This is a genomic window from Kitasatospora sp. NPDC089797, from assembly GCF_040684795.1.
Lineage (GTDB): Bacteria > Actinomycetota > Actinomycetes > Streptomycetales > Streptomycetaceae > Kitasatospora.
Genome location: NZ_JBFBGS010000057.1, coordinates 1 through 56,756, shown reverse-complemented (window position 1 = coordinate 56,756; position 56,756 = coordinate 1). Strand labels below are relative to the sequence as shown.

The following is a 56,756-nucleotide window of genomic DNA, read 5'->3' as shown; positions in this document are numbered from 1 at the left end:
TGCCCGGGCTCGCCGCCCAGCCCTCCGGTGCCAGCACCCGGGCCGTGCCCTCGACCGCCGCGTCCCGCAGCTGCGAGGACAGCGCGACCGACAGCGTCACCGGCTCCCCCGCCGTCCGCAGCAGCCCGGGCGAGGCGCCGACCGACACCGGCAGGTAGCCGAGCGGGGCCGGGCCCCGGTTGTGCAGCCAGTAGCGGGCGTGCACCGGCTGGGCGCCTTCGGCCACCGGGCCGAGCACGGGCCGGTCGGCCGGGGCGGCGGTCACCGTCGGGGTGGCGGTCACCGCCGGAACGGCGAGCAGGGTGGCGATCTGCGAACCGGCCAGGTCGAGGGCGCCGGCCGACCCGGCGAGCGGGCGTTCCAGCAGGTCGGCGGGCCGTACGGCATCCAGCCCGAGCGCCCCGCTGAGCCGCGCCGTCCGCCCGAGGCCGGTCGACTCCAGCAGCCGGACGGTGAGGTCGTCGCCGGTCGGCTCCGCCGAGCCGTGGGCGATCGGGTTCCCGGCCGGCTTGAGCGCGCCGAGCAGCACCTCGCGCTGCGGTTCGACCCGCAGCCAGGACAGCGTGCCGGGCAGCGGGCCCGGCCGGGCGGCCACCACCCGGGCGTACAGCGGGTGGTTGAACTCCTGCCCTCGCGCGGGCAGCGTCTGGGCCCGCCAGTCCCCCGCGCCGCCGACCAGGGCATAGCTGAACTCATGGGTCCAGTGCTGGAGTTGGAAGGACGCCCCGTCCGGCAGGGTGCGCCGGGGCGGGTCGATCCAGACGCCGGACGGCCAGCCGGTGCAGGAGCGCATCAGCGACAGGTGCAGCGCGCCGGTCGGGTCCACCGCGAAGCCGGGCAGGCCGAAGCTGAGCAACGCCACGGTGTGGTCGTCGAGTTCGTCCACCACGGGCTCGGGGCAGACGGCGGTGATCCGGGCGTCCGCGAGGTCCTCGACCAGGGCGGGCAGGTCGGCGACGACCAGGGCGGGCAGGGCGCGCAGGTCCCGCAGGTCCGCGTCCGGCCGCCAGACCTCGGTGAGCGGGGTCAGCGCCGGCACCCACACCGCGCCGTGCGCCTTCAGCACCGCCGCGTGATCCGCACCGGCCCGCTCGATCAGCTCCCGGGCGGCCGGGTTGACGTCCGGCCCTCCGACGACGATCCGGAAGTCCGGCAGGTTGGAGTCCACGTCCAGCCAGCCGTAGCGCGCCCAGTCCGCCCCCGAGGTGGTCGCGGTGACCCCGACCCGGGCCAGGGCGACCACCAGCGGGCGGGCGTCCGCGGCGTCGTCCACCGTCGGGACGACCACCTCGGCGACGCCGAGCGCCCGCGTGCCGGTCACCGTACCGGCCGGATCGGTCAGTACCGCCCGGGCCGTGGCGCCGAGGCCGAACCAGGTGTTGGCCGGGTTGTCCAGGGTCCACGGCGCCTCCGCCGAGTCCACGTCCGGCAGCGCGAAGCCGCGCCCGATCACCGCCCCCGCGACCTCGCTGACCGGCAACCCGCCGGGGACGTCCACCGGGAAGCGCAGCCGCAGCAGCCGGTCGGCACCGGAGTAGTCGACCACCCTGGTCCGGCAGTCGACCCGGTCCAGACCGCGCCAGAGCGTCACCGTCTGCTCGTACCGGACGCCGTCGACCGTTCCGCCGATCACCAGCCGTTCACCGAGCGGGCCGGTCTCCCGCCGCACCGCGGCCGCGGCGCCCTCGGAGCCCACCACCGGCCCGCTGGGCACCAGGTGCCAGGGGCCCTCGCCGAAGTCGGGGTGCTGCGGGTACTCCCGGTACACCCGCAGCTCGTTGCCGATCCGGCCGGTCTGGATCAACTCCCGTTCGTGCAGCAGGTCGTAGACCGAGGTCAGCCCGCCGCCGCGCGCCGGATCGGCCGTCACCCGGTACCGTCCGCCCTCGATCGTGCGGCCCTCGGCCGCCGCCCAGGCGGGGTCGGCCGTCCCCTCCGCCAACTGCCAGGTGCGCCAGCCGAGCGCGGGCACGTCCGCCGCCAGGAACCGCAGCACCCCCCGGTCGACGGCGCTCGGCACCGGTGCACCGGTGTCGTCCAGCACCCGTACCGACGGTACGCCGGGCGGGAGTTCGACCGCCACCAGGTCCGTCCGGTCGAAGGACAGCGTGTTGGTCACCACCACCGCCGAGCCGACGACGCCTGAGCTGGTGACCCCCGGGCCACCGTCCGCCGAAGGGCCCACCGTCGAGATCCGCGCCGCCAGTGCGTCCAGCGCCGCGTCCCGGACGGCCGAGGCCAGGTCGTGGGCCTCGCGCCAGCCGCCCAGCAGGTCCAGGTAGACCTGGTCCGACTCCGAGCCGGTGATCGCGTCGTGGTGGGCCCCGTAGGCGAGGTGGCGCCACACCTTGTCGAGGGCGGCCGCCGGATAGCCGCCGAGCCCGTTGACCGAGGCCAGCACGGCGAGCTTCTCGGCGTCCACCGCCGCGACCTCGCCGGCCCGTTGGGCCTGCTTGGTGTCGATGTAGGAGACGTCCTTGCCGGTGTACACCGGGTTCATGTCGCGGGTCTGCGGGCCGGGTCGCCGTCCGGTGGCGGCGAGTTCGGCCCGGACGGCGTCCAGGAAGTCGCGCGGGGTGGCGCAGACGAACCGCGGCCACAGGTACTTGGCGTTCCAGGAGCGGTGGATCGCGGTGACCCACTTGTTCGGCGGGGTGTAGTCCGTGCCCACCGGCAGCAGCAGGTTCCTGGTCGCCCCGACCGGCTTGAGCTTGCGGTACAGCTCGTACACGGCCTGCTCGGCGGCGGCCAGGTCGGGCGAGGAGTCCATCCACCAGCCGGCCGAGTAGTGGTGCGGCATGTAGTGGGTGAGCACGCCCTCCCCGCCGGGCGCGATCCACTCGAACTCGCTGGGGAACTGCATCACCCGGGCGTCGTCCTTGGCGGCGCGGAAGTTCTTCTGGATCGGGCCCCACTGGTGGAACGGGCCGCGGGCCCAGGCGCTGCCGGTGAGGCCGGCCGCGGCGAGGTGGCCGGGGAACTGCGGGTCGTGCCCGAACACGTCGAGCTGCCAGGCGGTCCGCGGGTCGCCGCCGAGGATGTCCCGCTGGTAGCCGATGCCGTAGACCAGGTTGCGGATGGTCGTCTCGGCGCCGGTCAGATTGGTGTTGGGCTCGTTGTAGGTGCCGCCGACGAGCTCGACCTGCCCGCGCTCCAGCAGCATCCGCAGGGTCTCCCGGCGCTCCGGGTGCTGGTCGAAGTACGGCTTCAGGTAGTCGACTTCGGCGAGCACGAACTTGTACACCGGGTCCCGCAGGGCGAGTTCCAGGTGGGCGTCGACCAGGGCGAAGCCGTTGCGCTCCCAGAGCGGCCGGGTGGTGGCGTCGGCGGAGAGCAGCTCCCACGGGGAGGTGTACGCGGCCTGGGTGTTCCACCAGACCGGGTCGTAGTGGAAGTGGGAGACCATGAACATCGTCCAGCCGGGCTCCGCGACCTCCACCACCCCCTCGGCTTCGCTGCCCGACACCCGCACCACGACGGGCAGTCGGGCGCCGGGCTCGGCACCGTCGAGCTCCAGCGGGACGTCGACCACCCCCGTGCCGGTCGCCTCGCCGCGGACGGTCGTGCCACCGGTGCCCGTCCCGGTGACGGTGATCCGGGCGGCCGGCCCCTCCACCGTCACCCGCAGCAACTGCCGCGGGGCGTCCTCGGGTCCGGCGAACAGGTCGGTGCTCTCCACGGCGGTGATGATGCTGACCGGCACGGGGGTTGGTCCTCTCAGTCGGGAGGTCTGGGCCTGGGCCGCAGGACGGGCCTCAGCGGCCCCAGGCCTCGAACTCGTAGATGCGGGCGGCCGGATCGGTGTTCTGGGTGGGCTTGGTGATCACCAGCCGGACGTAGCGGGCGGTGGTGTCCACCGAATGGCTGGTGGTGCCCGCCGTGTTGCCGGTGACGTTCGCGACCGTCGTCCACGGATCGGTGTTCTTCGAGCGGACCTGGATCGAGAAGTCCCGGGTGTTGTACGCGGCGCTCTCGCCACCCGCCTGGGCGTGCTTGACCACGAACCTGTCCAGCTTCTTCGCCGAACCGAGGTCCACCTCCAGCCACTTGGCGGCCGTCAGGGTGCACCACTTGTCGCCGGTGCCGCCGCTGACGCTGCCGTTGACGGCCTTGGCCGGGCCCTCGTCGGCGTTGCACTGCCCGGAGGCGGTGGCCGGCCGGTTGAGCGCCAGGTCGGTCGAGCCCGACGGCGGGGTGCCGTTCCAACCGACCACCGTGGAGGCGACGTCCGAGCGCCCGTAGGTGGTGGACACCGCCTCGACGTCCAGCGTCGTGGCGGTCTCCGTGCCGGCCCGGTCCAGCCGCCCGACGAAGTAGGCGTCGTTGGGGGTGGCCCCCAGGAAGGTCCGGCTGCCGTCCGGGTTGCGCCGGTACACCTCGTAGTGGTGGACGTTGCCACCGGGTGCGGCCGTCCAGGAGAGCCGCAGCGACTGGCTGCTGCCCGCCGTGACATCGCTGGCGCCGAGCACGGTCAGCCCGCTCGGTGCCGCCGGGGTCTCCACCGAGCCGTCATAGAGCGCGACTTGGCCGACCCGCAGGTCGTAGGACGGCACCGTGCCCGAGGAGCCGTCGACCTGGAGGGCGAGTTGGGAGACGGTCCGCCCCGCGAACCCGGAGAGGTCCAGGGTGTGCCGCTCCCAGCCGGTCCCGGAGTTGTCCCCGACGTCCACGGTGGTGAAGCTGCCCGGGCTGTCGGTGAAGGAGACCGCGGCCTTGAGCCTGGTCGGGCCGGCCGACGGGGTCTTCACCACCAGGTCCAGCTTGGTGGTCGCGGCGACCGGCACGCTGGTCTGGTACAGCCGGACGGTGTTGACGGCGTCCAGGGTGCCGGTGAGCCGCAGCGAGGAGCCGCCCTGGTAGGCGTCGGTGAAGTCGACGGACGGGGTGAGCCTGCTGCCCGTGGAGTCGACCACCCAGCGGTAGGTCGGCGGGACGTCCTGGAGCGAGAGGTTGTTCCAGCCGCCGGTGGCGACCCGGGTGCCGGCCACGTTGTAGAAGTCGCCCTGGCCGGCGTCGAAGTTGGTGACGAAGGGCTTGGCGGTGATCGGCGAGGACTCGGCGACGTAGCCGGCCAGGCCGGGCCAGCCGGCCGAGAGGTCGGTGTTCGACGGGTCGTTGTTGGCGCCGACCCAGTAGCGGGCGTCCTTGGCGTAGAAGTCGGCCCGGTCGGTGGCGGACTTCCAGGTCCACTCGGGGCGGTAGAGCCCGAGCGAGGTGGTGTGCGGCTGCCCGGACGGGAACAGCGTGTTCCAGTCGACGGAGGTGTTGTAGCCGTTCGCCTCGGTGTCGATGCCGGAGTACAACTCGTACTCGCTGCGGCCGAGTTGGCGGGCCAGCCGACGGGAGGAGTCGAGGCCGTCGGGTGTCCAGCCGAAGTTGAGGAACATCGAGTCGGCGGTGCGCTTCGAACCGTCCTGGAGGAAGGGCGAGTTGGCGGAGGTGAGGGCGTTCTGCCAGTCGACCGCGCCCGAACTGGTCATCGCGTCGTACCACATGAACTCGGTGCCGCTCTGCGCCTTGGTGTACTGCATCAGCTTGCGCAGGTCGGTCGCCAGGGCAGCGTCGCCGCCGCCGGTCTCCTGGTTGATGAACCAGCCGTCGAAGCCGTAGTACCGGGCGGCCTGGGCCATCTTGTCGGCGACCGGGTAGCGGTCGCCGGACTTCTGCACGAAGTCGCGCACCCACTGGAGCTTCCCGCCGTACGCGGCCGGCGGGAAGAAGACCGTCCCGTAGACCTTGACGCCGTTGCGGTGGGCGGCGTCGATCACGGTCGGGTTGGGCGCCAGGATCAGACCCTCGCCGGCCGAGCCGCCCCAGAACACCAGCTTGTCGACGTACTGCCAGTAGCCGAAGGCGTAGTAGTTGGGGTCGGTGGAGCCCTGGGAGGGGTTGTTGGAGGTGGGGCCGAAGGAGACCAGGGAGGCGATCTTCCCTTCGCCCGCACGGGCGTTGGGGTTGGCGGCCAGCGCCGGATCGCTGGTGCGGGGCTGGAGCGGGACGCGGGAGCGGTTGAACCGGGCGTCCGGGTCGGTGGCCGGGTCCCAGTTGAGGATCGTGCCGGGGTACCAGTACGAGGCGAAGGGCTGGTTCCCGGTGCCCGCGGCGGTGGTGGCGGCCGGGGCCGCGGGGGCGGTCGAGGGTGCGGCGGCGGCACCGGGCGGGGGCAGGGCGCCGAGCGCGGCGGTCGCGAGCGCGGCGCTGAGCAGCAGGGGGAGGCGTCGTGACATGCGGTGGCTCCGATCGAGCGGAGTGGGTGGGGGCGGGCCCGCCGTCGCGGACGGGGGCCCGGATGCATGCGGGCGTGCCGGTTCGAACTGGACGGATCGACGGGGACGCAACGAGCGGGCGGCCGGGGCCGCAGTGCGCGCCCGACCCGGGCCCCACTCGGCGCAGCGAGGCTAAACCGGTTCAGAACCGCTGTCAACGACTCGCGCAGCAATCACCCCGGCGGGGGCCCGGCCGCCGGTCGGCCCGCCGCCCGGCGGCGAGGTGGACTCCCGCACGGTCAGCCGGGGCGTCGGCATCTGGAGGTCCCGTCCGGGCCCCGGCCCGTCCAGTGCCGCCAGCAGGCTGCGGGCGACCTGCTCGCCGAGCGCGAAGGTGTCCCGGCTGAGCGCGGTGAGCGGCGGGTGGACGATCCGGGCGAGCACCGAGTCGTCGAAGGAGACGATGGACAGCTCCCCGGGCACCGCGACGCCCATCTCCCCCGCCACCCCGAGCCCGGCGACGGCCATCACGTCGCTGTCGTAGACGATCGCGGTGGGCCGCCCGGCCCGGGAGAGCAGGGTCCGGGTCGCGGCCGCGCCCTCGGCGTCGCTGAAGTCGGTGGGCACCGACACCGCCTCCTCCAGCCCGAGCCGGCGCGCGGCGTCGCGCAGCGCGCGGATCCGGCGCTGGGTGTGCTGGAAGTGCGGCAGCCCGGCGAGGTGGGCGATCCGGCGGTGTCCGATGGCGGCCAGGTAGTCGACGATGGAGAGCATCGCCTCCCGGTCGTCGGCCCAGATCCGCAGTTGGTTGCCGCCCTTGCCCGGTCCGCCGAGGACGACGGCGGGCAGTCCGAGCCCGTCCAGCACGGGCAGCCGCGGGTCCTTGACCTGGAGGTCGACCACGATGAACCCGTCCACCCGGTGCTCGGAGGCCCAGCGCCGGTAGACCTCCATCTCGGCGGCGGTGTCCTCGACCACCATCAGGTGCAGGGCGATCGAGCTGGCGGAGAGCACGGCCTGGAGGCCGGAGAGCAGTTGGCTGAAGAAGGGCTCGACGCCGATGGTGCGGGCCGGGCGGGCGATCACCAGCCCGACGGCGTCGGCCCGGGCTCCGCCGAGAGCTCGCGCGGCGCTGTGCGGGCGCCAGTTCATCTCCTCGGCGACCCGCAGGATCCGGTTCCGGGTCGCCTCGCTGACGCCCGGGCGGCCGTTGAGCGCGAAGGACACCGCGCCCTTGGACACCCCGGCCTGGCGCGCGATGTCGGCGATCGTCGGTCTACCCACGAACGCGCTCCTCTCTTGACATTCCAGTTTAGGCGGGAGCATAGTCCCTGCCAGAGCTAGACCGGTTTAGTACGTCAGGTTTTGACCCGCGGATCCCGCCCCGAAACCCGACACCCCCCGACGTGCGCGCGATCCCCCACCCACCCCCAGGACCGGGAGACCCTCATGCGAAGAATCTGGGCGGCAGTGACGACGACGGCCCTCGCCGCGGCGGCCCTCACCGGCTGCGGACTCGGCTCCGGCGACACCAAGAACGGCGACAGTGTGGCGAGTGCGGCCGCCACCGGCGAGGTCAAGGGCAAGGTCTCGATCCAGACCTGGTCCCTGAAGCCGAAGTTCACCGACTACATGCAGAACGTGATCGACGGCTTCAAGAAGAAGTACCCCGGCGTCGAGGTGGAGTGGCTGGACCAGCCCGGCGAGGGCTACTCCGACAAGGTGCTCAGCCAGGCCGCCGCCGGCACCCTGCCCGACGTGGTGAACCTCCCGCCGGACTTCGCCTTCCCGCTCGCCCGCAAGGACGTCCTGCTGGACGTGGCCAAGGCCGACCCCAAGCTCGCCGAGGAGTACGTCGAGGGCGGCGTCGAGGCCTACCGCTACCACGGCTACCAGGGCACCTTCGGCTATCCGTGGTACCTCAACACCGATGTGAACTACTGGAGTTCCGACCTCCTCTCGAAGAACGGCCTGAACCCGGCCAAGCCCCCGGCCGATCTCGACGAACTCATCGCCCAGGCCCGGGTGATGAAGGAGAAGTCCGGCGGCCAGGCCTATCTGATGAGCCGCAAGCCCGGCCTCGGCGACCTCTACAACATCGGCGTGAAGATCATGGCCGACGACGGCAAGTCCTTCACCTTCAACACCCCCGAGGCCGCCGCGCTGCTCGACAAGTACCGGGACGCCTTCAAGGAGGGCCTGATGCCGAACGGGGTGCTCACCGACACCTACGCCGGCAACTCCAAGCTCTTCAGCGCCGGCACCGCGGCCTGGACCACCGGCGGCGGCAACTTCATCACCAGCCTCGCCACCGACAACCCCACCCTCGCGCCGAAGGTCGTCCCCTCCGCCGCGATGGGCACCCCGCCGCTGTACGTCCAGGGCCTGTCCATCCCCAAGAACACCAAGAACCCGGCCGCCGCCGTCGCCCTCGCCCGCTGGGTCACCAGCCCCGAGAACCAGGCCGCCTTCGCCCACCTGACCAGCGTCTTCCCGTCCACCAAGGCCTCCGCGAACGATCCGTTCTTCAGCAAGAGCGACGGCACCAACGCGGGCGACGCCAAGGTGATCGCCTTCACCTCGCTGGCCAAGGCCAAGCTGATCCAGCCGGTCGAGGTGGACGACGCGATGGGCACCGTCGTCAAGCAGCAGTTCGCGCTCGCCATCAGCGGCCAGACCAGCTCCAAGCAGGCCCTGGACACCGCCGTGGAGCAGTGCGACAAGCTCCTCAAGGGCTGACACCCGGCGACTCCCCGCGCCCCGGCGCTCCCGCCACCCAGGCCAACCCGGCCGCCCGGGCCGGCCCGGCCGCCCAGGCCAACCCGGCGGCCCAGGCCGGCCCGGCCACTCAGGCAGCCCCGGTCGCCCCGGCCACCCCGGAACACACCCGGCCACCCCGGCCACACCCGTACCGGCACGGCGGCGGGCCCCCACCCGCCGCCCACCGGGAGTGCGACGCACACCCCCGGGCCCCCGCAGGGCCCAGCCCCAGGAAGGCACCCGCATGACCCATCGGCGCTGGTTCACCCCCTGGCTGCTCGCCGGCCCCGCGATCCTCTGGCTGGCCGTGTTCAACCTCTGGCCGGCCGTCAACACCGTGATCCTCTCCTTCACCAACGCCAAGCCGATCGGCGGCGGGCACTTCACCGGCCTGGAGAACTACGGCCGGCTGCTCGACGACGCCCAGCTCGCCGACGCGCTGCTCAACAGCATCGTCTTCATGCTGGTCTGCCTCCCGCTGCTGACCTTCCTGCCGCTGCTGCTGGCGCTGCTGGTCCAGCGCCGCATCCCCGGCATCACCTTCTTCCGCACCGCCTTCTACACCCCGGTGATCGCCTCCGCCGTCGTGGTGGCGCTGATCTGGGGCTGGGTGCTGGACGACCGCGGCCTGGTCAACGGCGTGCTCCAGCAGACCGGCCTGGCCGACTCCCCGGTCTCCTTCCTCACCGACCGCTGGCTGCTGCTGTTCAGCGCGATCGCCCTGACCGTCTGGAAGGGCCTCGGCTACTACATGGTCATCTACCTGTCCGCCCTCGCCAACGTCCCGCACGAGCTGCACGAGGCCGCCGCCGTGGACGGCGCGAGCCCGCTGCGCCGCTTCTGGCACGTCACCCTGCCCGGGGTGCGCCCGACCATGGTGCTGATCTCCGCGCTCATCTCGGTGAGTTCGCTGCGCGTCTTCTCCGAGCTGTACGTACTCTCCAACGGGCAGGGCGGCCCCGGCGGCCGCGACATGTCGGTGGTGATGCTGATCCAGATGTACAGCCGCGGCTTCAACGGCCACCTGGGCTACGCCTCGGCGCTCAGCCTGCTGCTGTTCGTCATCACCCTCGGTCCGATGCTGTTCCTGATGCGGCTGAACCGGAAGGCGGCCTGACCCGTGACCACCCTCCGCCCCGCGCCCGCCCGCGGCTCCGACGCCCGCCCGCGCCGCGCCGCCACCCCGTCCCGCGGCTTCAACACCCCGACCCGCGCGCAGACCGCCGCCCGCTACCTGCTCCTGCTGCTCGTCCTGCTGCTGGTCGTCGGCCCCTTCCTCTGGCAGCTGTCCACCTCCCTCAAGGGCCCCACCGAGGACGTCTACACCCGCACCCCGACCTTCCTGCCCGAGCAGCCCACCCTCGGCAACTACGGCAAGGTCGCCGACACCATCCCGGTGTGGACGTACGCCCTCAACTCGCTGCTCGTCGCCGCCGTCTGCATCGCCGGCAACGTGGTCGGCTGCACCCTGGCCGGCTACGCCCTGGCCCGGCTGCGGTTCCGCGGCGCCAAACTGGTGCTCGGCCTGTTCCTGGCGACGCTGGTGCTGCCCGGCGAGGTCACCATCGTCTCCCAGTACGTGCTGGTGCGCGGCCTCGGCCTGGCCGACAGCCTGGTCGGCGTCGCCCTGCCCGGGGCGATCGCGATGCTCAACGTGCTGCTGATGCGCACCGCCTTCGCCGCCGTGCCGGTCGAGCTCGACCAGGCCGCGCTGGTGGACGGCGCCAATGTCTGGCAGCGGCTCTGGCACATCGGCCTGCCGAACGTGCGCGGCATGCTCAGCGTGATCGTCATCTTCACCTTCATCGGCGCCTGGGACGACTTCCTCTGGCCGCTGATCGTGCTCAACGACCCGCAGAAGTACACCCTGACCGTCGGGCTCCAGTACCTCAACGGCACCTTCTCCGCCAACCCCCGGCTGATCGCCGCCGGCACCATGATCGCCTTCCTGCCGATCGTCGTGGTGTTCGCCGTCTGCCAGCGCTTCTTCTTCAAGGGCGTCGAGGAGGGAGCCGTCAAGGGATAGGCCCACGTCCCGTCCGCACCGACCGAGTTGAGGAAGCCCCCCGTGACCGTCACCCCGCAGGCCCCGCGCTTCGGCGTCAACTACACCCCCAGCAACGGCTGGTTCCACCACTGGCTCGACTTCGACCTCGACGCCGTGCGCGCCGACTTCGACTCCATCGCCGCCCTCGGCCTGGACCACGTCCGGGTCTTCCCGCTCTGGCCGCTGTTCCAGCCCAACCGCACCCTGATCCGCCCGCGCGCCGTCGAGCAGCTCACGGCCCTGGTGGACGCGGCCGGCGAGCGCGGGCTGGACGTCGCGGTGGACGGCCTCCAGGGCCACCTGTCCAGCTTCGACTTCCTGCCCTCCTGGACCCGGACCTGGCACCGGCGCAACCTGTTCACCGACCCCGAGGTCCTCGACGGCCAGGCCGCCTACCTGCGCACTCTCGCCGGGGCGCTCAGCGGGCGGCCGAACTTCCTCGGGATGACCCTCGGCAACGAGATCAACCAGTTCTCCGGCGCCCCGCACCCCGACCCGGACCGCGCCACCCCCGCCGAGGCGGAGTCCTGGCTGCGCCGGATGCTCGCCGCCTGCGAACAGGGCGCCCCCGGGCGGCTGCACCTGCACGCCTCCTACGACGCGGCCTGGTACCTGGACGACCACCCGTTCACCCCCTGGCACTCGGCCCGCCTCGGCGGCGCCACCGCCGTGCACTCCTGGGTGTTCAACGGCACCGCCCAGCGCTACGGCGCCCACTCCACCGCCACCGCCCAGCACGCCGCCTACCTGGTCGAACTGTCCAAGGCCTGGGCCGGGGACCCGACCCGCCCGGTCTGGCTGCAGGAGGTCGGCGCACCCGCCCCGCACATCACCGCCGAGGACGCCGCCCGCTTCACCGGCGCCACCGTCGAGGCCGTGCTGGACTGCCCGGAGCTGTGGGGCGTCACCTGGTGGTGCTCGCACGACGTGGACCGCTCGCTCGCCGACTTCCCCGAACTGGAGTACAGCCTGGGCCTGTTGACCACCGACCGGGTGGTCAAACCGGCCGGCGCCCGGCTCGCCGAGGCGGCCGCCGAGGCCCGCCGGAGCTGGCAGCCGCCCAAGCCGCGCAGCACCGCCGTGGTGGTCGCCACCGGCGACGAGGTCACCTCCCCCCGGCGCGCGGTCTGCGCGCCCGGCGGCCCGGTGTACGAGGCCTTCATGCGCCTCGCCGAGGACGGCGCCCGGCCGACCGCGGTGCTCGCCGAGCGCGCCGCCGACCCGGCCCACCTGGCCGCGCGCGGCATCACCGAGCTGGTCCACCCCGCCGACGTACCGTCCCTGTAACCGCCCAGCACGCAACGGAGCCTGCCGACATGCACGATGACCGCACCCTCGTCGAGTCCCGCCTCAAGCGCGTCCTGGAGGAGCGGATCCTCCCGGCCGTCTACCCCGAGTCCGTCCCGCTGGAGGTCGGCATCTGGACCGCCCCCGGCGAGCCCGTCCCGGTCGCCGAGGGCCTGGCCGCACCGCGCTCCCCGATCGCGGTCGGCGACGCCTGGGGCGCACCCTGGGGCACCAGTTGGCTGACCGTGTCCGGCACCGTGCCCGAGGCCTGGGCCGGCCGCACGGTCGAGGCGCTGATCGACCTCGGCTTCGACGCCAACATGCCGGGCTTCCAGTGCGAGGGCCTGGTCTACCGGCCGGACGGCAGCCCGGTGAAGGGCCTCAACCCGCGCAACCAGTGGGTGCGGATCGCCGCCCCGGCGGCCGGCGGCGAGCCGGTGCTGCTGCACGTCGAGGCCGCGGCCAACCCGGTCATCCTGGACTACCACCCCTTCCTGCCCACCGAGTTGGGCGACAAGGAGACGGCCGGCGACCAGCCGCAGTACAAGCTCGCCCGGATGGACCTCGCGGTCTTCGACGACACGGTCTGGCAGTTGTCGCTGGACCTCGAGGTGCTCGGCGAGCTGATGGCCGAGCTGCCGGTGGACGGCGCCCGCCGCTGGGACATCCTGCGCGCGGTCGAACGCTGCCTGGACGCGATCGACCTCCAGGACGTCAACGGCACGGCGGCCGCGGCCCGTGCGGAGCTCACCGCGGTCCTGGCCGCGCCCGCCGCACCGTCCGCGCACCGGATCAGCGCGATCGGCCACGCCCACATCGACTCCGCCTGGCTCTGGCCGCTGCGCGAGACGGTGCGCAAGGTGGCCCGCACCACCGCCAACATGACCGCCCTGCTGGAGGACGAGCCGGAGTTCCGCTACACCATGTCCCAGGCGCAGCAGTACGCCTGGATCAAGGAGCACCGCCCGGAGGTGTACGCACGGGTGCGCAAGGCGGTAGCCTCGGGCCGGTTCGTCCCGTCCGGCGGGATGTGGGTGGAGTCCGACACCAACATGCCGAGCTCGGAGGCGATGGCCCGCCAGTTCGTGCACGGCAAGCGGTTCTTCCTGGAGGAGTTCGGGATCGAGAACCACGAGGCCTGGCTGCCGGACACCTTCGGCTTCACCGGCGGCCTGCCGCAGATCATCCGCAACGCCGGCTCCAAGTGGCTGCTGACCCAGAAGATCTCCTGGAGCCAGGTCAACAAGTTCCCGCACCACACCTTCCTCTGGGAGGGCATCGACGGGACCAGGATCTTCACCCACTTCCCGCCCGTGGACACCTACAACTGCTCCATGAAGGGCAGCGAGATCGCCCACGCGGCACGGAACTTCAAGGACAAGGGGGTCGCCCGGCACTCGCTCGCCCCGACCGGCTGGGGCGACGGCGGCGGCGGCACGACCCGCGAGATGGTCGGCAAGGCCGCCCGCCTGCGCGACCTGGAGGGCGCGGCCACCGTCCACTGGGAGGACCCGGCCGAGTTCTTCGCCAAGGCCGAGGCCGAGTACCCCGACCCGCCGGTCTGGGTCGGCGAGCTCTACCTGGAGCTGCACCGGGCCACCCTGACCAGCCAGGCGCGCACCAAGCAGGGCAACCGGCGCAGCGAGAACCTGCTGCGCGAGGCCGAACTCTGGTGCGCCACCGCTTCGTTGCGCACCGGAGCGGCCTACCCGTACGAGCAGCTGGACCGGATCTGGAAGACGGTGCTGCTGCACCAGTTCCACGACATCCTGCCCGGCTCCTCGATCGCCTGGGTGCACCGCGAGGCCGAGGCCACCTACGCGGCGGTGGCCGGGGAGTTGAACGGGCTGATCGACGCGGCCCAGCAGGCGCTGGCCGGATCGGCCGACGGCGGACGGGAGTTGGTGTTCAACTCGGCGCCGCACAGCCGCTCGGCCGTCCCGGCCGGCGGCGCGGCCGTCGGCCGTGCGGACGCCCCCGGCTGCACCGTCACCCCGCTGGACGGGGGCGGGTTCACCCTGGCCAACGGCCTGCTGGCGGTGGTGGTCGACGCCGACGGCCTGATCGCCTCGGCGGTCGAGCTCGCCAGTGGCCGGGAGACCGTCGCCCCAGGCAGCCGGGCCAACCTGCTCCAGCTGCACCCCGACTTCCCCAACATGTGGGACGCCTGGGACGTGGACCGGTTCTACCGCAACACCGTCACCGACCTGACCGGTGTGGACTCGCTCACCGCGACCGCCGACGACGGCGCGGCCACGGTGCGGATCGCCCGCTCCTTCGGCTCGTCCACCGTCGTCCAGACCCTCACCCTGCGCGCGGGCGAGCAGCGCCTGGACATCGACACCGAGGTCGACTGGCACGAGACCGAGAAGTTCCTCAAGGCCGCCTTCCCGCTGGACGTCCACACCGAGCGCTACGCCGCCGAGACCCAGTTCGGCCACCTGTACCGGCCGACCCACACCAACACCAGCTGGGACGCGGCCAAGTTCGAGGCCTGCAACCACCGCTTCGTGCACCTGGAGGAGCCCGGCTGGGGCGTCGCCCTGGTGACCGCCTCCACCTACGGCCACGACGTCACCCGCACGGTGCGCCCGACCGACGGCGGCACCACCACCACGGTCCGCTTCTCGCTGCTGCGCGCCCCGCGCTTCCCCGACCCGCGGACCGACCAGGGCCTGCACCGCTTCCGGCACGCCCTCGTCCCGGGCGCCGCGATCGGCGACGCGGTCCGCGAGGGCTACCGGATCGGCCTGCCCGAGCGCCGGGTCACCGGCAGCGCCGAGCGCGTCGCGCCGCTGGTCGAGGTGGACCACGACGCCCTGGTGGTCAGCGCCGTCAAGCTCGCCGACGACCGCAGCGGCGACCTGGTCGTCCGGGTCTACGAGGCGGGCGGCGGGCGCGCCCGGGGCCGGCTCACCACCTCCTTCCCGCTGGCCGGTGCCGTCCCCTGCGACCTGCTGGAGCGGCCCTGGGACGGCACCCGCGGCGAGGTGACGGTCGAGGACGGCGCGGTGCACCTGGCGCTGCGGCCGTTCGAACTGGTCACCCTGCGGCTCAGCACCGCCCGCTGACCGACCGCCACCCGGTCCGGCCGCCGCGCCGGCCGACCGACCACGGCCCGCCGACCGGCGCGTACCGTGAGGGCGCCCCGGCCCACCCGGCCGGGGCGCCCACCGACCCTCCCTGGAGCCCGCCATGCCGCTCGCCCCGCTGTACGCCGCCGTCGACGTCGGCGGCACCAAGATCGCCGGGGCGCTGGTGGACGACGCCGGACGGCTGCGGCACCGGCTCCAGCTGCCCACCCCCGCCACCGCGCCCGGCCCGGCGGTGCTCGCCGTCGTCCACCAGGTGCTGGAGCAACTGGCCGACACCCCCGACTGGGCCGCCGTGACGGCCGTCGGCATCGGCAGCGCCGGCCCGGTCGACCTGGCCGGCGGCACCGTCAGCCCGGTCAACATCCCCGGCTGGCGTGGCTTCCCGCTGGTCGCCGAGGTCGCCGCGCACCCGGCGGTGGCGGCCCGCGGGCTGCCCGTCCGGCTCGCCGGGGACGGCGTCGCGATGGCCGCCGCCGAGCACTGGCAGGGCGCGGCCCGGGGCGCCGCCAACGCGCTCTGCCTGGTGGTGTCCACCGGCGTCGGCGCCGGACTGGTGCTGGACGGCGCCGTCCGGCCCGGTCCCAGCGGCAACGCCGGGCACCTCGGCCACATCACCGTCGACCTGGACGGCGAACCCTGCCCGTGCGGCTCCCGGGGCTGCCTGGAAGGCCTGGCCAGCGGCACCGCGATCGCCCGCCGGGCCCTCGCCGACGGCTGGCGCCCGCCCGGCGGGGACCGCACCGCCCGCGCCGTGGCCGCCTCCGCCGCCGCGGGCGACCCGGTCGCCCTGGCCGCCTTCGACCGCTCCGCCCGGGCACTGGCCGCCGGCATCGCCGCCACGGCCACCCTGGTCGACCTGCACCGGGTGGTGGTCGGCGGCGGCGTCGCCACCGCCGGGGAGGTGCTGTTCACCCCGCTCGCCCACCACCTGGACCGCTACGCCGCCCTCGGCTACGTCCGCGGCCTGGACGTGCGCCGCGCCGAACTCGGCACCGACGCCGGCCTGATCGGCGCGGCCGCACTCTGCCGCTGACCGCCCCCGCCCACCCCGGAGACCCCAGGCATGCCGCCCTACGCCCTGCTCGACAACCCGGTCCGCCGCTACCCCTGGGGCTCCCCCACCGCCCTCCCCGCCCTCACCGGCACCGCCCCGGACGGCGGCCCGCAGGCCGAACTGTGGCTCGGCGCCCACCCCTCGGCACCGTCCCGGATCGACGGCCGTCCGCTCGACGCGCTGATCGCCGCCGCCCCGGACGCCCTGCTCGGCCCGGCCACCGTACGGCGGTTCGGCCCGGCCCTGCCGTTCCTGTTCAAGGTGCTGGCCGCCGACCGGGCGCTCTCCCTCCAGGTCCACCCGACCCGCGCCCAGGCCGAGGCCGGGTACGCCGACGAGGAGGCCCGGGGCATCCCGCTCGACGCCCCCGAGCGGGTGTTCAAGGACCGCTCGCACAAGCCCGAACTGCTCGTCGCGCTGGGTGACTTCGAGGCCCTCTGCGGCTTCCGCCCGGCGGCGGCCACCGCCCGGCTGCTGGACGCCCTCGGCGTCCTCTCCCCCTGGGCCGCCGCCCTGCGCGAGCGGCCCGCCGCCGCGGTGCTGCCCGTACTGCTCCGGGACGCGCTGGACTCCGACCGGGCCCGGACCGCCGCCGTCGCCGCGGCCCTGCGCCACACCGCGGCCGGCGGCGGCCGGTACGCCGGGGCGTGCGCCGGCTACGCCCGGATCGCCGAGGAGTACCCCGGCGATCCCGGGCTGTCGGCCGCGCTGCTGCTGAACCGGGTCCGGCTCACCGCGGGACAGGGGCTGTACCTGGACGCCGGGGTGCCGCACGCCTATCTCCGGGGCACCGGCGTCGAGTTGATGGCCAACTCGGACAACGTGCTGCGCTGCGGGCTCACCGGCAAGCACGTCGACGTGCCCGGGCTGCTCGCCGTGACGACCTTCCGCACTGCCGAACCGACCGTCCTGACGGCCCGCCCGGTGAACACCCTCGAAGACGAATTCGCCACCCCTGCCGAGGAGTTCCGCCTCTCCCGGCTCCGCCCGACGGCCACCCCCGGCCGGGTGGAGCTGGCCACCCCGCAGATCCTGCTCTGTGTCGCGGGCCGGGCCCGGCTGGCGGCACCCGGCCACCCCGCCCTCGACCTGCCCCGGGGCGCCTCCGCCTATCTGCGCCCGGGCGCCGGACCGGTCGAACTGACCGGTCCGGGCGCGGACCTGTTCCGGGCCACCACGGGCGGGTGACGGTCGGCTCGGGCGGGCAGCGGGAGCCTCACAGGCGGGGGCCTCGGGCTTCGGGAGGCTCGGGCGGGCAGCGGGAGGCTCAGGCGGGCAGCGGGTGGCCGAAGAGCAGGTCGTAGCCGTCCGGCAGCTGCTCGACCACCCGGTCGAGCAGTTCCCCGGGCACCAGGTCGGCCACGGTGCTGAGCACCGCCCCGATGTCCCACTGGGCGGTCGCCGGCGTCGCCCCGTCGATCCAGCCGACCACGGCCGTCACGAAGCGCTCCGCGGTCAGCGGCTCGGCGGCCGGCCGGGCGTCCCGGAACAGCGAGGCATACGTCCCCGGCAGTGCGTCGGCGAGCTCCGTCCGCTCCGCGCCCACCAGGTGCTCGCCCAGCAGGCCGAGCACGACCCGCACGGCGTGGTCCGCCTCCGCCGCGTCGCGGTACTCGCCGCGTTCCACGACGCGGGCGAGGAAGTCCTCCCAGGAGATGGTCATCGCGTCCTCCTTCCGGTCGGCGGGATCCGGCCGGGTCGACGGCCGGCGATCCGGTCGGACCGGGCGGCCGGGTGGGCCGGGGGTCCGCCTGCACCGGGGCCCGAGGGCCGCCCCGTCGCGGTCCGTGACCGCCGGGGGACGTACCGGTTCCCGTGCTGCTCAGCGTACTGCGGTCGGACCGGGGCGGTACCCGCCGATCGGGGCGGGGCCGGGTCCCGAACGGAACCTTGACGCCGGCGGCCGGGCGACGCGGGGCGGGCCGGAAGCAGAGCCGGGAACAAGGCAGAGCCGGGAACAGAGCCGGGAGCCGGGCCGGGACCGGACGGACGGATCGACGCCGTTGTCGATCACGCCGCCGGCCCGCGCCGTCACCGGCACGGGAGCACGCGGATCAGCCCGCCGAGGCGCGGCACCGCCTGCGCTGACCGAACGGCGAACCCACCCCGGCCGCGGCCCGGGCCGTCATCCGCTGGGCGGCCGAAGCCGCCGGGGACTGCGCCGCGACCGCCCGGGCGTCGCCACGCGCCGTGTCCGTCGCCGCGGTCGCGGCCGTGCCCGGCCTCCCGACCGGGGAGCCCGCCGAGACCACCGACATAAACGCCGACAGAAAGCGGCGCTCGTTCTGGCTGAGTTTGCGCGAACGGCCGGATTCCCGATCCCGGGCGACCACCACGGTCCGGGCCCGCATAAAAGTGAGCGGTTCCCGGCAGACATTCACCTCGACCTGGGCGGAACTCCGCCCGAGTCGTTCCACGGTCAACCGCACCGACAAAGGCTCGGGGCGGTGGTGCAACTGCTCCAGGTAATCGATCTCGTGCCGGGCGATAATGAATCCGGACGGGAAGAGCGATTGCCGTACGGCGGTCGCGTGGTGGCACAGGAGGTCGTAAATCCCCTCCTGGATGTAGCCGACCAGCCGGGCGTTGTTGATGTGCCCGTTCTCGTCGACGTCGCTCCACCGGGTGGGGCAGGACAGCACGTGCGCGGCCGGGTACAGCGCGCTCACTGCTGCGTCAGCCCGGCACCGGTGGGGAGCAGCGCCCGCTGCAGCCTGGCGTAGTAGCCGGACTGCTCGGCCGCCATCCGGGCCGCCGTCCAGCCCTCCTCGGCGGCCTCGGCGGCCGCCTGGACGACCAGGCTGTCGAGCACCAGGTCGACCGACCGGCAGAGTTCGGCGACCGCCGCGAGCCGCTCGGTGACGTCCGCGGCACCGGCCGCATTCCTGGACGGAAAAGCCGCCAAGGAGTCGACCGCGAGCTGCAGATCGTCGACGGCGTCCGACCGGCTTTCCTCCGGGGAATTCTGCATTCTTTTCTCCAGGAGCGATGAGGGCCCGTGACGGCCCGGTAACTGACGTTCGAATACACCTGATCGGTGTCGATCCCCCGACGGCTTCGACGCTATCCCAGTCGGCGCGGGTCCGCAGAAGGTTTTCGGACGGTGACGGGAAACTGACTTCCATTGGAGTAGTTTGCCGGGGTACACAATATGCCCCATCAGCCGAACGCCGTCGGCAGAACGGGTGGTATCGCCGACCCGCCGACCAAGATCGACTACCCTCCGTCACGAATCTGCTACCGCTGCCCCACCACCGCTCCTGGTTCGGTGGGTGCCGCGTGCTCCCGCGCCGCGTCCGGGCCGGTCAGTGCCGCCCGGAGACCACGTCCGCCACCCGGGCGATCGGCGAGGTGGTGGCCCGGCCGGCCGCCTCCTGCCGGTCGGCGGCGTGGTACGCGGCGTACATCGCCTGCACCCCGAGCCAGCGCAGCGGCTCCGGCTCCCAGCGCCGCACCGTGTGCCCCACCCAGGGCAGCCCGGTCAGCTCGGTCTCCCGCCCGAGCACCAGGTCGGCCAGGGTGCGCCCGGCCAGGTTGGCCGTGGTCACCCCGCTGCCGACGTACCCGCCCGCCCAGCCGAGCCCGCTCGGCCGGTCCAGCTCGACCGTCGCGCACCAGTCCCGGGGCACGCCCAGCACCCCCGCCCAGGCGTGGTCGATCCGGGCCCGGGCGGCGGCCGGGAAGAACGCGTCCAGGATCCGGCGCAGTTGGCGCACCGTCTCGACCTGGGTGCTGCCGTCCGAGTCGGTCCGGGAGCCGAAGCGGTACGGCACGCCCCGCCCGCCGAGCGCGATCCGGTCGTCGGCGGTGCGCTGGGCGTACATGTAGGCGTGCGCGAAGTCCCCCAGCACCTCGCGGCCCTGCCAGCCGGCCTCGGCCCAGAACTCCGCCGGCAGCGGCTCGGTGGCGACCATCGCGGAGTTCATCGGCAGCCAGGTGCGCCGCTCCCCGCGCAGCCCGGCGGTGAACCCCTCGGTGGCGCGCAGCACGTGGTCGGCGGTCACGGTGCCGTACGGGGTGACGGCGCGCGGACGGCGCTCGCGGGTGCCGGGCAGCACGGCCTCCACCGGGGTGTCCTCCCACACCTCGACCCCCAGGCCCCGCACCACCTGCGCCAACCCCCGGACCAGCTTGGCCGGTTGGATCCGCGCACCGTACGGCGACCAGGCGCCGCCGAGTGCCCCGGCGACACCGATCCGCGCTGCCGCCTCCGGCCCGGTGAGCTCCTCCACCCGGCCGTCCCCGTAGCCGCGCTCGGCCTCCAGGTAGGCCTTCAGCCGCTCCAACTGCGGCCTGCTCCGGGCGACTTCGAGCACCCCGCCGCGGACGATGTCGGCGTCGATCCGCTCCGCGGCCGCCGTCCGGACGACCTCCCCGACCGATTCGTCCATCACCCGCTGCATCGCCTCGGCGCTCCGCCGCCCGTAGCGCCGCGCGAAGGCGCCGCGCCCCGCGAACCCGTTGTACAGCCAGCCGCCGTTGCGCCCGGAGGCGCCGTACCCGCAGAACCGGCGCTCCAGCAGGGCGATCCGCAGCGACGGGTCCGCCTTCTTCAGGTAGTAGGCCGTCCACAGGCCGGTGTACCCGCCGCCGACGACGCACACGTCCACATCGGCGTCCCCCGCCAGCGCGGGCCCGGGCCGCGGCACCCCGCCCGCCGCGTACCAGAACGACACCTCACCGTTGACCGCTGCCACCGGAACCTCCCAGACCGTCGCTGACCTGCCCGGACGCTACTGGGGAGGGATCACCGCGGTACACCCCCACACTGCCAGGATCCCGGCGCGCGACCAGCCACCCTGTCAGCCGTCCAGCAGGTCCAGCGCCCGGGTCCAGTCGAACGGCCCGCCGTCGTCCTCCGCGATCCGCACCCCCATGGCGCGCAGCCGCGCGAGGCTCGCCCGGTAGGCGGGGTGACGGGCCAGGGCCTCGTTCACCCGGGGCTGGACGGCCGTCGGCGTGCCCCGCCCGTACGCCTCGCAGAGGATCGCCACCGCGAGCGTGTCCGCGAAGCCGGCCGCCCACTTGTTGATCGTGTTGAAGGTGGCCGGCGCCACCACGACGGCGTCGGCGTCCGGCAGCGGGCGGTCGTCCCCCGGCTTCCGCCAGGCGGACCGGATCGGGTACCCGGTCAGGGCCCGGACCGCCGCCTGGTCGATGAACCCGGTGGCGAGCGGGGTGGCCACCACCCCCACGTCCCACCCCCGCCCCTGCGCGGCGGAGATCAACTCGCCCACCCCGTCCGCCACTCCGGCCGCACAGACCACCACGTAGAGCATCGGCATCCGCAGCACTCCCCTCCTGTCGGGCCCCGCCGGACCGGCTACCGCAGGTCCGCGGCCGCCGCGCGGAGTTCGTCGAACGCGGCGAGGGCGTGCTCCGCCAGCTCGCCGGGGTCCTCGTCGCGGGCCGGGTCCACCCACCGGGCGTACCCGAGTCTGAAGGCGAGCACCCCGAGTTCGGCCGCGACCCGGGCGGCGGGTTCGGCGACCCCCCTCGACCCGAGCGCGTCCACGATGGCCGCGGCCAGCCCGGCGCTCTTCATCGCCTCGCGGCTGCGCAGTTCCTCGTTCGCCTCGACCGCCGAGCGCAGCAGCGGGCCGACCGAGCGGTTGAAGGCCGTCATCCCGCCCGAGGCGCGCTCCAGCCCGGACGCGACGGCGGTCAGCGGCGTGGCCCCGGCGGGGGCGGCCTCGATGCCCTCGACCAGCAGCCGGCAGAGGGCGTTCTGACCTGCGGTGAGGATCTCCCGCTTGTCCGCGAAGTGGCGGAAGAAGGTGCTGCGGGTGAGCTGTGCGCGCTCGGCGATCTGGGCGACGGTCGTCTCGTCGTAGCCCTGCTCCGCGAACAGGCCGAGCGCCGCCACGACCAGGCGTTGTCGGGCGTCGGGCTTCCATCTCGGCATGTCGCCATCCTAACGTGACGGGACAGGTGTCGCATCACCGGGTACAGTGATGGGACACCAGTCGCATCACAACCTGGAGTTCGTCATGCGCGTCTTCGTCACCGGCGGTACGGGCCTGATCGGCTCGGCCGTCGTCGCCGAACTGATCTCCGTCGGCCACACCGTCACCGCCCTCGCCCGGTCCGACGCCTCCGCGGCCAAGGCCGCGGCCGCCGGGGCCGGGGTGCTCCGCGGCGGGCTCGCCGACCTCGCGGTGCTGCGCACCGGCGCCGAACAGGCGGACGGCGTCATCCACCTCGCCTTCAGCAACGACTTCAGCTCGCTCGAGGCGCTGACCCACGGCATCGCGGAGGAGGGCGCCGCGCTCGCGGCCCTGGGCGACGCCCTGGTCGGCACCGGCCGGCCGCTGGTCACCGCGTCGGGCACCCCGCACGTCCCGGGGCGGGCCGCCACCGAGGACGACCCGCTGCCGACCGAAGGCCCCGTCGCCGGACGCGGCCGGTCCGTGACCCGGGTGCTCGGACTCGCCGCGCAGGGCGTGCGCAGCTCGGCGGTCCGCCTGCCGCGCACCGTCCACAACGAGGGCCAGGGCGGATTCGCCGGACTGCTCACCGCCGTCGCACGCCGCACCGGCGTGGCCGGCTACCCCGGGGACGGCGCCCAGCGCTGGCCGGCCGTGCACGCACGGGACGCCGCCGTGCTGTTCCGGCTCGCCCTGGAGCACGCCCCGGCCGGAACCGCCTGGCACGCCGTCGCCGACGAGGGCGACCCGGTGCGCGACATCGTCACGGTGATCGGCCGGCGCCTGGGCCTCCCGGTCGCGTCGGTGCCGCCGGAGGACTTCGGCGCCATCGGCTCGATCTTCGCGGCCGACCAGCCGGCCTCCAGCGCCCGCACCCGTGCCGAGCTCGGCTGGCGGCCGACCCACCCGAGCCTGCTCGCGGACCTGGAGGAACTCCAGCCCACCCAGGCCTGACCGCAGGCCTGACCGCAGACCCGGCGCCGCCCCGGGGTCAGCCGCCGATCCGCACCGGCGTCACCACCGAGGCCGGCGAGCAGCGCGCGGACGTCCGGCAGACGGTCAGCGGCCGGGGGTTGGGGCCGTCGAGGACCTGGACGGCCCACAGGACCGGGTAGCGGCCCCCGCAGATCCCGCAGCTCGGCGCAGGCGGCGGGGCGAAGCCCTCGGGCGGCGGGCCGAAACCGGCGGCGGCTGCGGGGGCGGGGGCGGCGGGCAGCGGCGGGTCGACCGGCCTCGGTGGGACGACCGGCGGCGGAGGCGCCGCCGGGCGCGGCGGTGCGGACAACACCACCGGCGCAGGCACCACCGGTGCGGGCACCGCCGGGGGCACCCCCGGCGGCGGGGGCACCACCGGCGGCGGCCCGACCGCCGCGGTCGGAGCCGGCTCGGCGCCCCAGACCGGGAGTTCCGCGACCAGCCCCGCGAAGTCGTACCCGCACTCCCCGCAGGAGAGCAGTGCCCCCTCCGCGCGCAGGTCCCCGCAGTCGGGGCAGAACGTCACCGGCTGCTCGTCGGCCGAGGTGCTCTCGCAGCGCGAGCAGATGAAGTCCGGGTCGCTCCGGCCCTGTTGGAGGAAGGCCCCGAGGATCTGGAACGGGTGGAGCTCGCCGTCCTTGCTGTGGACCGCGCGCACCACCGAGGAGATCGTCTTCAGCCGTCGCTTCCGCTCCCGCAGCCGCTGGAGGTCCAGGTTGACGACCTTGGTCTGCCGACAGTCCCGGCAGGTGCACAGGGTCCGCACCGGCAGCCGGGAGCGGAGCGCGAACTGGCGGTGGAGGAACTCGAAGGCCGGGCGCCGCTCCTCCCCGACCGGCACCTCCACCAGGCCCGGGCCGGCGGCCGCGAGCCGCCCCTCCACCTCGGCCGCGAACCGCGCGACCTCGGCGCCGAGTCGCTCCGGCACGCCGTCCGGTCGGCGGCCCATCATCACCGGGATCGCCAGCAGTCCCGCGACGGCGGACCGGTCCAGCACGACCACGCCCTCCCGGGAGCGGAAGAGCACGCCCTCGACCCCGCTCCACTCGGCGGGCCCGGCGGCCCGGGAGCCGCCGGAGAGCCGCTCGTCGACCAGGGCCGCCATCCCGCCGACCACCCGCTCACCGGCCCGGTGGTGCCGGTCCAGCGTCTCCGCCCGGGGCGCCCGGGTCCACCAGCGGGGCTGCGGGAAGCCGGCCGCGGCGGCGGGGTCGAGGCCGGTCAGCGCCCGGTCGAGGGCGAACAACGTGCCCTGGTACGCCGACACGTACGGCGACTGCACGCCCAGCGCGACCACCGAGACGGCCCGGTCGGTCAGGTGCACCGCCACACCGGTGTGCCGGCCGTCGGGGTCGGCGGCGAACCGCAGGTGCACCGCGAGCGGGACTTCGTCGGGCAGCAGCATCGCGGAGCGGACGGCCGAACCGCGCCGGGCCTCCACCACGGTGGCCTGCTCGGCCGTGACCCGGAAGCCGAGCGCGCGCAGCGCGTCCACGGCCGCGATCCGGACGCGTCCGGCGTCGGCCCGGACCCGGCGCTCGGCGTCGAGGGTGATCGAGGCCATGACTCCTCCGTGGTGGGGGACGGACGGGACGGCAGCACGGGACGGACGGCACGCCCCGGGACGGTCCGGGAGTCTAACCGCCTCCGGCGGACCGCGTATGAGCGGCCGTCAGATCGCCGCCGCCACCCCCAGCAGCTCCGCCACCGCGTCCGCGCACCCCCAGCTCAGCGTCACTCCGGCCCCGCCGTGCCCGTAGTTGTGGACGATCCGCAGCCCGTCGCCGCCCTCCTCCGCCGCCAGCCGCACCCCGCCCCGGCGCTCCGGGCGCAGCCCGACCGGGCGGCCGACGATCTCGGCCCCGCGCAGTTCGGGGACGTGCGCCGCGCACCGGGCGAGGATCGCCCCGGCCGTCGCCCGGTCGCCGCCGAGGTCCCACACGTCCTCCTCGAAGGTGCCGCCGAGCACGACGTCCGTGCTGCGCGGGTGGACGTAGGTGTAGCCGGCCGGTTCGTCCTGGATCCGCAGCGAGGCACGCAGTCCGGGGTTGCGGACCAGGACGAGCTGTCCGCGCACCGGCCGCAGCGCCTCGTCCCCGCACAGCTGCCGGGCACCGAGACCGGCGGCGTTGACCGCCACGGGTGCCCAGGCCCGGGCCTGGCCGAGGGTGTCCAGCCGCCGGTGGACGACCTCGCCCCCGGCGTCCAGGAACCGGCCCCGCAGCCACGGCAGGTAGCGCGGCATCTCGACCGTCGGGGCGGTGAACCGCCAGCCGTCCGCGTAGGCCGGGGCGAGTTCGGCCGGCTCCAGCCGGCGCAGGTCCGGGACTCCGGCGCCCCACCAGGGCACCCCCTCGGGCTGCCGCCGCAGCGCGGGCATCCAGGTGTCGCGCAGCACGACGCCGGGCACGCCGGCCCGGGCCTGCCGGGCCAGTTCGGCGTAGCCCGCCGCGGACCAGGCGGCGACCCGTTCGTCGGCCTCCACACCGACCGGGTACCAGACGGCGGCCGCGACGGCCGAGACCGTGGACAGCAGTCCGTCCGCCGTCACCACCACGACGCGCAGGCCCCGTTCCTGCAACCGCACGGCGGTGGTGAGCCCGATGATCCCGCTGCCGATCACGACGACGTCCATGCCGATGCCTCCTCGCGGCCCGCCGCGGCCGGGCCGGCGCGGTGGTCGGGTTCCAGGAAAGCGGGACGGCCCGGCGGGCGTCCAAGACCAGTTCCGTCGCCCGGCGATAAGGCCCCCTTATCGCCGCTGGAAACCGGCCTCCCGACCACCGCCGCCACCCGCACGGCGGCCCTATCATCGGCCGGTGGACCTTCACCGCATGCGCTACTTCTCCGTCCTGGCCGAGGAGTTGAACTTCACCCGGGCCGCCCGTCGGCTGCGGGTGGCGCAGCCGGCGTTGAGCCAGCAGATCAAGGCGCTGGAGCGGCAGCTCGGCGTGCAGCTGGTCGAACGCACCAGCCGGGGCTGCACCCTGACCCCGATCGGCGGCGCGGTCGCCGAGGAGGCCCGGGCCCTGCTGCGCCTGGTGGCCGAGGCGGACCGGCGGATCACGGCGGTGGCCCGGGGGCAGCAGGGCAGCCTGCGGGTGGCGTACACCCGCTCGGCCCGGGGCGGGGTCTCGGACACCCTGATGACCGAGTTCCGCGCCCGCTACCCGCGGGTGGACGTCGCCCTGCAGACCGGCTGGACCTCCCACAACGTGGGTGAGTTGCTGGCCGGACGGCTGGACGCCGCCTTCGTCCGCCCGCCGCTCGACGTCCCCGAGCTGGCCTGCCGGGTGATCGCCGAGGAGGAGCTGCTGCTGGCGGTGCCGAGCGGTCACCCGCTGGCCCGCGGCCGCGGCCGGCTCGGCCCGGAGGGCTTCCGCGACGAGCCGGTGGTGCTGTGGCCGCGCGAGAACGGCCCCGGGATGCACGCCTCGATCACCGGGCAGCTGTGGCCCGACCGCCCGCCCCGGATCGTCCGGGAGGAGCCCGACGACGAGCAACTGCTGCTGGCGGTGGCGGCGGGCCACGGCATCGCGCCGATCCCGGAGGGCCGGGCGCGGGTCTTCCGGATCCCCGGGGTGAGCCTGCGCCGGCTGGCGCGCCCGGTGCCGACGGTCACCCTGGGGCTGGCCCATCGTCCGCGGACGGCCTCCCCGGCCGTCCAACTCCTGCTCGCGATGGCCCCGTTGCCACCCGGCACCGTCACGGCGGCGGACTCCGACTGAACGCGCCGGGCCCGCCCCCGTACGGACACGGGGGGCGGGCCCGACGGCGGCCGGCGGGTCAGCCGATGGTCGAGCCGGTGACCGGCGCGGACAGCTCGACGGACTTGCCGTTCGCCCCGGTCTTGACGAACTGCCAGGTGAGGCCGTTGATCACGCCCTTGTCGAGCGGGGCGAGCTTGGCGAAGGCCGGCTGGCTGAGGTCGAGGTGGGTGGAGTCGCAGGACGGACACTGGTCCTTCACCGGGACGGTGATGGTCTTGCCCTGGTACGTCACCTTGACCGAGATGCCCTTGCACAGCGGGTCGTTGTTCGGGTTGGCGGAGGTCCACCAGGTGTGCGAGACGGCCACCAGCATCTGGTTGGAGGCGTTGATCTGGGTCCCGCAGGCGCCGTAGCCGGCGTCGTTGTAGTAGGTGGCCTTGCCGGTCACCGGCTTGTTGAGCGGTATCGCGGCGCTGGCGGAGCCTGCCGTGAGCGCGACGAGGGCGGCGGCGGCGAGCGGGGCGCCCGCGAGGATCCTGAGGTTCTTGCCGATGGCACGCATGGTTCGTTCCCTCCGGTTCGACGGTCCCGGGTTGGGTCATGGGCATGACAGGCCGAAGGCCGCGGGCCCGGAAGTCGCCGTCACCACAACGTGGTTCGGCAGGTCCGACCCGATGCCCACCCGGTCAGGGGAACGTATGCGCTCCTCCTCGGGATGGTCCAGACCTCCACGGTGTTGTCATGAACACAAGTCAAGGATCTTTACCAATGCGGCCGAAGGGGCGAAGATACGTGTCCGCACGGACGCCCCCGGTGTTGACAGGCCGTCACCCCCGCCTGCCCCGGAGGCCCGCCCCATGCGCACCGCCCTCGCCGCCCTGCTCCTCGGCGCCGTCCTGACCCCGGCCCTCGCCGCCCCCGCCTCCGCGGCCGCCACCGCGGCGCCGCGCGAGGTGAACCAGGGCTACAGCATCCCGGTCGGCGGCGTCACCGACCTCGGCGCCCTGCCCGTCCTCGGCAGCCTCGGGCTGGACTTCGCCCACCTGCTCGGCCAGTGACCACCACGTCCGCCGCGTCCACCGCGCCCGTCCCGGAGCAGAACGACTGAACCGTCCTCCCCCACCCCTCCGCCCCGGTCGGCCGAGCTTCGCGAAGCCGGCGGACCGGGCTCCTCCCCCGGGTTAGGCTCGACCGGCGCGGCGCACCGCCCGCGCGGCCGACCGAGGGGGAACGCGTGATCGGGGACCTGCTGCCGGACGTCGTGGTGACCGAAGTCGCCTACGACGACCCGCCCGAGGCACGGCTGGAGCCCGCCGAGGAGGCCGTGGTCGCCCAGGCCGTGGACAAGCGCCGCCGCGAGTTCACCACTGTCCGGCACTGCGCCCGCGCCGCGCTGGCCCGCCTCGGCGTCCCGTACCGCCCGATCGTGCCGGGCCTGCGCGGCGCACCGAGTTGGCCCGAGGGCGTGATCGGCAGCCTCACCCACTGTGAAGGCTTCCGCGCGGCCGCCGTGGCCCGGGCCGGCACCCTGGCCTCGGTCGGCATCGACGCCGAACCCGCGCTGCCGCTCCCGGACGGCGTACTGGAGGCCGTGACCCTGCCGGTCGAGCGGCAGCGGCTGGCGAAGCTCGCCGCCGAGCACCCGGGCATCCCGTGGGAACCGATCCTGTTCAGCGCCAAGGAGTCGGTCTACAAGGCCTGGTTCCCGCTGACCCGGCTCTGGCTGGACTTCCACGAGGCCGAGCTGGACCTCGCCCCGGACGGCACCTTCTCGGCCCGACTGCTGGTCCCCGGCCCGGTGGTGGGCGGCCGCCGGCTGGACGGCTTCGAGGGCCGCTGGGCGGTGCGCGGCGGGCTGCTCGCCACCGCGATCGCCGTCGCGCCGTGACCGCCCCACCCGTGGCGGTGACCGCCCCCCGCCCGTAACCGTCGATCACCCTCCCGTCACCGCGCGGAGGCCCGCGGTTCGCCGCCCGGGCATATCCTCGACCGCGTGACGGTGACCTATGTGATCGACGGCGAGAAGATCGGCAACCTGGAGGACTTCTGGGACGTGGCCGGGCGGGCGCTCGGCGCCGACGGCTACTTCGGCCGCAACCTGGACGCCTTCGCCGACTGCCTGGGCGGCGGCTACGGCACCCCCGACGACGGCGACTACGTCATCGAGTGGCGCCACCACGAGGCCTCCCGCCGCAGCCTCGGCTACCCGGAGACGGTCCGCCAGCTGGAGCGCCGCGCGGCCCGCGCCCATCCCACCAACCGCGCCCAGGTCACCGCCGAACTGGCCGCCGCCCGGGCGGGCCGGGGCCCGACGGTCTTCGACTGGCTGGTCGACATCATCGAGCAGCAGCACCCGGGCGGCCTCCGCCTGCTCTAGGCCCGGCCCGCCCGACAAGATCGGCCTGACGGTCGGCCCCCTGCCAGCGGTACACCGCCACCCCTGCCCCCCGGGCGACCAGCCGGTAGCCGCCGCCGTCGACCAGCCGGGCCAGGAACCGGCGCTGGTCCTCCTGCGGCACCGGGAAGCCGTCCAGCCCGTCCTGCACCGCCAGCCAGTCCGCCACCGGCCCGCCCCAGCCGCCGGGGACCTGCTGGCCATCCGGTGGGTCCAGGTACGGGAACAGCGACACCGTGCAGCGCCCGGTCAGCTGCGGCGCCAGGTGGTTTCCGGCGGCCACCCTGGCGCCGTCCGGGACGACCGCCAGCACCTCGCGCACCCGCGCCGCCCGCCCGTCCCCCCGCCAGGCCTGCGCCGAGAGCAGGCCCGCCACCGGACCGCCCGCGGTCAGCGCCACCGTGACCGCGAGCATCCCCGCCGCCACCGCCGCCCCCGGCCCCCTCCCCAGACCCCGCCCCGGCCCCGGCCCCCGACTCGCGCGCGACCGCCCCAGCAGCAGCGCCGCCCCGTGCAGACCCGCCGTGAACACCAGCACCGCCGGCACCGCGTCGTAGTGCTGCCCGCTCCGCCAGTACACCGGGTTGTCCACCCAGAACCGGGCCGCCAGCAGCACGGCGGGCAGCAGCACCAGCGGCGAGCGCAGGGCCAGCAGCAGCGTCGGGGCCAGCAGCACCAGCACGGTCCGCGCCTTGACCGCCGGCAGCAGCAGCCGGGCCAGCGGGTTCGCGCCGTGGTACTCCCCCATGTGCGCGTACGAGTACGCACCGCCCGGGTTGAGCGCCGGGATCACCACCAGGGTGACCAGCAGCCCGACCGCCGCCGCCACCAGCACGGTGACCGCCCCCAGCCGGCGCCTCCCCCGCCACCACACGAAGGCGCCGAGCGCCGCCACCAGCAGCCCCTGGTCCTCCTTGACCAGCAGCAGCGGCAGCGCCCACGCCACCGCCGGGCCGTACCGCCCGCGGGCCAGCGCCACCGCCGCGGCCGCGGCGAGCGGCACCGCGAAGGCCACCTCGTGGAAGTCGAACTCCACCGCGCTCTGCAGCCCCGCCGACAGCCCGTACGCGATCCCGGCGACCGCCCCGCCCGCCGTGCCCAGCACCCGCACCGCGTACCCCGTCACCGGCACCGCGGACAGGGCGATCAGCACCGCCTGCGCCACCAGCAGCGTCCCGGGGCCCGGCCAGAGGCGGTAGAACGGCGCCAGCACCGCCAGGACCGGGCTGAAGTGGTCGCCCAGCAGGTTGAAGTCCGTCCCCTTCAGCGCGACCACCGGCGCTTCGAGCCGGGAGTAGCCGCGCACCGCCTCCTCGAAGATGCCCAGGTCGAACCCCGCGCTCTCCAGCCGGGCGTGCCGGGTGAGCGAGACGGCCGCGTACAGCGGGGCGAACAGGGCAGCCACCGACCACGGCAGCACACGTCGGAGATCCATGCCCCGGACGCTAGGAATTCCCTGCTGAAGGGAGACTGAGGAAAGCTGAGGAAAACTTCAGCCCGGATATCCCGGGCAAGCCGGTCAACGACATTGCGGGAAATCGGAATCCGCCTAGGGTTGGTCGTCATGCGGCTACTGATCGTCGAGGACGAGGAACGGCTCGCCCACTCCCTCAGGCAGGGGCTGGCGGCCGAGGGGTACGCGGTCGACCTGGCCGCCGACAGTGTCCGGGGGCTCGAACTCGCCCTCACCGAACCGTATTCGGTGATCGTGCTCGATCTGATGCTGCCCGGGCTCAACGGCTTCAAGGTCTGCCGCGAACTGCGCGCCGCCGGGAATTCCGTGCCGATTCTGATGCTCACCGCGAAGAGCGGCGAGTACGACGAGGCGGAGGCACTGGACTGCGGTGCCGACGACTTCCTCGGCAAACCGTTCTCCTACGTCGTCCTGACCGCCCGGCTTCGCGCCCTGCTGCGCCGCGGCGCCGCCGCCCGTCCGCCGGTGCTCGCCGTCGGAGCGCTGCGGATCGACCCGGCGGCCCGCCGCTGCTCGGCCGCCGACCGGCAGGTCCGGCTCACCACCAAGGAGTTCGCCGTACTGGAGTGCCTGGCCCGCCGGCCCGGCGAGGTGATCCCCAAGGGCGGCATCCTGGACACGGTCTGGGACGCCGCCTTCCGCGGCGACGTGAACATCGTCGAGGTCTACGTCGCCGCCCTGCGGCGGAAGTTGGACGTGCCCGGCATCGGCTGCCGGATCGAGACGGTGCGCGGCGCCGGGTACCGGCTGGTGCCCGATGCGGTCTGACCGCCTCCGTCCGCTGCTGCGCCCCTGGCACCGCTGCTCGGTCCGCGTGCGGGCCGCCCTCGGCGCGGCCCTCGCCTCCGCGGTGGCCTTCTCGGTCGCCGCCCTCTGGGTCGGCGGCGAGGTCCACGACCAGTGGACGGCGGTCGCCGAGGACCAGGCCCGGAACAGCGCCCGGCTCGTCGCCGACGACGTCCCCACCGGCACCCAGGTCTGGGACGCGACCCTGAAGGAATCGTTCCTGCTGGTGCTGGCCGACGGCCGGCCGGTCTTCCCGCTCGCCCCCGACAGCCAGGGCGACATCACCGTCTACCCCGACGCCGGAAGGCTCGGGATCAACACCCTGCTGGGCGAGTACGCGGGCCGGCCCGCCGAGCCCTTCACCGACCTCCCGCCCTACCCCCAGGACGTCTCCCCCGGGCGCACCGAGCGGGTCCGGGTCACCCTGCCCCGGCACACCCGGCTGTGGCACTGGCCGGGGAACGGCCCCTCCCTCACCGGCCGGGACGTCACCCTGGTCAAACGGGCCACCGACCGGGCCGGCTCCGAGGCCCTGCGCCGGTACACCGGCATCGCGGGCCTGCCGGACCAGCGCGTCACCGTCTACCTGCTGGTCGACCCGACCCCCGCCGACCAGGCCGAGGACCGGGTCGCCGCCGTCCTCACCCGCTACGTGCTGCCGGGCGCCGCCGCGTTCACCGCCCTGACCGCCTGGCTGGTCACCGGGCTGGCGCTGCGGCCGGTGGAGTCGATCCGCCGGGGCATGGCCCGGATCGGCGCGGGCGCCTTCCACGAGCGGGTCCCGGTGCCGCCCTCGCGGGACGCCATCGCCCGGCTGGCTGAGACCACCAACACCACCCTCGGCCGGCTGGAACACGCGATCGACGAACAGCGCCGGCTGGTCTCGGACGCCTCGCACGAGCTGCGCAGCCCGCTCGCCGCGCTGCGCAGCTCGCTGGAGGTCCCGTTGGCCCACCCCGCGGGCGTGGACTGGCCGGGGGTGGTGCGCGACGCGCTGGCCGACACCGAGCGGCTGCAGCGGCTCACCGACGACCTGCTGCTGCTCGCCGCCGTCGAGGAGCCCGACGGTCCGCCCGGCGGCGGACGGGCCGAGCCGGTCGAACCGGTGGACCTCGCCGACCTGGTCGGCGAACAGGTCGCCGAGCGCGCCCACCTGTCGGCCGGCCGACCGGCTTTCCTCGCCGTCTCGCTGGAGACCGCGCCGGTGCCGGGCGCCGAGCTGCGACTGGGCCGACTGGTGCGCAACCTGCTCGACAACGCCGCCCGGCACGCGCGGACCGCCGTCGCGGTCTCGGTGACCGTCGAGGACGGGTGCGCCGTGCTGACCGTCACGGACGACGGCCCGGGCATCCCGCCGGAGGACCGGGAGCGGGTCTTCGACCGGTTCGTCCGGCTGGACGACGCCCGCTCCCGCGACACCGGCGGCACCGGCCTGGGCCTGGCCCTGGTCCGCGCGATCGCCCGCGGCGTCGGCGGAACCATCGCCTTCACCGACCCGCCGTCATCCGGCCCGGGGGCCCGCGCGGTGGTCCGCCTCCCGCTCGCCCCCGAGCCCGGATCCGCCCGGCCCGGGCCCGACATGCGCGAACCCGCCCCACACGAACCCGCCCCGCCCGGGCCCGACCGGCGCGAACCCGACGTGCGCGAACCCGCCCCGCCCGGGCCCGACGGGCGCGAACCCGACGTGCGCGAACCCGCCCGAGCGCAGGCCTAGACCACCGGGGCGGACCGGTGCACGCCCCGGCCCGGTCCGACCGCCCGGCGGCTCACAGCACGTCGGACAGCCGGACGAACCGCCGCCCCGCCGCCAGCAGCCCCGGCAGCGCCGCCACCACCCCCCGGGCGGTGCCGCGGCCGGGCTGGTTCATGTGCCCGATCACGATCGCCCCCGGCGGCGCGGACGCCACCTCCTGCCGCACCTCGGCGGCCGGGAGGGTGGCCCCGCCGTCCGCGTTCACGGTGAACCCGGCGATCCGTTCGCCCAGGTCGGCGACCACCCGGGTGGCGACGTCGTCGTAGTACGCGGTGCCGGAGCGGAAGAACCGCGGCGGGTGGCCGAGCAGGTCGGTCAGCTTGTGGGCGTTGCCCGCCACCTCGTCGTACACCTCGCCGACGCCGCCCGTACCGGCGATCCCCTCGGCCGAACGGCCGGTCACCGAGAGCGGGCGGTGGACGGTGCCGTGGTTGCCGATCTCGAACAGCGGGTCGGCGGCGAGCTGCTCGAAGGTGCCCGGGTTGGCGTCGATCCAGCGGGCGTTCAGGAACAGCGTGGCCGGGACCTCGTGGGCGCGCAGGAAGTCGATCAGGTCAGCGTCGTAGCGGCTCCCGCCCGGGCCCCCGCAGGCGTCGAAGGTGAGGGCCGTGGCCTGCTCGCCCGCCGGCAGCCCGGTCACCACCCCGGGGAGGTCCAGGCCCCACTCGGTCGGCACCAGGGCCGCGTAGCGCTGGACCAGCTCGGCCCGGCCCGGCTCCCGGGCCACCGCGGGCGCGGCGGACGGACCGGCGGACGGCGCCCCCGAGGCCGCAACGGACGTCGCCGACGCCCCGGCCGAAGGAGTGGCCGACGCCCCGGCCGACGCCCCGGCCGACGGCGTGGCCGACGGCGCCCCGGTCGCCGTGGCGGAGGCCGTCCCCGCGGCGGAGACTGTCGGCGAGCCGGCCGCGCCGCCCCCCTCCGCGCCCCGCCCCCGCCCGCAGCCCGCCAGCGCACCCCCGGCCACCACCGCCGTCAGCAGCGTTCGCCGACTCAGCGTCACATCAGCCTCCCGACCGGCTCATCGCCACTTGTCGTATCAACCGACCACATGACTATGAACCGGCCAATCGTCACTCCCCGCAACTCGCCCGGTACGCCCGCCCGGCCCCGCCGCAGCCCCCCCCCCCCCCCGCCCGGCGCCCTTTCACCGACCCGCCCCGCCCCGGTGGGCCCCGCCTCACCCCGGGTTCACCCCCCGGGGTAGACGAACCCGCGGACCCACCCATCCCAGCCCGGAGGCCCCGATGCCCGCCGACCCCACCCCGCCCCCGCACCCCGCGGAGCAACCCCACCCCGCCCGTCGCGACCTGCTCCGCACCGGCCTCGCCACCGGCGCCGCCACCGCCCTCGGCCTGGCCGCCACCACCGGCGCCGCCGCGGCCGCCCCGGACCAGGCCCCGCAGCAGGCCCCGAACGGCACCGAGCGCACCCTCACCCTCACCGGCCACCTCCCCACCGGCGCCCCCGACTTCGTCTACCTCCCGGTCGAAGTACCGGACGGCGTCCGCGAGATAGCCGTCTCCTACGGCTACGACAAGCCCCAGGTCCCGGCCGGCACCCCCGGCAACTCCTGCGACATCGGCATCTTCGACGAGCGCGGCACCGACCTCGGCGGGGACGGCTTCCGCGGCTGGTCCGGCGGCTTCCGCACCGAGTTCGCCCTCGCCCGCGACACCGCCACCCCCGGCTACCTCCCCGGCCCGATCAACCCGGGCACCTGGCACGTCGTCCTGGGCCCCTACCAGGTCGCCCCGCAGGGCCTGGACTACCGCGTCCAGGTCACCCTGCGGTTCGGCGAACCCGGGCCGGAGTTCGTCCCGCACTACCCGTCGGAACGGGCCCGCGGCCGCGGCCGGGCCTGGTACCGGGGCGACTGCCACCTGCACACCGTGCACTCCGACGGACGCCGCCTGCCCGAGGAGGTGGCGGCCGGGGCCCGCGCGGCCGGCCTGGACTTCATCGTCTCCACCGACCACAACACCAGCTCCTCGCACGCCGTCTGGGGCCCGCTGGCCGGCCCCGACCTGCTGATCGTCCCGGGCGAGGAGATCACCACCCGCAACGGCCACTGGCTGGCCCTCGGGCTGGAGCCGGGCGAGTTCGTCGACTGGCGCTACCGCTCGCGCGACGAGGAGTACCCGCGCTTCGTCCGCCAGGTCCACCGCGCCGGCGGCCTGGTGGTGCCCGCCCACCCGTACTGCCCGTACATCGCCTGCCAGTGGAAGTTCGGGTACGAGCAGGCCGACGCCGTCGAGGTGTGGAACGGCCCCTGGACGTACGACGACGAGTCGGCCGTCGACACCTGGGACTCCGAGCTCGCCGTGGCCCTGCGGAACGGCCGCTCCTGGCGCCCCGCGATGGGCAACAGCGACGCCCACAGCGCCCCGCAGGTGATCGGCCTCCCGCACAACGTCGTCCTCGCCGAGGACCTCACCCGGGACGCCGTCCTGGACGGGCTGCGCGCCGGGCGCAGCTGGCTGGCCGAGTCCTCCGCCGTCCGGCTCGACCTCACCGTCACCGGGCACGGCCGCCAGGCGGGCATCGGCGAGGAGCTGACCGTCCCGGCCGACGCCCCGCTGGACGTCCGGGTGGTCGTCTCCGGCGTGCCCGGCGGCACCGTCCGGCTGCTCACCGACGAGGGGCAGCTGCACCAGGAGTCGCTGCCCGCCGACGGCTCCGGCACGGTGGTCTGGCGCACCACCGCCTCGCTCGCCGCGTACGTCCGCGCCGAGGTGCGCCACCCGAGGGCGGACGGCACTCCGGGCAAGGGCAACACGATGGGCGGGGACCTCCCCTGGGGCCCGATGGCGGCGCTCACCAACCCGGTCGTGCTGCGCGCCGAGGAGCGCTGAGGCCGCCCGGCGACCCGCCCACGGGCTGGGAGGGGGACGACTCGGGGCACCCGTTTGGACTAGGTTGATCCCCGAAACGCATCAGTCGTAGGGACGAGGCGGTCGGCTGTCCGTATCCGGGCCGACCGGCTCCTTCGCACTCCCACCGCCCCGCCCCGGCTGCCCGTCCGTGTCCGTCCCCGTCCCGTCCCCGGCCCGCGAAGGGATCAGCAGCTGTGAACCGTACGACCGTAGGTGGGCCGGAGCTCGGGGGCGGCCGGGGTGCCGGGGGCGTCCTCGTCCTCGTCGACCCCGCCGGGGCCGGGAGCAGCCGGGTCGCGGAGCTGCTCGCCCAGGAGCTGCACCCGAGCGTCCACCTGCGGACGGACGACTTCCTCCAGGTCATCCGCAACGGCCGGCTGTCCCCGGAGCTCCCCGGAGCCGACCGGCAGGACGCCACCGCCCTCGCGGCCGCCGCCCAGGCCGCCTTCGCCTACGCCACCGGCGGCTACCAGGTCGTGGTCGAGTGCGCCGGGGCCCCGGCCACCCTGGACACCTTCCGCCGGGAGAGCCGCACCACCGGCGCCGCCCTCCACTACGTGGTCCTGACCGCCGCGGCCCCGACCACCCCGCACGAGCTCGGCACCGGCGCCCTCACCCCGGACACCACCGCCGAGTCCGTCCTCACCGCCCTCAGCACCCGCAGCCACCTGCTCGGCTGGTAGCGCGCCCGCAGCCGCCCGCCCGACCGGCGGTACGGGCCACGGGACCGGCGGGGCCTACGCCCCCACCACCCCGTCGATCGCCTCCCGCAGGAGGTCGGCGTGCCCGTTGTGCCGGGCGTACTCGTGGATCAGGTGCAGCATCACCAGGCGCAGCGACACCTCGGCGTCCCAGCGCGGCTGGTAGCCGGTGACGTCGAGCGAGGGCGCGGCCCGCTCGATCCGGCGGGAGTGCTCGACCTCCGCCTGCCAGGCCGCGAACGCCTCGGCACCGGTGCTCCCGGCCGGGTCGTAGGCGGCCTGGTAGTCGCCCTCCGCGGACCAGAGCAGCGGGACGTCCTCGGCGTCGATCACCCGGCGGAACCAGGTGCGCTCCACCTCGGCCAGGTGCCGCACCAGCCCGAGCAGGCTGAGCGTGGACGGCGGGCTGGAGCGCTGCCGCAGCTGCTCGTCGGTCAGCCCCTCGCACTTCATCGCGAGCGTCGCCCGGTGGAAGTCCAGGAAGCCGCGCAGCATCTCGCGCTCGCCACCGGTCAGCGGCGGTGCGGGCCGGTCGTCGGTGCTCATCGGGTCATCGCTCCTCGTCCGTCGGATTCCCGGCGGACTGTAGCGGACGCCCGACCGGGCCGGACAGCGCGTTTCCGGGCCCGGGAGGAGCCGGTCGCCGCGGCCGCTCCGCCGCCCGGCCCGCGCCGGGTCAACCCCGAACCACGGCCGTCACGTACCGTGTTCGGACCGGCACAGGTTTGGGTACGTACCCCCGCGCGCCCGATCGCCGGGCGCCCAGGAGCAGGAGACCCGACGACCCATGGACCACAACCACATCCCGCCGACGGTACGCAAGACGTACGGCACCGACGACCTGTCGAAGGCCGCCAGCTTCGCCGGCGGATTCATCAACTTCGGTGACTGGCACGGCATCGACCTGACCGCGCCGTCCCCCGACGACCGGGTGCACAGCCAGGAACAGCTCTACCGCCGGGTGCTGCGGGCCTTCCCCGAGCCGCGCGAACAGCTGCGCCTGGCGGAGGTCGGCTGCGGGCGCGGACTCGGCGCGGCCCTGGCGCTACGGGAGTTCCGCTTCGCCTCCGTCACCGGCGTCGACATCCACCCCGACCAGATCGAACGCGCCCGCGCCGTCAACGCCCGCGCCCTGGCCACCTATCCGGACCGGCTCGGCTACACCCTCGGCTCGGCCGGTCAACTCCCCTTCGCCGACGCCTCCCTGGACGGCGTCTACTCCGTCGAGGCCGCCCAGCACTTCCGTGAACTCTCCAGCTTCGCCCGCGAATCGGCCCGTGTCCTGCGCCCCGGCGGCCGACTCGTGGTGACCACCTTCTTCGCCTCCCCCGGCGCGGAGATCGCCGAACGCCTGAAGATCCTGCTGGCCAGCTTCGCCGACGGCCTCGACGTGGCCCACCCGCTCGACGACTTCACCTCCGAGCTCACCGCCGCGGGCTTCTCCGAGGTCGCCACCGAGTCCATCGGCCCGGACGTCTGGCCAGGCCTCGACCGCTACCTCACCGACACCGTCCCCGGCGACCACTGGACCCGCAACTTCCTCCCCGCCTGGCGCCACGGCCTGCTCGACTACCACCTCGTCACCGCCACCCGCGCCTGACCGGCACCGGAACCACCGACCGACCGACCGGCCGACCGGCCGACCGGCCACACCGAGCGGGGCACCCCGCGCCGGACAGCGCGCCAGGTGCCCCCGCTCCTCGGCCTGCCCCGGCCCGGCCCGCCCCCGGACCGCCCGGTTCCGCTCAGCCGACGACGGCCGTCCTGGCCACGGCCGCCGCGGCCCCCGGCCGGTCCGAGGCCTCCGGACCCCCCGGCCCCGCCGACCCGCCCGGACCACCCGAGTCACCCGGACCACCCGAGTCACCCGGACCGCCCGCCGAGGCCTCCAGCACCGCGAGCCGCCGCAGGCTCGCCCGGCGCTGGACCGCCGCCAGCCCGGTGCAGGCCGCCCCGAGCGCCAGCCAGCCGACCGGCCCGGCGACCATCACCCCGCCGGTCAGCAGCACCGGCCCCACCGACTTCTGCACCGACTGGGACATCCCCGCGACCCCGAGGTACGAGGCCTGGGCCCGCGGCGGCGCCAGCGCGACGGCCAGCTCCCAGGAGCTCACCGAGCGCATCAGCTCGGCCAGCGTGACCAGCCCCGCCGCGGTCAGCAGCGCGAGCGAGGCGGCCAGCGGCCCGCGGCCGGTGGAGAGCGCGATCAGCAGGCAGCTGGCGAGCAGGATCACCCCGTACCAGCCGACCGCCCTGGTCGCCCCGCCCGGGCGCTCGGCCCAGGCGGAGACGCGCAGTTGCAGCACCACCACCAGCGCGGTGTTCAGGGTCAGGAAGACCGGGACGACGGCGTGCGGCGCGTCGGTGTGGTGGATCAGCCAGAGCGGCAGGCCGACGTTGAGGACCGAGTCGTCCAGGCACATCGGCAGGTCCAGCAGCACGAACAGCAGGTAGCCGCGGTCCCGCCAGGGGCTCGGCGCCCCGGCGGCCCGCTGCCCGGCGGGCACGGCCTCAGCGGGCACGGCCCCGGCGGGCACGGCCTCCACGGCCTCGGAGGCCTCGGACGCCGCCGCCACCAGTCCACGGCCCTTCGGCTCCTCGGTCCGCCGGATCAGGGCCGCGGCCAGCAGGTAGGAGAGCGCGTTGGCGACGATCAGCGCCCGGTAGGCGGTCGTGCTCCCCACCGCCAGGCCGATCGCCGCGAAGCCGGTGCCGACCGCGTACCCGCCGTTGGCGACGCTGCGGAACAGTGCCTGGTACACGGCCCGCCGCTCCCCCGCGACCCGGGTGGCGAACAGCATCTCCAGCGTTTTGGCGCCGCGTTCGGCCAGGCAGGTCAGGGCGACGGACACCAGCAGCGCGACGAAGTGGTCCACCACCAGCAGCATCACCATGGTGGCCACCCGCAGCAGGTGGCAGGCGACCAACAGCCCGCGCACCGAAAGCCATTCGGCCGCCCGGCCGGCCAGCGGCGAGCCGATGACCCCGGCCACCGCACCGACCCCGAGCAGCAGTCCCAGCCGCCCGGCGTCCATGCCGCACACATAGGTGAAGTACAGCACCGAGGCCGCCGCCCAGACGCCGCTGCCGGTCCGGTCCACACCCTGCGCCAGCAGCATGATCCGGGCGTCCCGCCCGCCCGGTGGCCGCCGCAGCTGCGCCAGGAGTCCGTTCCCCCGCATGTCAGGCCCTCGTTTCAGGTCCACCGTCAATCTCGACATCAAGATACTTCACATCGAGATAATCATGGAACCCCGTTCCTGGACGGACCTCCCGCACCCCGGCCCCACCGCCACCCCTCGACGCCCGACGGGCGGTGCGCCACACTCTCCCCAGCAGCACCCGCGCTCCCAACGCACCGGCACCGACGTCCCGACCACCGCCCATCGGAGAGCCACACGGTGACCACACGCCAACTGCTGGAGATCGCGTTCTCGTCCGGCCGGTCCGCAACCGGCCCCGCGACCTGGGGCCAACGGGCCATCTGGGACGCCGTCCGCCGGCTGCCCCCGGCCGACGTGCCGCGGTACACCATCGCCACCGCCGCCCCACTGGAGCCGGGCCTGCCGCTGCCCGTCCTGCTCGACGCGCTGGCGGAGCTGCTGCACCTGCACGACGCGCTGCACACCCGGCTGCTGCCCGATCCGGACGGACGGCTGCGCCAGACCGTCGACCCCGAGGGCACGTTGACCGTCGAGGTGGAGCAGTGCGCGGCCGGCGCCGACCCGGCCGGGACCGGCGCCCGACTCCACGAGGAGCTGGCCGGACGCCCCTTCGACACCGCCGCCGAGTGGCCGATCCGGGTCGGCGCGGTGACGGTCGACGGGCTGGTCCGGTACGTCAGCCTGGCGCTCTCCCACACCGCCGTGGACGGCTCGGGGATGAACCGGCTGGTCCTCGACCTGTCCGCGCTCAGCCTCGGCCGCACCCCGGCCGAGCTCGCGAAGCTCCGCGAGCCCGCCCAACAGCCGCTGGAGGAGGCCGAGTTCCAGGCCTCCGAGCGGGGCCTTCGGCGCGACGCGAGCGCCCGCCGGCAGTTCCTGCGCAAGCTCCGACTGGCACCGCCCCGCCTCTTCCCGCAGCCCGGGGCGACCGCGGCGCCCGACCGCTTCCCCAATGCCGTGCTGCGCTCCCCCGCCCTGCCCCGCGCGACCGAACTCGTCGCCGCCGCCCACCGGGTGAGCACCTCCTCCGTCCTGCTCGCGGCCACCGCCGCGATGACCGCCCGACTGGCCGGCCGCACCGAGGCGGTGCTCGGCGTGGTGGTCAACAACCGCTTCCTGCCCGAGCTGACCAACGCGGTGAGCGTGGTCGCGGGCGACGGACTCTTCCACCTCCCGGACGCCACCGCCGAGTTCGGCGAGGTGGTGCGCCGTACCCACGCCGCCGCGATCGGCACCTACCGGCACGCCTACTTCGACAAGCTCGCCCTGGCCGCCGAGATCGAACAGCTCACCGCCGAGGGCGTGCCGCTCGCCGACCGGTCCTGCGTCTTCAACGACACCCGCGAACTGCTCCCGGCCGCCCCCCAACCGGGCGAGCAGGGCACCACCCTCAGCTGGCCGGTCGAGTTCGAACCGCGCCCCGGCCTGACCTACGCCCTGGACGCCCTGCAGTCCGACGAGGCGCTGAGCCTCGCCATGACCGCCGACCCGGCCGTGCTGCCGCGCCCCGAGATGGCCCGGTTCCTCTACGGCATCGAGGAGTTGATCCTCACCGAGGCCGCCAAGGGCGACCACAGCGGTTGAACCTGACACCGGTGTGAGCTTCTACCGTACCGGCATGACCACCACCGGATCCCTGCTCAGCCCGTACCGCCTCGGCGACCTCGACCTGCCCAACCGCGTCGTGATGGCCCCGATGACCCGCTACCGGGCCGCCGAGGACGGTACGCCGCTGCCCCTGGTCGCCGAGTACTACGCCCAGCGCGCGAGCGCCGGACTGATCGTCACCGAGGGCATCTGGCCCAGCCGGGCCGGTCAGTCCGGCTGGCGGCTCCCCGGCCTGGAGACGCCCGCGCACGTGGCCGGCTGGCGCGCCGTGACCGGGGCCGTGCACGCGGCGGGCGGGCGGATCGCCGCCCAGCTGATGCACGGCGGCCGCCAGGGCCACCCGCTGAACCGGCTGCTCGGCGACGTCCCGGCCGGCCCGTCCGCCGTCCCGGCGCCGGGCCCGGTGCACGTCCGGGACGGCGGCAAGGCCGAGGCCGTCACCCCGCGCGCACTGACCCGGGCCGAGATCCACCGGGCGATCGCCGACCACGTCACCGCCGCCCGCAACGCGCTCGCGGCCGGCTTCGACGCCGTCGAACTGCACGGCGCCAACTCCTACCTGATCCACCAGTTCCTCGCCGACAACACCAACCTGCGCACCGACGAGTACGGCCCCGGCACCCTCGCCGACCGGCTCCGCCTCCCCGTCGAGCTGGTCACCGCCGTCGCCGAGGAGGTCGGCCCGCACCGCCTGGGCCTGCGGCTCTCCCCCGGCAACCCCCAGTTCGGCATGGCCGAGGCCGACCCGGCCCCGGTCTACCGGGCGCTGCTGGCCGCACTCGACGGCCTCGGCCTGGCCTACCTCCACCTCACCGACAACGACGACTACCCGGCCCTGGCCGACCTGCGCCCCCGCTGGTCCGGCCCGCTGATCGCCAACGTCGGCGAGAACCGCGCCGCCACCGACCGCGAACGCGGCGAGGCGGTGCTCACCGCCGGCCTCGCCGACCTGGTCTCCTACGGCCGCGCCTTCATCGCCAACCCCGACCTGCCGGAACGGTTCGCCGCCGGCGCCCCGCTCACCCCCGTCGACGAGACCCACCTCTACGGCCAGCAGGCCACCGGCTACACCGACTACCCGACGCTCGCCGCCGCGTCCTGAGCCAAAACGGCTTGACGCCGGGTCCTAGCCTGGAAGCCATGCGCATCCTGGTACTCGGCGGCACCTCCTTCGTCGGCCGCGCGATCGCCGCCGACGCCCTGCGCAGCGGTGCCGAGGTCACCCTCTTCCACCGCGGCAGGACCAACCCCGGCCTCTTCCCCGAGGCCCGCCACCTCCGCGGCGACCGCGACACCGGCGACCTCGCCGCCCTGCGCGAGGGCCGCTGGGACGCCGTGGTGGACGTCAGCGGCTACCGCCCGCGCCAGGTCGACCAGGCCATGGACGTGCTCGGCGACCGGGTCGGCCGCTACCTCTTCGTCTCCAGCCACGCGGTCTACCGGCAGGGCGGACCCGCCCCGCACGCGGACGAGTCCGCCCCGCTGCGCGCACCGCTGCGCGAGGCGGAGGAGCTGACCGACGAGACCTACGGCCGGCTCAAGGTCGCCTGCGAGCAGGACGTCCTCGACCGCTACGGCGACCGGGCGACGATCGTGCGCCCGGGCAAGGTCGCCGGGCCGCACGACGAGCAGCGCGGGCTGACCTACTGGGTCCGCCGGGCGGCCCGCGGCGGCCGGATCGCCCTGCCCGGGCGCCCCGAACAGCCCGTCCAGGTGGTCGACTCGCGCGACCTCGCCCGGCTGGTGCTCCGACTGGTCCAGGACGACCGGCCGGGCGCCTTCCACGCCGTCGGCCCGGCCGAACCGACCACCCTGGGCGGGCTGATCGCCACCTGCGCCGAGGTCGCCGGCACCGAGGTCGAGATCGTCCCCGTGCCGCCGGAGACCGCCCCGCCGCCGTTCTTCCCGCTGGTCCGGGCCGAACCCCTCTGGCCCGGCCAGCAGCGCGACCCGGCCCGGGCCCGGGCCGCCGGACTGCCCGCCACCCCGCTCGCGGTGACCGCCGCCGACGTGCTCGCCTGGGACCGCGACCGCGGCGAACCGCCGCTCGGCCACGGCTTCACCCCCGCCCAGGAGGCCCTGGCCCTGGCCGCGGCGGACGCCCGGTGACCGCCCGCCCGGTGACCGCCCGCCCGGCCACCTCCCCCCGGATCGCCGCGATGCGCCCCGAACACGCCGCGGCCGTGCTGGCGATCTTCCAGGCGGGCATCGACTCCGGCACCGCCACCTTCGAGACCACCGTCCCCGACTGGGCGGCCTTCGACGCCGCCAAGCTCCCGGAACACCGCCTGGTCGCCCTCGACACCCCGGACACCGACCGGGTGCTCGGCTGGGCCGCCGTGTCCCGGGTCTCGGGCCGCACCGCCTACGCGGGCGTGGTCGAGCACTCGATCTACCTCGACCCGGCCGCCCGGGGCCGGGGCGTCGGCCGCGTCCTGCTGGACGCGCTGCTCGCCTCCACCGACGCCGCCGGGATCTGGACCGTCCAGGCCGGCATCTTCCCGGAGAACGCCGCCAGCCTCGCCCTGCACCGGCGGGCCGGCTTCCGGGTGGTCGGCACCCGCGAGCGGATCGGCCGGCTGCACGGCCGCTGGCAGGACGTCGTGCTGGTCGAACGCCGCAGCCCGGCGGTGGACTGACGGAGGGTACCCCCCTCCTGACCGACTGTCAGTCCCACCCGCTAAGGTCGCCCTCGAACGGAAATCGCACCACACCGGTACGAATCCGCATCAGCACGCCCAGAAGACCCAGCAGCACCGCAGACCCAGCACCACCGTCACCAGGGGGGACCATGACCACACCGGGCCGCAGCCCGCTCACCACCGCCGATCTCGTGGACGGCTGGCACCGGGTCGGGGTCCGCCCCGGCATGGCGCTGATCGTGCACTCCTCGCTCTCCAGCCTCGGCCGGGTCGAGGGCGGCGCGGCGGCCGTGGTGGCGAGCCTGCGCGAGGCCGTCGGCCACGGCGGCACGGTCGCCGTCCCCGCCTTCACCGGCAGCACGGTCTGCGACCCGGCGCCCTACCACGCCGGCCTCCCCGGCCCCAAGATCGCCGAACTCCGCGCCGCCGTACCGCTGTTCCACGCCGGCCTGCCCTCCCCGATGGGCGCCGTCGCCGAGGCGCTGCGCGCCCTCCCGGAGAGCCTGCGCAGCACCCACCCGCAGGCCTCGGTCGCCGCCGTCGGCGCCCACGCCCGGGAGGTCACCGCCCGCCGCTCGCTCGGCTGGGCGGTCGGCCGGGAGTCGCCCTTCGGCGCCCTCCACGACCTCGGCGGGTACGTGCTGCTGGTCGGCGTCGGGCACAACCGCAACACCTTCCTGCACTACGCCGAGACCTTCGCACCGAACCGCCGGCTCAAGCTGCGCCGCTTCCCGATGGAGATCCAGGGCGAGCGGGTCTGGATCGAGGCACCGGACGTCGGCAACGACAACGACACCCACTTCCCGGTCGTGGGGCGGGAGTTCGAGGAGCGGGCGGGCATCCGCGAGGTCCTGGTCGGCGACGCGCCCTGCCGGCTGATCCCGGTCCGCGAGCTCATACCCTTCGCCGTCCGCCGCCTCACCGAACTGCTCGCGGCGGACGGCCCCGGAGCGGCGTAGCCCGTCGGCCGCCCGATCCCGAGCGGCCGACGGGCCCGCCCGTCACCTCATCTCACCGCCGACCGTCAACGCAGGCCGTCACCGCAGGCCGTCGTGCACCGAGTTGGTCTCCTGGATCTGCTTCCAGGACTTCGGCTCCACCAACGCCGTCACGTCGTCCCGGGCCGCGTCCGCCCGCGCGCCCGGCGCCAACGTGGCGGCGGCGCCCGGCACCACCGGTCCGACGGCCGGCTTGGCGGGGGTGAACAGCCAGGTCTTGAAGAGGTCCCCGAGCTTCTGCCCGGACACCTTCTCCGCGTACGCCTGGAACTCCGCGATGGTCGCGTTGCCGTACTTGCGCTCGGTGGGCCAGCCCTTGAGGATCCTGAAGAACTTCTCGTCCCCGATGGTGTTCCGCAATGCCTGGATCGCCACTGCGCCCCGGTCGTACACCGCGCTGGAGAACTGGTTGGCCGGGCCCGGGTCGCCCGGCTTGACGGTCCAGAACGCGTCGTCGGCCGGGTGCGAGGCGTAGATGTAGTCGGCGACCTCCTGGGCGGTGCCCTCGTTCTCGTGCTCGGACCAGAGGAGTTGGGCGTACCGGGCGAAGCCCTCGTTCAGCCAGATGTCGCTCCAGCGCGAGAGCGAGACGCTGTCGCCGTACCACTGGTGCGCCAACTCGTGGACGACCACCGAGGTGTTGGTGCCCTTGGCGAACTGCTTGGGGCTGTAGAAGACCCGGGTCTGGGTCTCCAGGGCGTAGCCGGTGGGGACGTTGGGGACGTAGCCGCCGACCGAGCTGAACGGGTAGTCGCCGAAGTAGCCGCTCAGCCAGTCCACCAGCTCGCCGGTGCGCTCGACGCTCGCCCGGGCCGCGTCCGCGTTGTCGCCGAGGTCCTTGCTGTACGCGTTGTAGACCGGCAGCCCGCTCGCCGTGGTGTCGGTGGTGATGTCGAACTTCCCGACCGCGAGGGTGGTCAGGTAGGTCGCCTGGGGCTTGTTCTCGCGCCAGCTGTAGCGGGTCCAGCCGGCCTGCGAGGACGTCCCGGTCAGCACGCCGTTGCTGATCACCTGGTTGCCGTCCGGCACCTGCACCGAGACGTCGAAGGTCGCCTTGTTGCTCGGGTGGTCGTTGCTCGGGAACCACCACCAGGCCGCCTCGGGCTCGTCGGCCGCCACCGCGCCGTCCGGGGTGCGGTGCCAGGCGGTGAAGCCGTACTTCTTGACCGTCGACGGCACGCCCTTGTAGCGGACCACCACGGTGACCTGGCTGCCCTTGGCCAGCGGCCGGGCCGGGGTGATCTCCAGCTCCTGCTCACCGCTGGTGGCGAAGGTCGCCGGCCGGCCGTTGACCCGCACCTCGGAGACGTTCAGCGCGAAGTCGAGGTCGAACCGGGAGAGGTCCTGGGTCGCCGTGGCGAGGATGGTGGTGGTGCCCTCCAGCTCGTCCGTCGCGGGCTGGTACTTCAACCGGATGTCGTAGTGCGAGACGCGGTAGCCGCCGTTGCCGTAGGTCGGGTAGTAGGGGTCGCCGATCCCGGCCGCGCCGGGTTGGAAGTCCGTGGCCGAGGCGGGGACGGCCAGGAACAGGCTCAGGGCACTCGCGGCGGAGACGATCAGCCTCTTGCGCAACGTGGTCCTCCAGGATCACCGGATCGATGGGTCGGATCGATCCATGTCCCGGCGGCCCCCCGCCCACTCCCCGATTGTGAGATGTTCATGAAAAGAAACGCGCCGAAATGACGCCGCCGCTCCCGCGCCACCGACCCCTCAGGCCCCCAGCGTCACCGGCGCCCGCACCAGCGAGCCGTACTCGGTCCACGAGCCGTCGTAGTTCTTCACGTGCGGGTACCCCAGCAGCTCGCTCAGCGCGAACCAGGTGTGCGCGGACCGCTCGCCGATCCGGCAGTAGGCGATCACCTCGCGCTCCGCCCCGACCGCCCGGCCCCCGTACAGCTCCCGCAGCTCCGCCGCCGAGCGGAACGAGCCGTCGTCGTTCGCCGCCTGCGACCAGGGCACGTTCACCGCCCCGGGGATGTGCCCCGGCACCTGGGCCTGCTCCTGCGGCAGGTGCGCCGGGGCGATCAGCTCGCCCCGGAACTCCGCCGGGGAGCGCACGTCCACCAGCACCGCGTCCGCACCGGGCTTGGCGAACACCTCCGCCTTGGCCAGCACCTCGTCCCGCAGCGCCCGCAGCTCCGGATGCTCGGGCCCGGCCAGCCGGTAGCCCGAGTGCTGGTAGTCCATCACCTCACGGGTGAGCTCCCGCCCCTCCAGCTCCCACTTCTTCCGCCCGCCGTCCAGCAGCTTCACCGGCCCGAAGCCGCGCAGCCGCAGCAGCCAGAACGCGTACGCGGCGAACCAGTTGTTGTTGCCCCCGTACAGCACCACCGTGCTGTCGTCCTCGACGCCCGCCGCCCGCAGCAGGTGCTGGACGCCCTCCCGGTCCGCGTAGTCCCGCCCGACCCGGCTGTGCAGCTCGGTGGTCCAGTTCCACCCGACCGCGCCCGGGATGTGCCCCCGCTCGTACGCCCCGGTGTCCTCGTCCACCTCGACCACCCGGACCGTCCCGTCGTCCAGATGGCGGGCCAACCACTCGGTGTCGACCAGCGACTCCGGGTGCGCGTAGCCGTTGCCGGTCATCCCCGGACCTCCTTCGCGCCACGCCCGACCACGGGCGGATCGCAGGAGCAGCAGGAGACACCGGCGACCGGGCCGGACAGTTCGACGCTACGCCGACCGCCCGGCCCGGGCCACCCCGTGCTCCGGGTCGTTCAGGAGAAGATGACCGAGCGCAGCTTCAGCCGGTCACCGAGCTTCTTCCCGGGGTCCATCACGTAGTAGGTGTCCCCGCTGCACTCGAAGTCCAGGAAGACCGTCGCCGTGGACTTGGTGAAGTTCTCCGGCGCGAAGGCCGGGTCGCCCTCGGTGGCCCCGAACAGGTCGATGCACTTACCGCTCTCCGGATCGGCGATACCGGCCGGAACACCCCGGCCGACCTTGTAGAAGAAATCACCGACGGCGGCATTGGCCGACATCGGAACGGTGAGGACGAGGGCCGCGGCGCTGACGACGGCGATCACGGCATTGCGGAGACGCATAATTCAGGGCCTTTCAGATGGCACCCAATGGTGCCGAAGGAATTGATGCGAGATCACTTTAAAGGCCCAAAATCCGCAGAAACGATTCTGCTAATCCACCCTTTCGAGTGGTTTAAACCGCAAAGCCATTACCCGAACCACCAACCCATGCAGCCACCATTCCGACTTCCCCATGATCAGTTCGGTGGCGCCGTGAAGAAGTACCCCGAGTCGATCAGCACCGGCAGGTACGCCTTCAGCGCCGCCACCGTCTGCGAGCGGTCCCCGCCGCCGTCGTGGTTGAGCACGATCGAACCGGGCCGGACATCCTTGAGCACGGTGTCGATGATCGACGCCGTCCCCGGCCTGGACCAGTCCCGCGGGTCCACCGTCCAGCTCATGTTCCGCAGCCCCAGGTCGGCGGCCACCCTGAGCGACACCGGCGAGAAGTCCCCGCCCGGCGCCCGGAACCAGGTCGGCAGCCGCCCGGTGGTCTTGTGCAGCAGGTCGCTGGTCCGCTCCAGCTCGTCCCGGACGGCGCCCTCCGACATGTGCCGCAGGTCCGGGTGGGTCCAGGTGTGGTTGGCGATGTGGTGGCCGCGGTCCGCGATCTCCCGCACCAGCTCCGGGTGCTCGACGGCGCACTCCCCGACCAGGAAGAACGTCGCCCGGATCCCGTGCTGCTGGAGCAGCGCCAGCACCTGGGGCGTGTACCGCGGATCCGGCCCGTCGTCGATGGTGAGCGCCACCACCCGCTGCGCCGGGTCCAGCTCGTACACCGGCTTGCTCTCCGCCTCGCTCAGCGACTTGCGGACGGGCTGGACCGCATCGGGCGGGGCCGGCGAGGGCACCGCGGGCGAGGCCGTGGGCGAAGCCGCAGGGGAGGGAACGGGCGCACCGGCCACAGCCTGCGGACTCCCCGTCGACAGCGCGGCACCCCCACCGCTCCAGGGACTCCTGCAGCCGGCGGCCGCACCGAGCAGCGACATCCCGGACGCCACCAGCAGCAGCCGCCGCGAGGCGGCCCGGGGAGACACCGGGACCTTGATATGACGATCAGACAGCATTCTGCATGCTTGCCCCGCAGGTCACACCCCCTCCCCGCATGCCCCGATCACCACTCCGACGGCCCATGCCCCACCAGTCGCCCCGCCCCGTCGACGGAGCTTCCCCGGCCGGACGCCCGGACTCCCCCCTGGGCCGCTACGCTGTGCCTTCCCCAGTGTGATGATCTGCCATCAGAGGACGTGGCCATGACGAGAAGTCAGGACTTCCCCCAGCAGGGACCCCAGGACGAGGACACCGCCGAGCCGAGCCAGTGGGAACGTTTCGGCGTCGACACCACCGCTCCCCACTCGGCCCGCGTCTACGACTACTGGCTGGGCGGCAAGACCAACTTCCCGCCGGACCGCGCCATGGGCCAGGCCATCGAGGAGGCCGTGCCCAGCGTCAAGGAGATGGCCAAGGCCAACCGCGCCTTCCAGGGCCGGGCCGTCCGGTACCTCGCCCAGGAGCACGGCATCCGCCAGTTCCTCGACCTCGGCACCGGCATCCCCACCTCGCCGAACACCCACGAGATCGCCGAGTCGGTCAGCCCCGGCACCCGGGTGGTCTACGTCGACAACGACCCGATCGTGCTCGCCCACGCCCGCGCGCTGATGGTCTCCAGCCCGGCGAGCCGCACCACCTACATCCACGCCGACCTGCGCAAGCCCGACGAGCTCTTCGCCGATCCGACGCTCACCGCCACCCTCGACCTCACCCAGCCGGTCGGCCTGCTGATGATCGCCGTCCTCATGCTGATCGCCGACGAGGACGACCCCTGGGGCCGGGTCGCCGCCCTGCGCGACGCCCTCCCCTCCGGCAGCTGCCTCGCCCTCACCACCCCCACCGCGGACTTCGCCCCGGAGGCCGTCGGCAAGGTCGCCGAAGCGGCCCGGGCCGGCGGGATGACGCTCGTCCCCCGCGGCTACGACGACGTGCTCCGCTTCTTCGACGGCTGGGACCTGGTCGAACCGGGCCTCTCCCCCGTCCTCTCCTGGCGCCCGGACGGCGAGCCCCCGGCCGACCCGAAGGCCGCGTACTACTGGGGCGGCGTCGCCGTCAAGCGCTGACCCACCCACCCGGCTGTTGGAGGAACTCACTTCAACAGCCGGGACAGCCTCCGGTCCGCCAACGGCTTGCCCCCGGTCTGGCAGGTCGGGCAGTACTGCAACGAGGTGTCCGCGAAGGACACCTCCCGCACCGTGTCCCCGCACACCGGGCACGGCTGCCCGGTCCGCCCGTGCACCCGCATCCCGAGCTTCTTCTCCGCCTTCAGCTCCCCCGCCGCCAACCCGCGCGACCGCTCCACCGCCTCCCGCAGCGTGCCCCCGAGCGCCTCGTACAGCCGCGCCGCCTCCTCCTCCGTGAGGCTGGACGCCACCTTGTAGGGCGACATCCGCGCCGCGTGCAACACCTCGTCCGAATAGGCGTTGCCCACCCCCGCCACCACGGTCTGGTCCCGCAGCACCCCCTTCACCCGCCGCCGCTCCCCCCGCAACAAGGCAGCGAAGTCCCCCACCGTGAACCCCGGGTCCAACGGATCCGGCCCGAGCCGGGCCACCCCCGGCACTTCATCCGGATCCGCCACCACGTACACCGCGAGGCCCTTCTTCGTCCCCGCCTCCGTCAGGTCGAACCCGTCCCCGCCCTCCAGCCGCACCCGCAACGCCAACGGATTCCGCGCCCCCGGCTTCGCCGCCCCCACCGGCACCTCGTCCCGCCACCGCAGCCACCCCGCCCGCGCCAGGTGCACCACCAGGTGCAACCCACCCGCCTCGACATCCAGGAACTTCCCCCGCCGCCCCACCGCCCCCACCGTCCGCCCCTCCAACGCGGACACCGGCGGGTCGTACGTCTTCAACGCACTGATCGCCACCGGCTGCACCCCGGCGATCACCCGCCCGGTCAACCGCCCGCCCAGGAAGGCACTCAACGCCTCCACCTCAGGCAACTCCGGCATGCGCCCAGTCTCCCCCACCCCTCCACGGGCCGCGCGGCCTCCGCCCCACGCGGCCCACACCCCCCACCCCAAACCCGCACCCACTCACCCCCAGCAACCACCCACCCACCTCCCCCACCCGACCAGGCGAGAGGGACGCGCTGCGGGAGGGGGCGGTGGAGGGGGTGGGTGCGGAGAGGGGCGTGACGGGTGATTTTCAGACTGCCAACGGCGACCAGCCACCGTCGATGAGAGTCGGCAGTCCGAAAATCACCCAGCCCCCGGAGCGCCCACCCCCGGAACCGCCCCCGGCGTCACCCACCCTCCCGAAAGCCCCCCGCCCCCCGCCTTTGCCACCCCACCCCCACAAGCGCACGCTGGACCCCAAGGAGGCCCCATGACCACCCTTGAGGAACAGATCGACATCGCCGCCCCCGTCCTCGCCACCTGGCAGCAACTGCACCGGGTCCACGAGTACCCCCGGTTCGTCGACGGAGTCCGCACCGCCCACCCCCACGGCCGCAACCACGCCCACCTCGACGTCCGGGTCGGCACGACGGACCGCTCGGTGGACACCGAGATCACCGACCACGGCCGGGGCCGGGTGATGGCCTGGCGCACCCTGGACTCCGTCCATCTGAGCGGCGCCTTCGCCCTGCTCCCCCTCGACTCCCGGCACACCCGCCTCCAGATCCGCCTGGAGTACGACCCGGAGGCGGTCCACCGCGAGTTCGGCGGCCCCCGCGGCTTCGCCCAAGCCGGCACGATCGAGCGGGCCGTCCGCAGCGACCTGGAACACTTCCGGGGCCTCCTGGAGGCCCGCGTGACCGCCGCCGACGGCCACTCCGGCCCCCCTCCCGAGCATCCGTAAGGACCGCATAAGCCCAGCTCAGCGCGGGCGGTGAGGCTCTTCACAACCCACCACCGACAAGACCGTTCCACTTTCAACCTGTGGCAGACTCGGATGCCATGGACATCGGCCCGGTCACCAGGACGCTCCGCGCGGCGGTCTTCGCCGCGCTGGTCGTGCTGCTCGCCGGGCTCGGCCAGGTGCTGGTCACCGGCCGCACGCTGCCGGGCGGCACGATGGGCCTGGCCGCCCTCGCGGTCTTCGCCCTCGCCTTCGCCCTGGCCGGCCGCGAACGCGGCTACCCCGCGATCGCCGCGGCCTTCGTGCCGCTGCAGCTGGGTGTCAGCGCCCTGTTCGACCTGGCCCAGCGGTCCTGTCCGTCCCTGCCGCCCGATGCCGCGCACGGCCTCCGGCCGCTGCTCTGCGGCGGCGGCTCGCTCGGCGGCTTCCTCCTGGGCCACGGCGTGTCCGAGCAGACCGGCGTCCTGCTCCTGGTCGTGCTGCACACAGCGATCGCCCTGGCCGGGGCCTTCTGGCTGCGCCGCACCGACGCCGCCCTGGCCGGCCTCTCCGCGGCCCTCCGGATGCTGGGCGAGTTCCTGCATCGGCACCTCCCGGCCGCCGCCCGCTGGCTGCGGCTGCTGACCGCGCCCGTCCCGGCCCGCCCGGTGGTCCGGGTGCCGTTCCCCCGGGCCAGCCGGGTGCTGGTCCCGGCCGAGGACGCGGTGGTCCGTCCGGCCGTCCGGCGCGGTCCGCCGGTGTTCGTCCCGGCCGTCTGAGCGCTTTCCCTCGACGGTCCTCCTCTCCCACCGCGCCGACCGGATCCCGGTCGCGTCGCGCCGCCGTACGCCCGAGAGCACAGGACGACACCCCATGAGCAACACCCGCAAGACCAGCCAGAAGACCAACGCCACCGAGCGCATGCGCACCGCCCGCGCCCAGGCCGAACGCTCCGACCGGATCCGCCGCCGGGTCGTGGTCGGCGGTGCCTCCGTCGCCGTGCTCGCCCTCGCGGCCGGCGTCGCCTTCGCCGTCGGCGGCTCCTCCGGCTCCTCCTCGACCGCCGGCGCGAACGGCCCACTGGTGGTCCCCGCCAACGCGGGCGGCAGCAACGGCACCGTGATCACCTACGGCAAGGCCGACGCGCCGCACACCCTGGAGGTCTACGAGGACTTCCGCTGCCCGTTCTGCGAGCAGCTGGAGACCACCACCGGCAAGGCCGTCCAGCAGCTGGCCGACAACGGCACGTACAAGATCGAGTACCACCTGGCCACGTTCCTGGACAACAACCTGGGCGGCAAGGGCTCGCGCACCGCGCTGGCCGCCGCCGGCGCCGCGCTGAACGAGGGCGTGGACAAGTTCAAGGCCTTCCACGACGTGCTCTACGCCAACCAGCCGGACGAGCGCAGCGACGACTTCGGCGACGTCAACCACATCCTGGACCTGGCCGGCCAGGTGCCCGGGCTGAAGACCGACGCCTTCGTCAAGGCCGTCCAGGAGGGCACCTACGTGCCGTGGGCGGCCAAGGTGAACGCCGAGTTCAACAAGAGCGACGTCACCGGCACCCCGACCGTCAAGCTGGACGGCAAGAAGCTGGACGTGCTCACCAACGGCAAGGCCGTCTCGCCCGACCAGTTCACCGCGATGGTCAAGCAGGTGACCGGGTGACCCCGGCCTCCCCCGCCGCACCCACCCCCTCCCCGCGGACCTTCGGCGCGAGCCGTCCGTTCGCCTGGCTGCTGCTGGTCGGCGGCGCGGTGGGGCTGTTCGCCTCCTCGGTCCTCACCCTGGACAAGATCCACCTGCTGAAGGACCCGTCGTACGTCCCCAGCTGCAACATCAATCCGATCATCAGCTGCGGTTCGATCATGCGCAGCGAGCAGGCGGAGGCCTTCGGCTTCCCCAACTCGCTGATCGGCCTGGCCGCCTTCGGGGTGGTGATCGCGATCGGCGCCGGGCTGCTCGCCGGGGCGTCGTTCCGGCGCTGGTTCTGGCTCGGGCTGCAGGCCGGGACGGTCTTCGGGATCGGCTTCGTCACCTGGCTGATGTACCAGGCGCTCTACCGGATCAGCGCGCTCTGCCCGTACTGCATGGTGGTGTGGGCCGCCATGATCCCGCTGTTCTGGTACGCCACCCTGCACAACCTGCGCTCCGGCGTGATCCCGGTCGGGCCGAGGGTCCGGACCGCGGTGCGGGAGGCCGCGCGCTACCACTGGGTGGTTCCGGCGCTCTGGTACGCGGTGATCGTGCTGCTGGTGCTCAACCGGTTCTGGTACTACTGGAGCACCCTGCTCTGACCCGCGTCCGCCGCCCCCGGCCCACCGTCGGCCGGGGGCGGCCGACCATCCCCCGGCGAGGCCAGCATGCGACGCAAGATCGTCCTCATCGCCAACATCTCCCTGGACGGCTACTTCGAGGGGCCGGACCACGATCTCGGCTGGAGCCGGGCCGACGACGAACTGCTCACCCACTTCAACCGGGAACTCGCCCGGATGGGTGGTTTCGTCTCCGGCCGGCGCACCCATGAGCTGATGGCCGCGTTCTGGCCCACCGCGGACCGGGATCCGGACGCCGGCGAAGCGGTGCGGGAGTTCTCGGCCCTCTGGCGGGAGATGCCGAAGACGGTCTTCTCCCGCACCCTCGACCACGCCGACTGGAACACCACCGTCGTCCGCGAGGTCACCCCGGAGACGGTCGCCGCCCTGACCGCCGGCCCCGGCGGCGACCTCTCGCTCAGCGGCGGCGAACTGGCCGAGGCCTTCCTGGCCCAGGACCTGGTCGACGGGTTCCGGATCTACGTCCACCCCGTCGTCCTGGGCGGCGGCACCCTGCTGTTCCGCCCCACCGGGCACCCCGTCCCGCTCGCCCTGCTGGACACCCACCGCTTCGCCGGCGGCGTGACCCTGCTGCACTACGCCCGCGACCGCGGCGCCCGCTGAGCCGGGCGGGCCCTCAGCCCTCGATCGGCTCGAAGGCGAACTCCGCCACCTCGGCGAGGAGTTCGGCCCGGCGCCGGTCGTCGAGGAAGGACGCCCGGAAGGAATTGGCGGCGAGCCGGCGCAGCGTCTCCTGGTCGAGCGCCAGGGCCTGCCGGACGGCACGGAAGTTGTCCTCGACGTAGCCGCCGAAGTAGGCCGGGTCGTCGGAGTTGACGGTGACCAGCAGGCCGGCGTCGAGCATCTCGCGCAGCGGGTGGTCGGCGAGGGTATCGATGCAGCGCAGCCGGACGTTGGAGAGCGGGCAGAGGGTCAGCGGGATCTGCTCGCGGACCAGTCGGGCGACGAGTTCGCCGTCCTCCAGGCAGCGCAGGCCGTGGTCGATCCGCTCGACGCCGAGCACGTCCAGCGCCTCGGTGATGTACGAGGCCGGGCCCTCCTCGCCCGCGTGGGCGACGCGGCGCAGTCCGGCCTCGGCGGCCCGGCGGTAGACCTCGCGGAACTTGGCCGGCGGGTTGCCGACCTCGGCCGAGTCCAGGCCGATGCCCGCGATCCGGTCGAAGTACGGCCGGGCGGCCTCGAAGGTCTCCAGCGCGGACTCGGCGGACTCGTCGCGCAGGAAGCACATGATCAGCTGGGTGCTGATGCCGTACCGCTGCTCACTGCGGGACAGCGCCCGGGTCAGCCCGTCCACCACCGTGCCGAGCGGGATCCCGCGCGCGGTGTGCGCCTGCGGGTCGAAGAAGATCTCCGCGTGCCGCACGCCCTGCTCGGCGGCCCGGGCCAGGTAGGCGTCGGCGAGGTCGGCGAAGTCCTGCTCGGTGCGCAGCACGGCCATCAGCGCGTAGTAGAGGTCCAGGAAGGACTGCAGGTCGCTGAAGGAGTAGGCCGTCCGCAGCTCCTCGGTGTCGGCGTACGGCAGCGCGACGGCGTTGCGGGCGGCGAGGGCGAAGGCGAGCTCGGGTTCGAGGGTGCCTTCGATGTGCAGGTGGAGTTCGGCCTTGGGAAGCGGCATGTGCGATCTGTCCGAGCTGTCGGGGAATGAGGCTGAAGGTGCGGAATTCATCCTACGATCTCCCCGATCTTCGGGGGTGTCGTGGGCAGCTCGCGCGGGGTGCGCAGCGGGTGCGGCGGCGGCGGGCACCGGACACTGTAGGAGGGGGGCTTCGGCCGAGGAGGTACCGAGATGCGGCACGCCAACGACCCGCACATCCGGCCCGCGGGCGTCTCTCCGCACGCCCTGGGCAACGACACCCTGCTGCACGAGCTGGAGCAGCTGCACCGCACCCGTCACGAGACCTTCCTGTACGGCTCGGAGGAGGCGTTGAACCGGCACACGCTGCGCACCGGGGAGCTGGAGGCCGAGTTCCTGCACCGCTTTCCCGGTCGGCAGGTGACCGCGGCGCGGACCAGGGCGGGCGCCCGGGCCCGGGAGGCGGCCGCCCGGGTGGAGTCGCTGCCGGAGTGACGCCCCGGCCGTCGCCCCCGGCGGGACACGCCGGGGGCGAC

General features: G+C 74.2%; 51 protein-coding genes (1 of these 51 running past the window's edge). 29 read left to right on the top strand and 22 right to left on the bottom strand.

The genetic code is table 11. From position 1 onward, the window contains the following. From AB0O91_RS34190 to AB0O91_RS34180, 3 genes are all read right to left on the bottom strand, one after another. Positions 1-3,703, bottom strand: partial view of an NEW3 domain-containing protein gene (locus AB0O91_RS34190; RefSeq protein ID WP_363441597.1) — the 5' portion only. 560 nt of this gene lie to the left of the window's left edge; 3,703 of the gene's 4,263 nt are visible here — the first part of the coding sequence; it begins with the start codon at positions 3,701-3,703; the stop codon falls past the left edge of the window. A gap of 52 nt (positions 3,704-3,755) precedes the next feature. After that, positions 3,756-6,227, bottom strand: a complete 2,472-nt coding sequence (locus AB0O91_RS34185; protein WP_363441595.1) for a discoidin domain-containing protein — start codon at positions 6,225-6,227, stop codon at positions 3,756-3,758. 171 nt (positions 6,228-6,398) lie between these two features. After that, on the bottom strand, positions 6,399-7,490 hold the full coding sequence (locus AB0O91_RS34180) for a LacI family DNA-binding transcriptional regulator (RefSeq protein ID WP_363441593.1): 1,092 nt from the start codon (positions 7,488-7,490) through the stop codon (positions 6,399-6,401). A gap of 165 nt (positions 7,491-7,655) precedes the next feature. On the opposite strand from AB0O91_RS34180, the gene AB0O91_RS34175 reads away from it, so the two are divergent. The 7 genes from AB0O91_RS34175 to manA all read left to right on the top strand — a co-directional run bounded on the left by AB0O91_RS34175 (position 7,656) and on the right by manA (position 17,637). Then, positions 7,656-8,945 (top strand): sugar ABC transporter substrate-binding protein, encoded by a 1,290-nt coding sequence (locus AB0O91_RS34175; protein WP_363441591.1) that lies wholly within the window; start codon positions 7,656-7,658, stop codon positions 8,943-8,945. Positions 8,946-9,210: 265 nt separating this feature from the next. Then, positions 9,211-10,083 carry a sugar ABC transporter permease gene (locus tag AB0O91_RS34170; protein WP_363441589.1) on the top strand — a complete coding sequence of 291 codons (873 nt, stop codon included), beginning with the start codon at positions 9,211-9,213 and terminating at the stop codon, positions 10,081-10,083. 3 nt (positions 10,084-10,086) lie between these two features. Further along, positions 10,087-10,992: a carbohydrate ABC transporter permease gene (locus tag AB0O91_RS34165; protein ID WP_363441587.1), complete on the top strand. Its 906-nt coding sequence runs from the start codon at positions 10,087-10,089 to the stop codon at positions 10,990-10,992. Positions 10,993-11,034: 42 nt separating this feature from the next. Beyond that, entirely contained in the window at positions 11,035-12,300 is a 1,266-nt protein-coding gene (locus tag AB0O91_RS34160; RefSeq protein WP_363441585.1) for a glycosyl hydrolase, read from the top strand. A gap of 29 nt (positions 12,301-12,329) precedes the next feature. Then, on the top strand, positions 12,330-15,371 hold the full coding sequence (locus AB0O91_RS34155; protein ID WP_363441583.1) for a glycoside hydrolase family 38 C-terminal domain-containing protein: 3,042 nt from the start codon (positions 12,330-12,332) through the stop codon (positions 15,369-15,371). Positions 15,372-15,495: 124 nt separating this feature from the next. Then, a complete protein-coding gene (locus AB0O91_RS34150) occupies positions 15,496-16,428 on the top strand; it encodes an ROK family protein (RefSeq protein WP_363441581.1) in 933 nt (310 codons plus the stop codon). A gap of 30 nt (positions 16,429-16,458) precedes the next feature. Then, positions 16,459-17,637 (top strand): mannose-6-phosphate isomerase, class I, encoded by a 1,179-nt coding sequence (gene manA / locus AB0O91_RS34145; protein ID WP_363441579.1) that lies wholly within the window; start codon positions 16,459-16,461, stop codon positions 17,635-17,637. 79 nt (positions 17,638-17,716) lie between these two features. Here manA and AB0O91_RS34140 read toward each other — a convergent pair whose 3' ends face one another. From AB0O91_RS34140 to AB0O91_RS34115, 6 genes are all read right to left on the bottom strand, one after another. Continuing rightward, a complete protein-coding gene (locus tag AB0O91_RS34140) occupies positions 17,717-18,112 on the bottom strand; it encodes a DUF2267 domain-containing protein (protein WP_363441577.1) in 396 nt (131 codons plus the stop codon). A 391-nt stretch (positions 18,113-18,503) separates the two neighbouring features. Further along, positions 18,504-19,118, bottom strand: a complete 615-nt coding sequence (locus AB0O91_RS34135; protein WP_363441575.1) for a thioesterase family protein — start codon at positions 19,116-19,118, stop codon at positions 18,504-18,506. After that, entirely contained in the window at positions 19,115-19,420 is a 306-nt protein-coding gene (locus AB0O91_RS34130) for a hypothetical protein (protein ID WP_363441573.1), read from the bottom strand. The genes AB0O91_RS34135 and AB0O91_RS34130 overlap by 4 nt, the downstream gene beginning before the upstream one ends. Before the next feature lie 334 nt (positions 19,421-19,754). Next, positions 19,755-21,146, bottom strand: a complete 1,392-nt coding sequence (locus AB0O91_RS34125; protein ID WP_363441571.1) for an FAD-binding oxidoreductase — start codon at positions 21,144-21,146, stop codon at positions 19,755-19,757. 105 nt (positions 21,147-21,251) lie between these two features. Continuing rightward, on the bottom strand, positions 21,252-21,734 hold the full coding sequence (locus AB0O91_RS34120) for a flavoprotein (protein ID WP_363441569.1): 483 nt from the start codon (positions 21,732-21,734) through the stop codon (positions 21,252-21,254). 38 nt (positions 21,735-21,772) lie between these two features. Continuing rightward, a complete protein-coding gene (locus AB0O91_RS34115; protein ID WP_363441567.1) occupies positions 21,773-22,354 on the bottom strand; it encodes a helix-turn-helix domain-containing protein in 582 nt (193 codons plus the stop codon). An 85-nt stretch (positions 22,355-22,439) separates the two neighbouring features. Here AB0O91_RS34115 and AB0O91_RS34110 point away from each other — a divergent pair, with 85 nt between their 5' ends. After that, positions 22,440-23,330: an SDR family oxidoreductase gene (locus AB0O91_RS34110; RefSeq protein ID WP_363441618.1), complete on the top strand. Its 891-nt coding sequence runs from the start codon at positions 22,440-22,442 to the stop codon at positions 23,328-23,330. A gap of 37 nt (positions 23,331-23,367) precedes the next feature. Here the strand turns inward: AB0O91_RS34110 and AB0O91_RS34105 are convergent, their stop codons facing one another. Beyond that, a complete protein-coding gene (locus AB0O91_RS34105; protein ID WP_363441565.1) occupies positions 23,368-24,915 on the bottom strand; it encodes a hypothetical protein in 1,548 nt (515 codons plus the stop codon). A 108-nt stretch (positions 24,916-25,023) separates the two neighbouring features. Then, entirely contained in the window at positions 25,024-25,986 is a 963-nt protein-coding gene (locus AB0O91_RS34100) for an FAD-dependent oxidoreductase (protein WP_363441563.1), read from the bottom strand. A gap of 184 nt (positions 25,987-26,170) precedes the next feature. Between AB0O91_RS34100 and AB0O91_RS34095 the strand changes: the two genes are divergently transcribed. Continuing rightward, on the top strand, positions 26,171-27,079 hold the full coding sequence (locus AB0O91_RS34095) for a LysR substrate-binding domain-containing protein (RefSeq protein WP_363441561.1): 909 nt from the start codon (positions 26,171-26,173) through the stop codon (positions 27,077-27,079). Positions 27,080-27,137: 58 nt separating this feature from the next. On the opposite strand, the gene AB0O91_RS34090 is transcribed toward AB0O91_RS34095, so the two are convergent. Continuing rightward, on the bottom strand, positions 27,138-27,623 hold the full coding sequence (locus AB0O91_RS34090) for a cysteine/serine endopeptidase inhibitor (protein WP_363441559.1): 486 nt from the start codon (positions 27,621-27,623) through the stop codon (positions 27,138-27,140). Positions 27,624-27,918: 295 nt separating this feature from the next. Between AB0O91_RS34090 and AB0O91_RS34085 the strand changes: the two genes are divergently transcribed. From AB0O91_RS34085 to AB0O91_RS34075, 3 genes are all read left to right on the top strand, one after another. Beyond that, positions 27,919-28,119 carry a hypothetical protein gene (locus AB0O91_RS34085; RefSeq protein WP_363441557.1) on the top strand — a complete coding sequence of 67 codons (201 nt, stop codon included), beginning with the start codon at positions 27,919-27,921 and terminating at the stop codon, positions 28,117-28,119. 176 nt (positions 28,120-28,295) lie between these two features. Then, positions 28,296-28,949, top strand: a complete 654-nt coding sequence (locus tag AB0O91_RS34080) for a 4'-phosphopantetheinyl transferase superfamily protein (RefSeq protein WP_363441555.1) — start codon at positions 28,296-28,298, stop codon at positions 28,947-28,949. 105 nt (positions 28,950-29,054) lie between these two features. Next, positions 29,055-29,438: a barstar family protein gene (locus AB0O91_RS34075; protein ID WP_363441554.1), complete on the top strand. Its 384-nt coding sequence runs from the start codon at positions 29,055-29,057 to the stop codon at positions 29,436-29,438. Here AB0O91_RS34075 and AB0O91_RS34070 read toward each other — a convergent pair. After that, positions 29,398-30,891: a DUF2079 domain-containing protein gene (locus tag AB0O91_RS34070; RefSeq protein ID WP_363441552.1), complete on the bottom strand. Its 1,494-nt coding sequence runs from the start codon at positions 30,889-30,891 to the stop codon at positions 29,398-29,400. The two genes, AB0O91_RS34075 and AB0O91_RS34070, sit on opposite strands and share 41 nt — an antisense overlap. A 129-nt stretch (positions 30,892-31,020) precedes the next feature. On the opposite strand from AB0O91_RS34070, the gene AB0O91_RS34065 reads away from it, so the two are divergent. Both AB0O91_RS34065 and AB0O91_RS34060 read left to right on the top strand, forming a co-directional pair. After that, positions 31,021-31,698 carry a response regulator transcription factor gene (locus AB0O91_RS34065; protein WP_363441551.1) on the top strand — a complete coding sequence of 226 codons (678 nt, stop codon included), beginning with the start codon at positions 31,021-31,023 and terminating at the stop codon, positions 31,696-31,698. Next, positions 31,688-33,430 carry a HAMP domain-containing sensor histidine kinase gene (locus AB0O91_RS34060; RefSeq protein WP_363441549.1) on the top strand — a complete coding sequence of 581 codons (1,743 nt, stop codon included), beginning with the start codon at positions 31,688-31,690 and terminating at the stop codon, positions 33,428-33,430. Before AB0O91_RS34065 ends, AB0O91_RS34060 begins: the two co-directional genes overlap by 11 nt. Before the next feature lie 52 nt (positions 33,431-33,482). Here the strand turns inward: AB0O91_RS34060 and AB0O91_RS34055 are convergent, their stop codons facing one another. Then, the gene (locus tag AB0O91_RS34055; RefSeq protein WP_363441547.1) at positions 33,483-34,472 is read right to left on the bottom strand and encodes a polysaccharide deacetylase family protein; all 990 of its coding nucleotides are present in this window, start codon (positions 34,470-34,472) and stop codon (positions 33,483-33,485) included. Positions 34,473-34,716: 244 nt separating this feature from the next. Here AB0O91_RS34055 and AB0O91_RS34050 point away from each other — a divergent pair, with 244 nt between their 5' ends. Then, positions 34,717-36,324, top strand: a complete 1,608-nt coding sequence (locus tag AB0O91_RS34050; protein ID WP_363441546.1) for a CehA/McbA family metallohydrolase — start codon at positions 34,717-34,719, stop codon at positions 36,322-36,324. A gap of 215 nt (positions 36,325-36,539) precedes the next feature. Beyond that, positions 36,540-37,028, top strand: a complete 489-nt coding sequence (locus AB0O91_RS34045) for a hypothetical protein (protein ID WP_363441544.1) — start codon at positions 36,540-36,542, stop codon at positions 37,026-37,028. Positions 37,029-37,082: 54 nt separating this feature from the next. Here the strand turns inward: AB0O91_RS34045 and AB0O91_RS34040 are convergent, their stop codons facing one another. Next, a complete protein-coding gene (locus tag AB0O91_RS34040; protein WP_363441542.1) occupies positions 37,083-37,592 on the bottom strand; it encodes a DinB family protein in 510 nt (169 codons plus the stop codon). Between the two features lie 241 nt (positions 37,593-37,833). On the opposite strand from AB0O91_RS34040, the gene AB0O91_RS34035 reads away from it, so the two are divergent. Then, complete coding sequence (locus AB0O91_RS34035; protein WP_363441540.1) at positions 37,834-38,646, top strand: class I SAM-dependent methyltransferase; 813 nt, start codon at positions 37,834-37,836, stop codon at positions 38,644-38,646. Positions 38,647-38,791: 145 nt separating this feature from the next. On the opposite strand, the gene AB0O91_RS34030 is transcribed toward AB0O91_RS34035, so the two are convergent. Then, on the bottom strand, positions 38,792-40,228 hold the full coding sequence (locus AB0O91_RS34030; protein WP_363441538.1) for an MFS transporter: 1,437 nt from the start codon (positions 40,226-40,228) through the stop codon (positions 38,792-38,794). A gap of 219 nt (positions 40,229-40,447) precedes the next feature. Here AB0O91_RS34030 and AB0O91_RS34025 point away from each other — a divergent pair, with 219 nt between their 5' ends. From AB0O91_RS34025 to AB0O91_RS34005, 5 genes are all read left to right on the top strand, one after another. After that, the gene (locus AB0O91_RS34025) at positions 40,448-41,794 is read left to right on the top strand and encodes a condensation domain-containing protein (protein WP_363441536.1); all 1,347 of its coding nucleotides are present in this window, start codon (positions 40,448-40,450) and stop codon (positions 41,792-41,794) included. A gap of 34 nt (positions 41,795-41,828) precedes the next feature. Continuing rightward, complete coding sequence (locus tag AB0O91_RS34020; RefSeq protein ID WP_363441534.1) at positions 41,829-42,920, top strand: alkene reductase; 1,092 nt, start codon at positions 41,829-41,831, stop codon at positions 42,918-42,920. Positions 42,921-42,958: 38 nt separating this feature from the next. Then, positions 42,959-43,927, top strand: a complete 969-nt coding sequence (locus AB0O91_RS34015) for an NAD-dependent epimerase/dehydratase family protein (RefSeq protein WP_363441533.1) — start codon at positions 42,959-42,961, stop codon at positions 43,925-43,927. Between the two features lie 50 nt (positions 43,928-43,977). Next, complete coding sequence (locus tag AB0O91_RS34010) at positions 43,978-44,457, top strand: N-acetyltransferase family protein (RefSeq protein WP_363441616.1); 480 nt, start codon at positions 43,978-43,980, stop codon at positions 44,455-44,457. Positions 44,458-44,609: 152 nt separating this feature from the next. Further along, a complete protein-coding gene (locus AB0O91_RS34005) occupies positions 44,610-45,419 on the top strand; it encodes an AAC(3) family N-acetyltransferase (RefSeq protein ID WP_363441531.1) in 810 nt (269 codons plus the stop codon). 78 nt (positions 45,420-45,497) lie between these two features. On the opposite strand, the gene AB0O91_RS34000 is transcribed toward AB0O91_RS34005, so the two are convergent. The 4 genes from AB0O91_RS34000 to AB0O91_RS33985 all read right to left on the bottom strand — a co-directional run bounded on the left by AB0O91_RS34000 (position 45,498) and on the right by AB0O91_RS33985 (position 49,515). After that, positions 45,498-47,030 (bottom strand): M1 family metallopeptidase, encoded by a 1,533-nt coding sequence (locus AB0O91_RS34000; protein WP_363441530.1) that lies wholly within the window; start codon positions 47,028-47,030, stop codon positions 45,498-45,500. A 138-nt stretch (positions 47,031-47,168) separates the two neighbouring features. Beyond that, the gene (locus AB0O91_RS33995) at positions 47,169-48,041 is read right to left on the bottom strand and encodes a sulfurtransferase (protein WP_363441528.1); all 873 of its coding nucleotides are present in this window, start codon (positions 48,039-48,041) and stop codon (positions 47,169-47,171) included. Between the two features lie 131 nt (positions 48,042-48,172). Further along, positions 48,173-48,499, bottom strand: coding sequence for a hypothetical protein (locus AB0O91_RS33990; RefSeq protein WP_363441526.1), 327 nt, complete (start codon positions 48,497-48,499; stop codon positions 48,173-48,175). Between the two features lie 176 nt (positions 48,500-48,675). Beyond that, positions 48,676-49,515 (bottom strand): polysaccharide deacetylase family protein, encoded by an 840-nt coding sequence (locus AB0O91_RS33985; RefSeq protein WP_363441524.1) that lies wholly within the window; start codon positions 49,513-49,515, stop codon positions 48,676-48,678. Positions 49,516-49,731: 216 nt separating this feature from the next. On the opposite strand from AB0O91_RS33985, the gene AB0O91_RS33980 reads away from it, so the two are divergent. Then, a complete protein-coding gene (locus tag AB0O91_RS33980; RefSeq protein ID WP_363441523.1) occupies positions 49,732-50,592 on the top strand; it encodes an SAM-dependent methyltransferase in 861 nt (286 codons plus the stop codon). A 26-nt stretch (positions 50,593-50,618) separates the two neighbouring features. Here AB0O91_RS33980 and AB0O91_RS33975 read toward each other — a convergent pair whose 3' ends face one another. Further along, complete coding sequence (locus tag AB0O91_RS33975; protein WP_363441521.1) at positions 50,619-51,482, bottom strand: DNA-formamidopyrimidine glycosylase family protein; 864 nt, start codon at positions 51,480-51,482, stop codon at positions 50,619-50,621. Positions 51,483-51,858: 376 nt separating this feature from the next. On the opposite strand from AB0O91_RS33975, the gene AB0O91_RS33970 reads away from it, so the two are divergent. From AB0O91_RS33970 to AB0O91_RS33950, 5 genes are all read left to right on the top strand, one after another. Beyond that, positions 51,859-52,332, top strand: coding sequence for an SRPBCC family protein (locus tag AB0O91_RS33970; RefSeq protein ID WP_363441519.1), 474 nt, complete (start codon positions 51,859-51,861; stop codon positions 52,330-52,332). A 98-nt stretch (positions 52,333-52,430) separates the two neighbouring features. Further along, on the top strand, positions 52,431-53,090 hold the full coding sequence (locus AB0O91_RS33965; protein WP_363441517.1) for a hypothetical protein: 660 nt from the start codon (positions 52,431-52,433) through the stop codon (positions 53,088-53,090). Positions 53,091-53,184: 94 nt separating this feature from the next. Next, a complete protein-coding gene (locus AB0O91_RS33960) occupies positions 53,185-53,979 on the top strand; it encodes a thioredoxin domain-containing protein (RefSeq protein WP_363441516.1) in 795 nt (264 codons plus the stop codon). Then, positions 53,976-54,608 (top strand): vitamin K epoxide reductase family protein, encoded by a 633-nt coding sequence (locus AB0O91_RS33955; RefSeq protein WP_363441514.1) that lies wholly within the window; start codon positions 53,976-53,978, stop codon positions 54,606-54,608. The genes AB0O91_RS33960 and AB0O91_RS33955 overlap by 4 nt, the downstream gene beginning before the upstream one ends. Before the next feature lie 66 nt (positions 54,609-54,674). Further along, complete coding sequence (locus tag AB0O91_RS33950) at positions 54,675-55,250, top strand: dihydrofolate reductase family protein (protein WP_363441512.1); 576 nt, start codon at positions 54,675-54,677, stop codon at positions 55,248-55,250. Positions 55,251-55,263: 13 nt separating this feature from the next. Here AB0O91_RS33950 and AB0O91_RS33945 read toward each other — a convergent pair whose 3' ends face one another. Further along, positions 55,264-56,262, bottom strand: coding sequence for an adenosine deaminase (locus AB0O91_RS33945; RefSeq protein ID WP_363441510.1), 999 nt, complete (start codon positions 56,260-56,262; stop codon positions 55,264-55,266). 171 nt (positions 56,263-56,433) lie between these two features. Between AB0O91_RS33945 and AB0O91_RS33940 the strand changes: the two genes are divergently transcribed. Then, complete coding sequence (locus AB0O91_RS33940) at positions 56,434-56,715, top strand: DUF6158 family protein (protein WP_363441508.1); 282 nt, start codon at positions 56,434-56,436, stop codon at positions 56,713-56,715. Positions 56,716-56,756 lie beyond the last annotated feature (41 nt).

Excerpts from the sequence above, each read along its gene's own strand:
- AB0O91_RS34185 (WP_363441595.1), bottom strand. The coding sequence starts at position 6,227 with ATGTCACGACGCCTCCCCCTGCTGCTCAGCGCCGCGCTCGCGACCGCC.
- AB0O91_RS34175 (WP_363441591.1), top strand. The coding sequence starts at position 7,656 with ATGCGAAGAATCTGGGCGGCAGTGACGACGACGGCCCTCGCCGCGGCG.
- AB0O91_RS34170 (WP_363441589.1), top strand. The coding sequence starts at position 9,211 with ATGACCCATCGGCGCTGGTTCACCCCCTGGCTGCTCGCCGGCCCCGCG.
- AB0O91_RS34155 (WP_363441583.1), top strand. The coding sequence starts at position 12,330 with ATGCACGATGACCGCACCCTCGTCGAGTCCCGCCTCAAGCGCGTCCTG.
- AB0O91_RS34150 (WP_363441581.1), top strand. The coding sequence starts at position 15,496 with ATGCCGCTCGCCCCGCTGTACGCCGCCGTCGACGTCGGCGGCACCAAG.
- manA (WP_363441579.1), top strand. The coding sequence starts at position 16,459 with ATGCCGCCCTACGCCCTGCTCGACAACCCGGTCCGCCGCTACCCCTGG.
- AB0O91_RS34140 (WP_363441577.1), bottom strand. The coding sequence starts at position 18,112 with ATGACCATCTCCTGGGAGGACTTCCTCGCCCGCGTCGTGGAACGCGGC.
- AB0O91_RS34130 (WP_363441573.1), bottom strand. The coding sequence starts at position 19,420 with ATGCAGAATTCCCCGGAGGAAAGCCGGTCGGACGCCGTCGACGATCTG.
- AB0O91_RS34120 (WP_363441569.1), bottom strand. The coding sequence starts at position 21,734 with ATGCCGATGCTCTACGTGGTGGTCTGTGCGGCCGGAGTGGCGGACGGG.
- AB0O91_RS34115 (WP_363441567.1), bottom strand. The coding sequence starts at position 22,354 with ATGCCGAGATGGAAGCCCGACGCCCGACAACGCCTGGTCGTGGCGGCG.
- AB0O91_RS34110 (WP_363441618.1), top strand. The coding sequence starts at position 22,440 with ATGCGCGTCTTCGTCACCGGCGGTACGGGCCTGATCGGCTCGGCCGTC.
- AB0O91_RS34105 (WP_363441565.1), bottom strand. The coding sequence starts at position 24,915 with ATGGCCTCGATCACCCTCGACGCCGAGCGCCGGGTCCGGGCCGACGCC.
- AB0O91_RS34100 (WP_363441563.1), bottom strand. The coding sequence starts at position 25,986 with ATGGACGTCGTCGTGATCGGCAGCGGGATCATCGGGCTCACCACCGCC.
- AB0O91_RS34090 (WP_363441559.1), bottom strand. The coding sequence starts at position 27,623 with ATGCGTGCCATCGGCAAGAACCTCAGGATCCTCGCGGGCGCCCCGCTC.
- AB0O91_RS34085 (WP_363441557.1), top strand. The coding sequence starts at position 27,919 with ATGCGCACCGCCCTCGCCGCCCTGCTCCTCGGCGCCGTCCTGACCCCG.
- AB0O91_RS34070 (WP_363441552.1), bottom strand. The coding sequence starts at position 30,891 with ATGGATCTCCGACGTGTGCTGCCGTGGTCGGTGGCTGCCCTGTTCGCC.
- AB0O91_RS34065 (WP_363441551.1), top strand. The coding sequence starts at position 31,021 with ATGCGGCTACTGATCGTCGAGGACGAGGAACGGCTCGCCCACTCCCTC.
- AB0O91_RS34060 (WP_363441549.1), top strand. The coding sequence starts at position 31,688 with ATGCGGTCTGACCGCCTCCGTCCGCTGCTGCGCCCCTGGCACCGCTGC.
- AB0O91_RS34050 (WP_363441546.1), top strand. The coding sequence starts at position 34,717 with ATGCCCGCCGACCCCACCCCGCCCCCGCACCCCGCGGAGCAACCCCAC.
- AB0O91_RS34040 (WP_363441542.1), bottom strand. The coding sequence starts at position 37,592 with ATGAGCACCGACGACCGGCCCGCACCGCCGCTGACCGGTGGCGAGCGC.
- AB0O91_RS34035 (WP_363441540.1), top strand. The coding sequence starts at position 37,834 with ATGGACCACAACCACATCCCGCCGACGGTACGCAAGACGTACGGCACC.
- AB0O91_RS34030 (WP_363441538.1), bottom strand. The coding sequence starts at position 40,228 with ATGCGGGGGAACGGACTCCTGGCGCAGCTGCGGCGGCCACCGGGCGGG.
- AB0O91_RS34020 (WP_363441534.1), top strand. The coding sequence starts at position 41,829 with ATGACCACCACCGGATCCCTGCTCAGCCCGTACCGCCTCGGCGACCTC.
- AB0O91_RS34015 (WP_363441533.1), top strand. The coding sequence starts at position 42,959 with ATGCGCATCCTGGTACTCGGCGGCACCTCCTTCGTCGGCCGCGCGATC.
- AB0O91_RS34010 (WP_363441616.1), top strand. The coding sequence starts at position 43,978 with ATGCGCCCCGAACACGCCGCGGCCGTGCTGGCGATCTTCCAGGCGGGC.
- AB0O91_RS34005 (WP_363441531.1), top strand. The coding sequence starts at position 44,610 with ATGACCACACCGGGCCGCAGCCCGCTCACCACCGCCGATCTCGTGGAC.
- AB0O91_RS33995 (WP_363441528.1), bottom strand. The coding sequence starts at position 48,041 with ATGACCGGCAACGGCTACGCGCACCCGGAGTCGCTGGTCGACACCGAG.
- AB0O91_RS33990 (WP_363441526.1), bottom strand. The coding sequence starts at position 48,499 with ATGCGTCTCCGCAATGCCGTGATCGCCGTCGTCAGCGCCGCGGCCCTC.
- AB0O91_RS33980 (WP_363441523.1), top strand. The coding sequence starts at position 49,732 with ATGACGAGAAGTCAGGACTTCCCCCAGCAGGGACCCCAGGACGAGGAC.
- AB0O91_RS33975 (WP_363441521.1), bottom strand. The coding sequence starts at position 51,482 with ATGCCGGAGTTGCCTGAGGTGGAGGCGTTGAGTGCCTTCCTGGGCGGG.
- AB0O91_RS33970 (WP_363441519.1), top strand. The coding sequence starts at position 51,859 with ATGACCACCCTTGAGGAACAGATCGACATCGCCGCCCCCGTCCTCGCC.
- AB0O91_RS33965 (WP_363441517.1), top strand. The coding sequence starts at position 52,431 with ATGGACATCGGCCCGGTCACCAGGACGCTCCGCGCGGCGGTCTTCGCC.
- AB0O91_RS33960 (WP_363441516.1), top strand. The coding sequence starts at position 53,185 with ATGAGCAACACCCGCAAGACCAGCCAGAAGACCAACGCCACCGAGCGC.
- AB0O91_RS33950 (WP_363441512.1), top strand. The coding sequence starts at position 54,675 with ATGCGACGCAAGATCGTCCTCATCGCCAACATCTCCCTGGACGGCTAC.
- AB0O91_RS33945 (WP_363441510.1), bottom strand. The coding sequence starts at position 56,262 with ATGCCGCTTCCCAAGGCCGAACTCCACCTGCACATCGAAGGCACCCTC.
- AB0O91_RS33940 (WP_363441508.1), top strand. The coding sequence starts at position 56,434 with ATGCGGCACGCCAACGACCCGCACATCCGGCCCGCGGGCGTCTCTCCG.